Here is a 57,671-nt window from a genome sequence, read left to right as displayed (position 1 = left end):
GTACGAGAAGTCCGCGAACTCGTACTGCAGGAACAGCCTCTTGTTGCTGGTCGCCGCGAACTGCGCCGTGTCTACCAGGCCCGCCATGAACGGCACGACGCCGACCCCGAGGCCGAGGATGACGATGAGCAGCGTCCAGGCCTTGTGCCTGAGGGTCCACCCCAGCATGCCGACGTAGCGCTCCTCCAGCCAGGCCAGGCTCTTCGGCTGCTCCGCCGGCTTGCGCTTGAGCCACTGCGCCGACATCAGGGGGATGAGGGTCAGGGAGGAGAACAGCGAGCAGGCGAGCGAGATCGAGATCGACAGCCCGACCTCCTTCAGCCAGATGGTGAGCTCGGTGCTGGCGCCGACCACCAGCGGCAGGAAGACGATGATCGTCGTGAGGGTCGAGCAGACGACCGCCATGGTCACGTCGCGCGCCCCGACCAGGGCCGCCTCGTGCGGATCGGCGACGGTGCGGCGCTTCCGGTCGATCGCTTCCAGGACGACGATCGCATCGTCCACCAGCATGCCGATCCCGAGCATCAGCCCGCACATCGACAGGACGTTGAGCGTCTTCCCCATGAAGTACATGAGCCCGCAGGCGGCGATCACCGAGAACGGGATCGAGAACGACACGATGAGCGTCGAGTCGAGGCGGCGCAGGAAGTAGTAGAGGACGAGCACGGCGAACAGCGCCCCAAGGAGGCCGGCGTGCTTCAGGGAGTCGATGCCGGTCGTGATCTGCTTCGCCTGGTTGTCCCAGGTGAACACCTTGATGCCGGCCAGGAGCGGATCCTGGCTGATGTCCTCGGTGATCACTTTCATGACCGCGCCCACGACCTCCACCGTATTGGCGGTCGACTCCTTGAACACCTCCAGGGCGACGGCCGGGCCGCCGTCGAGGTGCCGGCCGTAGGCGATCGGCGGCTCCTCGTAGCGGATCTCGGCGATGTCCTTGAGCTTCAGCCCCCGGTCGTTGACCGTCAGGTCCTCGATCGCCTGAAGGGAATCGAACGCTCCCAGGGCCCGCGCGGTGTAGCGCAGGCCGTCGTGGCTGACCTGGCCGAGAACCAGGTTCGCCGAGGCCCCCTGCAGCCGGGTCAGGAGCGTGCCGATGTCGACCGCGTGCTCTTTGATCCGGTCGAGGACCAGGTCGATGAAGATCTCGCGCGGGGCCACTCCGTCGAGCTGGACGCGCGCCACCCCCGGCACGCGCCGGATGCGGTTCGCCACCCGGGTCTCCAGCAGGTCGTAGTTCCTGGACAGGTCGACCCCCTGCGCCGAGATGCGCGCCTGGACGACCGGGATGTCGCTGGTGTTGAACGAGAAGATGAAGACCTGGCCGATCCCCGGCGGCAGGGACGCCTTCACCTGGTCCATCTTTTCGCTCACCTGCATGCGCACGATGTCGAGGTTCTGTCCCCACTTGAACTCGAGCTGGAACTCGGCGCTGTCGGCGGTCGAGGTCGACGCGAGCCGGTTCACGCCGGGAATCGTCGCGAGGACCTCCTCGACCGGCTTGGTGATCTGTTTCTCGATCTGCGTCGGGTTCGAATTGGGGTACGGGATGTTGATGCCGATGAACGGAATGTCCACGTTCGGCAGGAACGCCAGGGGGAGCCGCGCCATGGCGATGCCGCCGACCACCATGATGCTGAGCAGAATCATCAGCGTGGTGACCGGCCTGCGGATCGACAGCGACGGGAGGTTCATAGCTCGGGGCGGGCCGGGATCGCCGGGCCCGTGGCCTCAGGCTCGATCTCGTCCGCGGCGAAGCGGGCCGGACCGGCGCTCCCGAGGGCCGGCTGCGGCAGGAAGCCGGGCCCGAACCGCGACGGCGCCGGCCCTTCCTCCGAGGAGGGCGCGGTGCCGGTGGCGCCGCCCGGCGCCGTGGCGGGCCCGGCCAGGACGACGAACGCCTTGCGGTCGAGGACGGTGTAGACGACCGGGATGACGAACAGGGTCAGGATGGTCGCCACCGTCAGGCCGCCGATGACGGTGACCGCCAGGGGGGCGCGCAGCTCGGCCCCCTCGCCCAGCCCGATCGCCATCGGCAGGAGGCCGAGGATCGTCGTCGCGGTCGTCATCAGGATGGGGCGCATCCGGCGGAGCCCCGCCTCGACGAGCGCGTCTTCGCGAGACATGCCTTCCCCGCGGAGCATGTTGACCGCGTCGATGAGCACGATGGCGTTCTTGACGACGATCCCGGCCAGCATCACCGCACCGATCATGGCCACGACGTTGACCGTGTGCCCGGTCACGACCAGCGCCAGGACGGCGCCGATGATCCCGAGAGGGACGGTGAACATGACGACGAACGGATGGAGGAGCGACTCGAACTCGCAGGCCATGACGAGATAGACCAGGAAGATGGCCAGGGCCAGCGCCAGCTGCAGGGAGCGGAAGGAGCGGCCCATCTCCTCCTCCTGGCCGCTCAGCCCGGCCATGACACCCGCCGGGAAGCTCTGCCGCGCGATGGCGGCGCGCACGTCGGCGGCCACGGCCCCCATGTCGCGCCGGGAGATGTCCCCCGAGATCACCGCCGCGCGCTTCTGGGCGACGCGGCGGATCTCGCTCGGCCCCTCGGTCAGCTTCACGTCGGCGACGCTCTTGAGGAAAATCGGCACGCCGTTGCGCTGCCCGACGATCAGGTCGGAGACGTCCGCGACCGAGGCGGTCCCGACCTCGACCGAGCGGACCAGGATGTTGATCTCGCGGTCCCCCTCCAGGAAGCGGGTCGCCACCTCCCCCTGCACCTTGTTGCGCACCGTGCCGGCCACCTGGAAGAGATCGAGGCCCAGGTGCGACAGCTGCTCGCGGTTGAAGCTCAGCTGGAGCTCGGGATTGCCCGCCTCCATGGACGACTTCACGTCCACCAGCCCCGGGACCTTCTCCAGGTCCTTCTTCAGCGCCGCGGCGGACGTCTGCAGATCGGCCAGGTTGTCGCCGTAGACCTCGACCTCGATGGGGGTCCGGAAGGTGAAGTAGGACGGGCGCTCGAACTTGTAGCGCGCCACCTGCGAGGCTTCGAGCCGGGACCGCAGGGCCGCCGCCACCGACTCCTCCTCCCTGCGCCCCGAGCCCTTCTTCAGGCGGACCTGGATGCGGGCGGCGTTTTCCCCCTCGGAGCCGGTCTGCGTCAGCGACAGGCCGGCCCCGCCGATGATGCTCGAGACCGCGTCGACCCGCGGATCGTCCTTGATCACCGACTGCACCCCCTGCACGAAGCGGTCGGTCGCCTCGAGGGGCGTCCCCTCCGGCAGCTGGATCAGGAAGCTGAACTCCCCCTGCGAGAAGGTGGGGATCAGGTCGACCCCGAGGGTGCGCGCCAGGAACAGCGACGCGACGAACGCCAGGAGCGCCCCCGCCAGCACCGTGCCCGGGACGCGCAGCGCCGCGCGCAGCAGGACCGGGTAGGCCTTCATCCCGGCGTCGAAGGTCCGGTCGAACGCGGCGGTGATCGGCCGCGTCAGGCGGGCGGCCCACGCCCCGGTCCAACGCAGGCCGCCGCGAATCGCCCGCAGGGCGGCAGGCGGCCCGGCGACGAAGGCGGCGTGTGCCAGTCGCCTCGGCCGGCCGCTCCCCGAGGGGAGCGGCGCCGACATGGGCGTGGCCGCCACGGTGCGCGCCAGCCCCATCATCGCCGCGACCATCGGGATGATCGTCAGCGACACGACGAGCGAGGCCAGGAGGGAGAACGACACGGTCAGCGCCTGGTCGCGGAACAGCTGGGCCGCCATCCCCTCGATGAACACCACGGGGACGAAGACCGCGATCGTGGTCAGGGTCGAGGCGACGACCGCCCGGCCGACCTCCGATGCCCCACGCTCCGCCGCCACTTCCCCTGCCTCGCCGCGCTCGCGGCGCTTGAAGATCGCCTCCAGGACCACGATCGAGTCGTCCACCAGCATGCCGACGCCGAGCGCCAGGCCGCCGAGCGACATGACGTTGATGGTCGTCCCGGTCTGGTACATGAGGAAGAAGGTCGCGATGATCGAGATCGGGATCGACACGCTGATGATCAGGGTGCTCCAGATGTCCTTCAGGAACAGCAGGATGATCAGGATCGACAGCGCCCCGCCTTCGAGCGCGTTGACGACCACCTCGTGGATCGAGTCCTGGATGAAGCGCGACTGGTCGACGCCGGTCGTCACCTCGACCCCGGCCGGCAGCTCCTTGCGGGAGCGCTCGAGACGCTTCTGCACGGCGCGCGCCACGCCGACCGTGTTGGCGTCCCCTTCCTTGTAGATCGCCAGCTCGACCGCCTCGGCGCCGGCGAAGCGGGTGATCGCCTCGCGCTGCTTGTGGCCGCGCTCGACCACCGCCACGTCCGACATCAGGACGTTGCGCCCGTCCTTCGTGACCAGGACGGTCTTCATGATGTCGTCCAGGTCCTTGAACTCGTTGCGCGCCCGGACGAGGTAGCGGGCCTCCTGCTCGTAGAGGCTCCCGCCGGCCTGGTTGACGTTCTCGCGCAGGAGCTTCTGGTTGACGTCCTGGATGCTGACGCCCAGGAGCGACAGCTTCCCCTGGTCCACCTTGACCTGGATCTCCTCCTCGTAGCCGCCGTTCACCTTGATGGCGGCGACCCCCTCGGTCGACTCGAGGTCCTTCTTCAGGACCTCGTCGGCGACGTAGCGCAGCTGGTACAGGCTCGTCCCGCCGGTCAGGTAGAGCCGCAGGACCGGGTCGTTGTTCGGATCGAGCCGCAGGACCACCGGCTTCTCCGCCTCGCGCGGCAGCCGGACCAGGTCCAGCTTCTCGCGCACGTCGAGCGCGGCGAAGTCCATGTTGCGTCCCCAGCCGAACTCGAGCGTCACCTGCGACAGCCCCGGGCGCGACGCGGACGTGAGGCGCTGCACGCCGGCCACGACGCCGACCGCCTCCTCCAGCGGGCGGCTGATGAGGGACTCGATCTCGCCGGGCGCGGCCCCGGGGTAGCGGGTCTCGACCGTCAGGCTCGGATACGAGATGTTGGGGAGAAGATTGATCGGCAGCCGGGTGTAGGCGACGATCCCGAAGATCACCAGGGCGACGGCGCACATCGAAACCGTCACCCGCCGCTTGAGGGAAAACCTGATGAGGCTCATCGCCGGCGCCCGCGCCCGGGATCCATGGGGACTAGCCGCGGACCGGACGATCGTCCAGGGTGCCGAGATCGGAGGCTTCGGGGGCGGGAATGACCTTGATCGCCGAGCCCTGCTTCAGGCCCCCCTGGCCCGCCACGATGACCTGCTCGCCCGCCTTCACGCCCGACAGGGCCTCGACCCGGCCCCCCTCTTCGAGGCCGAGCGAAATGGTGCGTTTCTCGGCCACCCCGCCGTTGACGACGAACACGTACGCGTCCTGCAGCTCGCGGACGACCGCTTCCCGCGGCACCAGGATCGCCTGCGGGCGGGTCTCGCGCACGATGTCGATCGTGACGAAGGCCCCCGGCCGCACCTCGTCCGGCGGCGCGGTGGCCTCGATCGTCAGCTTGACCGTGCCGGTCCCCGTGTCGACGACCGGGCTGATCTGGCGGATGCGCCCGTGGAACCGGGTCGTGTCGTTCGCCTTCAGGGTGATGCGCACGTCGCGTCCTTCCTTGAGCCCGAAGACGTCCTTCTCCGGCAGGAAGATCCTGGCGACCAGGGGATCGAAATCCGACACGGTGAACAGCTGCTCCCCCGGGTGGAGGTGCTGGCCGAGCTTCACGAAGCGCTCGGTCACGCGGCCTCCGAACGGCGACCGGATCGTCGTCTTCTCGAGGCGCCACTTCGCCTCGGCCAGCTCCTGCTGGGCGATCTGGTTGTCGAGGGAGTCCTTGTCGTACTGCTCCCGGCTGATCAGGTTGCTGGCCAGCTCCTGCTGCGCCCGCTCGAAATTGATCCGGGCGTTCTCGAGCCGGACCTGGGCCTTCTTGAGGGAGATCTCGGCGTCGTCCTTGACCAGCTGAGCCAGGACCTGGCCCTTCGCCACGCGGTTCCCCTCCTCGACCAGCAGCTGCGCCACCCGGCCATCCGCCTCGGCCAGGACCTTGACCTCGTTCTCGGGCACCAGGTTGGCCGTGGAGGAGATGTACGAGGAGACCGCCCCGGTCGCGATCGGCGCCACGCTGACCGGGATGGGGGCCTTCTCCTTGTCGTCCTCCTTGGTCTTGGTGCTGGCGTGCGCCACGCCGCCGCTTCCCTGGCCCTGCGAGGCGCTCTGGCCGGACGCGCTGTCCTTGGCCCGGGTTTCGGAGCCGTCCGCGGCCCGCGAGCGCTTGAAGAAGATCCCGGTCACCACCAGGGCGCCCACGAGGACGACCAGGATGCCGGAGACGATCAGGAATCGCTTGCGTCGGGATATCGGGGTCATCTGTCTCTCCAAACCTGCCAGGTCAGATACGTCCGGGAGAAGGGAAACTCATGCCGACGAACCGTGTAACGGAAGGGCCCCGCCCCCGGTTCCCTGAAGTTTCGTGATCGAGGAGCCTGTCCGAAAGGAGGCGCCATTCTAACTGATCCAGTGGAGAGATCCTATCCACCCGACGGGGTGTGCTAGGCTCCCGCCGTTCGGGGATCCGGGGGCCCGAAGGGCCCCATCCCGCGGGAGAAAGAGAGGACCCGCTTGGCACACTCGCAGGCGAAAAACCGGCCGCCTCGCGTCCAGACCGGCCTGGAAGTCCTGAAGCAGGCACGGCCCCGCTGGCTGCGCGGTCGGCGTGTCGGCCTCCTCATGCACCCCGCCTCCGTGACCTCCCGGTTCGCCTCGGCGAGAGCGGTGATCCACGACCTGTGCGGCGGCAGTCTGAAGGCGCTGTTCGGCCCCCAGCACGGCATCGCGGGGGAGAAGCAGGACAACATGATCGAGTCCGGCCACGGCCGGGACGCGACGCTCGGCATTCCCCTCCACAGCCTCTATTCCGAGACCCGCGCCCCCACTCCCAAGATGCTGCAGGGGATCGACGTGCTCCTGGTCGACCTGCAGGATGTCGGGACGCGCGTCTACACCTTCGAATGGACCACGGCGCTGGCGCTCGAGGCCTGCGCCAGGGCGGGGCGCGAGGTGGTGATTCTCGACCGCCCCAACCCGATCGGCGGCACCGCGGTCGAGGGGAACCTGATCCGGCCCGGATACACCTCCTTCGTCGGCCTCTATCCGGTGCCTATGCGGCACGCCCTGACCCTGGGGGAGCTCGCCGCCCTGGTCAACGCCCGGATGGCGGACGGCGCCCCCCGCGCCCGCCCGGTGAAGCGCGGCGACGGCGTCGGCTGGCGCTGCCCCGGCCTCTGCGACCTGACCATCGTGCCGATGGCCGGCTGGCGCAGGCGGATGCTCTTCCCGGACACCGGCCTGCCCTGGGTGCTGCCGTCGCCCAACATGCCGACCTTCGACACGGCCGTGGTCTACCCGGGCCAGGTCCTCCTGGAAGGCACGAACCTCTCGGAGGGGCGCGGCACCACCCGGCCGTTCGAGATCTTCGGCGCCCCCTGGCTCGACATCCGGGCCGTGCGGCGGCGGTTCGAGAAGAAGCGGCTCCCCGGATTCGTCCTGCGCGATCATGCGTTCGAGCCGACCTTTCACAAGTGGGCGAAGGAGGTCTGCCAGGGGTTCCAGATCCAGGTGACCGACCCGGCCCTGTACCGGCCCTACTTCACGACGCTCGCCCTGCTCCAGGACATCATCGCCGTGCACCGCGATCGCTTCGAATGGAAGCAGCCCCCCTACGAATACGTCACCGATCGCCTGCCGATCGACGTCCTGACCGGCGATCCCGCGGTGCGCCAGGCGCTCGAGCTGGGGACCGATCTGCGGGTGATCGAGCGGGCCTGGCGGAAGGAGATCGCCGACTTCCAGCGCGAGTCCCGCGCCTTCCATCTCTATGACTGAGGCGATGCGCGCCTGGGGCTCCTCACCGTGGGTGCTGGCGCCCGCCGCCCTCGTCCTCTGGATCGGGGTCTTCCTCATCGTCAAGACGATCGTCCTCGGGGCGATGCGCCGGGTCGCGGCGCGGACCCGCTGGACCTGGGACGACGTCCTCGTCCAGGCCCTCTCGACGCCGCTCCTGATCGCCATCCTGGCGAGCGGCCTCCTGGTCTTCGGCCGGATCCTGCCTCTCGAGCCGGAAGGGGACCGCGCCTTCGACGTCCTGCTCGCCTTCTCCATCGCCCTGGCGCTCGTGCTCTTCGTCGATCGCGCCGCGCGCGGCGCCCTCGACCGGCTGGCGGCCGGATCGCCCGTCCTGCAGGGGGCGCGCGGCCTCATCCAGGCGGGGATTCGCGCCGTCATCGTCGGGATCGGTCTCCTGATCTTCCTGGACAGCATCGGCATCTCGATCACCCCGATCCTGGCTTCGCTCGGCGTCGGCAGCCTGGCGGTGGCGCTGGCCCTTCAGGACACGCTCGCCAACCTGTTCGCCGGCGTCTACATGATCGCCGACAAGCCGATCGAGCCGGGGCACCTGGTGAAGCTGCCGACCGGCGAGGAGGGGTACGTGACGAAGGTGGGATGGCGCAGCACCTGGATCCGGATGCTGAACAACAACATGCTGGTGATCCCGAACTCGAAGCTGGCCGGCGCGGCGATCATCAATTACGACCTCCCGGACCGGGCGATCAACGTGATCATCCAGGCGGGGGTCCACTTCGAGAGCGATCTCGACAAGGTCGAGCGCGTGACGCTGGAGGTCGCCCGGGACGTCCTGCGATCGGTCCCCGGGGGAGTGCCCGGGACGGAGCCGTCCCTGCGGTTCCTGGACGTCGGAGACTGGGCCATCCACCTCCAGGTGACTCTGCGGGCGCAGAACTTCGAGTCCATGCCCCTCGTCCGCCACGAGTTCGTGAAGCGCCTGGTGCCGCGCTACCGCCAGGAGGGGATCGTCGTCCCCTATCCGATCCGCACCCTCGATCCGCCGCCCGGCGGCGCCGAGGGGCTGCGCCGCGTCGCGCGCGACGGCGCCTGAAGTGTGGGGCCCCCGCTGCCCGTGCAAACGCAGGATCCGGGCACTAAATTGCTCCGAAGGGCGGTCTTGAGCCCGGCGGAGGACGAAATGAACATCACGAGGATTGCAGCGGTCGTGAGTCTCGTGGGCATGATTGCCGCCGCGACGGGCCCGCTGGTCGCAGGGGACGCCCAGGAGGACGCGTGCCTGCGGGCGGTGCCGGAGTCGCTGAGCGGGCAGATCTCGAGCATCTTCCCGTCCTACCGGCTGATCCAGGCGGGCGACTACTCGGCCGACGTCGTGAAGGCGGAGAAGAAGAATCACAAGGGGGGCCCGTGCCTGGGGGTCGCCAACGGAAATTTCGACGGAAGGAACGCCAAGGACTTCGCGTTTCTCCTGGTCTCACCGGGAAAGCCGCCTCTCCTCGTGGCGGCGCGCGCGACCGCGGACAAGGGGTGGACGTTCCAGGAGCTGCTGAAACTGGGGCAGGACGCTCCCGGCAGGAACTACGTCGACATCGTCCCGCCGGGAAAGTACCAGGATCGCCTGGCCGATCGTCCGGGGGACTCCAAGGGCTGGACCTCGAATTACGTGAGCGCGTTCCAGGGGGTCGGCGTCGGTCACTTCGGGTCGCCCGGCGTGGCCCTCTTCTTCAACGGGACCGACTGGGTCCGCCTCAGGCTGGGGAATTGACGCGCGGCTGACGCCGCCGCCGACGGCGGCCCCGCCGGGATTCGGGCCCTACTCGCAGCGCAGCGCGACCATCGGATCGACGCGCCCGGCCCGGCGGGCCGGGATGAGGCACGCCGCCAGGGCCACGAGCCCCAGGACCAGCACCGTCACCGTCAGGGTCAGCGGGTCGCGCGCCCCCACGCCGAACAGCATGCTGCTCATCAGCCGGGTCAGCGCCAGGGCGCCGACGACCCCGGCGGCGATGCCGAGGGACGTCAGGACCATGCCGCGCCCGACGACCAGGCCGAAGATGTCGCGCCGGCGGGCGCCGAGCGCCATGCGGATTCCGATGTCGTGGGTCCCCTGCGCCACGAGGAACGCCATCAGGCCGAACAGTCCCACGCCCGCGAGGAGCAGCGCCACCGCCGCGAAGATCGCGAGCAGCGTCATGGTGAACCGGCGGGGGGCGGTCGACTGCCCGATCAGCTCGTCCATCGTGAGGACCTGCGCGACCGGCACCCCGGGGTCGAGCGTTCGCACCTCGCCGCGCAGGACGGCGGCGAACGCCCGCGGATCGCCGGCGGTGCGCACCGCGATCTGCATGGGGTTCCAGGTCCCCGCGTTGAGGTTCAGATACACGGCGGAGTACGGCGTCTCGTCGAGCGCGTAGAGACGGACGTCGTCCGCCACGCCGACGACGGTGACCGGCGGGTTGGACGCGCTCCAGGGACGGAACGGGCGGCCGATCGGATCCTGGTCGGGCCAGCACCGCCGGGCCAGCGTCTCGCTGATCACGGCGCCGCGAAGGGCCCGCGTCTTCGGGTCGAGGTCCTGCTCGTTCAGGTCCCGCCCGCGGCGGATCGCGATCCCCATCGTGCGGAAGTAGCCGGGGGAGACCAGACGCCACTGCGCCGAGGGATGCTGGCCGTCCGCCGGGACCGGCGCGCCGTCCACGTGCACCTCCATCGCCGTCATGTTGCCGTCCATCGGCAGGCCGCTCGTTTCCGACACCGAGACGACCCCCTGCATCCCGCTCAGGCGCTCGCGCAGCCGGTCGTGGAACGCGAGAAACTCCTTCTCCGACGGATACCTGGTGCCGGGGAGGTTGATGCTGGCGGTCAGGAGGTTCTTCGTGTCGAAGCCGGGGGGCGCGTCGAGCAGCGCCGCGAGACTTCGCAGCAGGAGCCCCACGCCGACCAGGAGGACCAGCGAGAGCGCCACCTCGGCGACGACCAGCGCGCTGCGCGCCCGCTGGCGCGTGACCCCTCCGGCCGCCCCCTCTTTCAGCGTGGCGTGGAAGTCGACGCGCGTCGCCTGCAGCGCCGGCGCGAGCCCGAACAGGAGCCCGGTGAGGAGGGACAGGCCGAGCGTGAACAGGAGCACGCGGTGGTCGAGGGAGATCTCGTCGGCCCGCGGCACCGCCATGCCTCCCGCCACGCCCAGGACGTCGATTCCCCACTGCGCCAGAAGCAGCCCGAGCCCGCCACCCAGCGCCCCGAGCAGGAGCGATTCGGCGAGGAGCTGGCGCACCAGGCGCGCGCGGCTGGCGCCGAGCGCCGCGCGGATGGCGATCTCCCGGCGGCGCCCCGCGGCCCGCGCCAGGAGGAGGCTGGCGACGTTGGCGCAGGCGATCAGGAGGACCAGCGCCACCGCGCCCAGAAGCACGTACAGCCCGCGGCGCGACTCTGCCGGAACGATCCAGTCGTAGAAGGAGCTCAGGGTCACGGTCCAGCCGCCGTTCGAAGCGGGGTACTGGCGCGCCAGGCGCTCCGCGACGCCGGCCAGCTCGGCCTGCGCCTGCTGCGGGGCGACACCCGGCTTCAGCCTGCCGTAGACCGACAGCCGGTGATCGCTGCGATCCTCGGCGGGATCGGGCCGCAGCGGCACGAACAGCTCGTAGGGCCGCCAGTAGAACTCCGGCACGATGCCGATCACGGTGTGCGGCGCGTCGTTCAGCAGGATCGTCCGCCCGACGATCCCCGGGTCGCCGCCGAAGCGCCGCTGCCACAGACCGTGGGTCATCAGGACGACGCGCTCCCCGTGGCCCGTCGCGTCCTCCTCCGGCAGGAAGCCGCGCCCCATCTCCGGACGCACCCCGAGCATCGGAAAGAAATCGTGCGTGACCGCCATGCCCGGGATGCGTTCCGCCTCGCCGCCGCCGGTCAGGTTGAGCGGGCGGGTGGTCGAGGCCGCGAGCCGTTCGAACGAGACGCTCTGGGCGCGCCAGTCGAGGAAGTTCGGCTGCGAGCCGGAGAAGGTCGGCCAGCCGCGCTGCGGGTTGCTCTCCCAGATGCGCACCAGCCGCCCCGGCTCGGCGTAGGGCAGCGGCCGCAGCAGCACCGCGTTGAGGATGGTGAACACCGCCGCATTCGCCCCGATCCCGAGCCCCAGCGTGATCAGGACCGCCGCCGTGAAGCCGGGGTTCTTGAACAGCAGGCGGATCGCATGGAGCACGTCGGCCGCGAGCTGCGAGGCGATCAGGCCGGCCGTCGCTCGGGCCCCCTGCCTGGCCGCCACGGAGCCGCCCGCGCCGCGCGAACCCGCGCTCTCCAGTCCGTCCAGGACGCGCTGATCGAGGCCATGGCGGCTGAGGGTGTCCGATCGGGCGATGTCGCGCGCCAGCGCCTGCCAGTCCCGGACCTCGCGCTTCGCCGCGGCCTCCGCCTCCTCCGAGGAGGCGCCGCGCTCCATGGCGCCCCGATGGAGATCTTCCATGTGCTGCGCGACGGCCTCGACGATCTCGGCTTCCCGCTCCGGACGCAGGTCCGGCAGGCGCAGCCGTTCCCGGACGTACGCCTGCCAATCAGGCATGGCCGCGTCCCACCACGCGATTGACCGCCGCCATGAATTCCCTCCAGGTCACCCGCTCCTGCAGGAGGACGCGCCGGCCGTCGGGGGTGAGCCGGTAGAACCGGCGGCGCCGCTCTCCGGGCCGTTCCAGCCAGCGCCCCCGGATGAGACCGCGGCTCTCGAGCCGGCACAACATCGGATAGAGCGAGGCGATCCGCAGCAGGAGCTTCCCGCGCGACCGGCGCTCGATCATCTTGCCGATGTCGTAGCCGTGCCGCGGCCCGGTCTCGAGCAGCGACAGGATCAGCAGCTCCGTGCTCCCCTTCTTCAGCTCGCGACTGAACATCCGCGCCTCCAACTTGGTGACACGATATATCGGTTTGCAGTATATATGGACAAGCGGGCCGGTTGTCAAGGACCGATTGTTCGCTGCGGCCGCCGGTGGCGACGCGGAGCCGGCCCGTCAGCGCTTCAGGGAGGACATGTCGACGACGAAGCGGTACTTCACGTCCCCTTTCTCCAGCCGGTCGTACGCTTCGTTGATCGTCTGCATGGATATCACCTCGACATCGGCCGTGATCCCGTGATCGGCGCAGAAGTCGAGCATCTCCTGGGTCTCCCGGATGCCGCCGATCATCGAGCCCGCGAGCCGGCGCCGGCCGGACAGCAGACTGAACGCACGCACCGGCAGCGGAGTCTCCGGCGCTCCCACCAGGGTCAGGGCGCTCTCCCGCTTCAGGAGCTCGAGATAGGCGCTCACGTCGTGGACGGCCGAAACCGTGTCCAGGATGAAATCGAAGCTGCCGAGATGCTTCTGCATCGCCGCGGCGTTCCCGGAGAGCACCACGTCGTGGGCCCCCAGCCGGACCGCGTCCTCCGCCTTTTTGGGCGAGGAGGTGAACACGACGACCCGGGCGCCGAACGCGCCGGCGAGCTTCACGGCCATGTGCCCCAGCCCGCCGAGGCCCACGACACCGACCTTCTGCCCCTTGCGGACGTTCCATTGCCTCAGGGGCGAGTAGGTGGTGATGCCCGCACACAGGAGGGGCGCCGTCCCGGCCGGGCCCAGCCTGTCCGATACCTGAAGCGCGAAGGCCTCGTCGACGACCAGACTCTCGGAGTAGCCGCCGTAGGTGACGCCCCCGAGGTGCTGGTCCGTGGAGTTGTAGGTGAAGGTCGCCTGGTTTTCGCAGAGCTGCTCCAGCCCTTCCCGGCATGCGGGGCAGGCGCGGCACGAGTCGACCATGCAGCCCACCGCCGCCAGGTCGCCTTCCTTGAACTTCCGGACGGCGCCGCCCGCCTTCGACACCCGACCGACGATCTCGTGGCCCGGGACGCACGGATAGACCGTCGGCATCGTGTTCTGCCACTCGCCCCGCACCTGGTGCAGATCCGAGTGGCAGACCCCGCAAAAGAGCACGTCGATCTGCACGTCCCGCGGCCCCGGGGCGCGGCGCCTTATGGTGGTCGGCGCGAGCCCCGAGCCTGCGCCCGTGGCGGCATAGGCTCTCGCCTCGTACGGCCTGGCCGCCGCTGCGGCACCTTCCCCCCGCGTGGTCTGTCTCGTCTCGCTCATGACGGTCCTCCTTCTCGATGCCATGCAGTCTACCGCGCCGCTGCGATCGGATAGAATCGGGCCGCCATGCCCGACATCCTGTACCTGTCGCGCGGCGACGTCGAGGCGGCGCGCGTGCCGATGAAGGCGATCATCGAGCGCCTCGAGGCCGCCTTCCGCGAGAAGGGGCAGGGGCGTGTCGAGATGCCTCCCAAGCCGGGGATCCACCCCGGCCCTCGCGGGAGCGACAACTTCATCCACGCCATGCCCGCCTCGATCCCGGCCCTGGGGGCCGCCGGCGTGAAGTGGGTCAGCGGCTTCCCCGGGAACCAGAAGCTCGGGCTTCCTTATATATCGGGCCTGCTCATTCTGAACGACCCGGAGACTGGCCTGCCGAAGGCGATGATGGACGCGACCTGGATCACGGCGATGCGCACCGGCGCCGCCACCGCCGTGGCCGCGAAGCACCTGGCGCGCCCCGGCGCCTCGACCTTCGGCATCCTCGGCTGCGGCGTGCAGGCGCGCACCAACCTCGAGGCGGTGGCCGCGGTGCTGCCGTCCCTGCAGGAGGTCCGCGCCTACGACATCCACCCCGACAGGGTCGCGCAGTACTGCGAGGAGATGACGAAGGCGCATCCGACGATCCGCTTCCGGCCCGTCGGCACGCCGCGCGACGCCGTGCGCGACACCGACGTGGTCGTCACCGCCGGCCCGATCCTGACGCGCCCGACCCCGGCCATCGAGCCGGGGTGGCTCTCGGAAGGGGCGCTGGGCGTCCCGCTCGACTACGATTCGTACTGGAAGCCCGAGGCGATGGCCGCCGTCGACCGCTTCTACACCGACGACATCCCCCAGCTTCTTCACACCCGCGAAGGGGGCGTCTACTTCCGCGGCATCCCGGACGTCTACGCCGACCTCGGCGAGGTCGTCGCCGGCCTCAAGGACGCCCGCCGCCAGGACCGCGAGCGCCTGCTGTGCATGAACCTCGGCCTCGCCATCGAGGACATGGCGACCGCGCCTCTCGTGCTCGAGCGGGCCGTGGCGGGGGGGCTGGGGACGCGCCTGCCCCTCTAGAAGCCCCCCCTGGCCCGCGGGTCGCTGGTGTATGATCTCCCTTCCAAACCGCACGAGGAGAACTCATGACCCCATCATCCAAGACCACCACGGCCCAGGGACAGGGCCGCAAGCTCATCGAGCTCGCCGAGACCTGGAGCGCCCACAACTACCATCCGCTGCCTGTCGTCCTGACCCGGGGCGAGGGGGTGTGGGTGTACGACCCGGACGGGAACCGGTACATGGACATGTTGTCGGCGTACTCGGCGCTCAACCACGGGCATCGGCATCCCCGCATCGTGAAGGCGCTGAAGGACCAGGCGGACCGGATCACCCTGACGTCGCGCGCCTTCCACAACGAGCTGATGGGCCCGCTGTGCGAGACGATCTGCCGGCTGGCGGGGCTCGAGATGGCGCTCATGATGAACAGCGGCGCCGAGGCGGTCGAGACGGCGATCAAGACGGCCCGGAAGTGGGGCTACAAGGTCAAGAAGGTCCCGAAGGACCAGGCCGAGATCATCGTCTGCGAGAACAACTTCCACGGCCGCACCACGACGATCGTCGGGTTCTCTTCGGAGGACCAGTACCGGGAGGACTTCGGGCCGTTCACCCCCGGCTTCCGGCTCATCCCGTACGGCGACCTCCAGGCGCTGGAGCGGGCGGTCGGCCCGAACACGATCGGCTTCCTGGTCGAGCCGATCCAGGGGGAGGCCGGGATCCTGATGCCGCCCGAGGGGTACCTGGGGAAGGCGGCGGAGATCTGCCGGAAGAACGACGTCCTCCTGATCGCCGACGAGATCCAGACCGGCTTCGGGCGGACCGGCCGGATGTTCTGCTACGAGCACGACGGCGTGAGCCCGGACCTGGTCATCGTCGGCAAGGCGCTCGGCGGCGGGATGCTGCCGGTCTCGGCGGTCCTGGGGAAGCGCGCCACGCTCGGCCTCTTCCGCCCCGGCGATCACGGCTCGACCTTCGGCGCCAACCCGCTCGCGTGCGCCGTGGCGATGGCCGCCCTCGACGTCCTGGTCGATGAGGGCCTCGTCGAGCGCTCGGCGCAGATGGGGGGCTACTTCATGGAGCGGCTGCGCGCGATCCGCACCGACAAGGTGAAGGAGGTCCGCGGCCGGGGGCTCCTGATCGGCGTCGAGATCAAAGAAGAGCACGGCACGGCGCGCCCCTACTGTGAAAAACTGATGGAGCTGGGCATGCTGGCCAAGGAGACCCACCACCAGGTCATCCGCTTCGCCCCACCCCTCGTGATCACCCGCGAGGAGGTCGACTGGGCGCTGGAGCGGATCGCGAAGGTGCTCGCCTGATCGGGGCGAACCCCCCCGCGCGCCCCCTCCATCACCTGCGCAATCACACGCCCGAGTCCCTCGCCGCCGCGCGGCCGGACCTCGGCCTGAACCCGGGCCTGGCCAACCGGATCGTGACGCGCCTGGTCGCCGAGGACCGCGACGACCTGGACGGCGTACGCGGCCTGTCCAAGCCGGCCAGGGACGCCCTCCTTCAAGGAAGCCGCACCTCGCGGCTCGAGGTCCTCGACCGCCGCCGCAGCGCGGTCGACCCCTTCGTCAAGTACCTGTTCCGGTCCGCCGGCGAGACGTTCGAGGCGGTCCGGATCCCCCTGCTCCAGCCGCGCTGGAGCGTCTGCGTCTCGAGCCAGGCCGGCTGCGCCCTGGCCTGCGCCTTCTGCGAGACCGGGCGGCTCGGCTTCACGCGCGATCTCGAGGCCTGGGAGATCGTCGAGCAGGTGCTGACGGTCAGGCGCGAGGGCCCCGAGCGGCCGGTCACGAGCGTCGTCTTTCAGGGGCAGGGGGAGCCGTTCCAGAACTACGACCAGGTCATCCAGGCGGCGCGGATCCTGCAGCACCCCTGCGGCGGCCGGATCCGGGGAAGGAACATCACCATCTCCACGGTCGGGATCCTGCCGATGATCGAGCGCTACACCGCCGAGGAGCACCCGTTCAGGCTGATCCTGTCGCTGACCTCGGCGTTCGACGACAGGCGGGCGGGGCTCGTCCCCTCGGGCCGGCGGTACGGCGTGGCCGCGCTCGCCGCCGCCATGCGCCGGCACGCCGCGAAGGCGGGGGACCGGGTCAACCTGGCCTGGGTCCTCATGTCGGGCGTCAACACCGGCGAGGACGAGGCGGAGGAGCTGGCGCGCCTGTTCCGGGGCGCCGCCGTGCGGCTGTCGATCATCGACGTGAACGATCCGACCGGGACGTTCCCGAGGGCCGGGGACGCCGAGCGCGGGGCGTTCCTGACCGCCCTCGGCCGGAGGGGGATCGGCTTCGTCAGGCGCTACTCCGGCGGACCGGACATCCACGCCGCCTGTGGCATGCTCGCCTCGAGCGCCCGCGGGGGCCGGGAGGCTTCAGGTGCTGTAGAATGGCCTCTCATCCAGCAGTGAGCCCGGAAAGGGAGGCGGCCATGGCGGTCCGGAAGCTGCGCAACTACGTGAACGGCGAGTGGGTCGAGCCGTCCGGCCCCGACTGGCTCGACGTCGAGAACCCGTCCACCGGCGCCGTCATCGCCCAGGTCCCCCTGTCCCGCGCGGCGGACGCCGACGCCGCCATCGCCGCCGCCCACAAGGCGTTTCCGGCCTGGGCCTCAACACCGGTCGACAAGCGCGTGGCCCCCCTGTTCCGCCTGGCGGCCATGATCCGCGACAACCGGGAGGCGATCGCGCGCCAGATCACCGAGGAGAACGGCAAGTCGCTTCCCGACGCCCGCGCCGAGGTCGACCGCACGCTCGAGAACGTGGAGACCGCCTGCGGCATGCCGGTCATGCAGCAGGGGGACAAGCTGGTCGGCGCCGCGCCGGGCATCGACGGCGAGGTGATCCGCCTGCCGATGGGCGTGTTCGCCATGATCGCGCCGTTCAATTTCCCCGGCATGGTCCCCTTCTGGTTCGTCCCCTACGCGCTGGCGAGCGGAAACACTTACGTGGTCAAGCCCTCGAAGCAGGTCCCCGTCACCATGCAGCTGCTCGCCGGCTACATCGACGCCTGCGGCTTTCCGAAGGGCGTGTTCAACCTGGTGAACGGCGACCGCGTCGTGGCGGAGGCCTTCATGGCCCATCCCGACGTGCGCGGCGTGTCGGTCGTCGGCTCGACCCCCACGGCCCGCATCGTCGCCTCGACCTGCGCCCGGAACAACAAGCGCTTCCAGGCGATGGGGGGCGCCAAGAACCACCTCGTGGTGATGCCCGACGCCAAGATGGACGACGTCATCCGCAACATGGTCACCTCGGGGTACGGCTGCGCCGGGCAGCGCTGCATGGCCTCCTCGGCCATCGTCTGCGTCGGCGACAAGACCTATCGCGACGTCGCCGACCGGTTCGTGCGCGCCTCGCGCGAGGTGATCGTCGCCAACCCGCTCGACCCGAAGGTCGCCGACCAGGCGATGGTGATGGGGCCGGTGATCTCCGCCAAGGCGAAGGATTTCATCCTCAAGATGATCGACGCCGGCGTCCGCGAGGGGGCGGCTCTCGCCCTCGACGGCCGGGGCGTCAAGGTGCCCGGTTGCGAGAAGGGGCACTTCATCGGCACGACGGTGTTCACCGGCGTCAAGCCGGGCATGACAATCCACCGGACCGAGATCTTCGGGCCGGTGCAGGTGATCCTCGCGGCCTCGACCCTCGACGAGGCCATCCGGATCGTCAACGACCACGAGTACGGCAACGGCGCGTCGATCTACACCCAGAACGGCTACTACGCGCGCAAGTTCAAGCTCGAGGCGCAGGTGGGAATGGTCGGCGTCAACGTCGGCATCCCCGCCCCGGTCGCCTACCTGCCGTTCGGCGGCATGAAATCGTCGCAGTTCGCCGACATCAAGGCGCAGGGCAGGGCGGTCGTCCACTTCTTCACGCAGGACAAGATCGTCACCGAGCGCTACTGGCCGGAGGCCTGACCGGCCGTTCATTCATCCCACGGAGGTACGCCGCATGTCGGAAGCGATCAGCCCGCTGAAGCTGGGACAGGTCGTCCCGGAGTTCGAGCTCGAAACCTACGATCCCGCCAAGGATGACTTCGGCAAGGTCCGCCTGCAGGACCAGATCGCCGCGAAGCGATGGACGGTCCTGTTCTTCTACCCCGCCGATTTCACCTTCGTCTGAGCGACCGAATTCGCTGCTCTGGCAGAGCAGCACGAGCGGTTCGTGAAGATGGGGTGCGACATCATCACGGTCAGCGCCGACACCAAGTTCGTCCACCTGGCCTGGAAGAAGAGCGAGAAAGAGCTGGCCGGAGTCCGTTATCCGATGGCCTCCGATCCGACGGGCAGGATCGGCCGGATGTTCGGGGTCTACGACGAGGCGACCGGGCTGAACCTGCGCGGGACCTTCATCATCAATCCCGAGGGGAAGCTCCTGAATGCGGAGGTGAACTTCTACAACCTCGGCCGCAACATCGACGAGCTGATGCGGAAGTTCAAGGCCAACATCTACATGGCCCGCAAGGCCAACGAGGTCTGCCCGTCCAAGTGGAAGGACGACGGGGACAAGACCTTGGTGAACCCCGGCGCCAAGATGGTCGGCAAAGTCCACGAAGCGCTGAATTCCTGATCACCTGGAGCTCCTGCTCGCGTCGCCGCGTCGAGCCCTCGGGGGCGAGGATGCGCTGGATCGTTTCGGCCTGCATGCTCGTGGCGTGCGGCGCCACCGCCGCCCATGCCTCGACGGAGGAGGTGGCCGTCCTGACGACGCCGCAGGGCGAGATCGTCTGGCGGTTCCTCGATGGCGACGCCCCCGGCCACACGGCCTACGTTCGCGATCTGATCCACCGGGGCTTTTACGACGGGACGACGTTCCACAGGGTCATCCCCCATTTCGTCGTCCAGGGAGGGGATCCGAACTCGAAGAACGCCGACCGCTCGGACGACGGCGAGGGGGAGGGGGACCTCAGGCTCAAGGCGGAGTTCAGCACGGCCCTGCACTACCGTCCGGGGACCGTCGGCATGGCGCGGGACGCCGACCCCGACTCCGGGTCCTGCCAGTTCTTCATCGCCCTCGAGGACCTGCCGCGTCTCGATGGCCGTTACACGATCTTCGGCGAGGTCGTCGCCGGCCTCGACGTGGCCCGTCGGATCGCCGATCTGCCGCGCGATCTCAACGACAATCCCCTCGATTCGGTGAGGGTCACGGCCCGCCTGGAGAAACGGAAGGTCCCTGATGGGGTCGTGTCCCGCCGGCCGGGGGGCGCCTCGGGCGAGGTGCTCACCGGTCCCGGCAAGCCGAAGCCTTACGACCCCGGGAACCTCCTGTGGAAGCCGCCGGAGATCGAGCCCGCCGCGCCGCAGGGGGGTCGCGCGTCCGGCGAGACGTCGCGACTTGAGCTGGCGGTGGCGGAGGACGGCGCGGTCCTGGACGTCCGTTTCCCCGAGGTCTTCACGCCAGGGGCCGCGCGCCTGCGAAAGGCGGCGCTCGGCTGGAGATTCCGGCCGGCCACCTACGCGGGGAAGCCGCGCAAGGTCCGCTTCGAAATCGGCAGCGACGGCTCGGGGCTCGCCCGGCCCCCGGGCGGAGGGGCGCCCGTCGAGCTCCAGGACGGGATCGCACCGCCGCGCCCCGCCCCGCGCGTCGTCCTGCCGCCCGGCCGGAAGCCCCCGGCGAAGGGCCCGCGTCTGCGGCTGACCATCGACGAGACGGGCCAGGTCGCCGACGCCGCGCTGCAATCGGGCTGCGGCGAGGCCGATCTGGACGCGGCCGCCGTGGAGGCCGCCCTCGCCCTTTCCTTCAAGCCGGCCGCGCGGCCGGCGCCGGGCGGAGGCGACCCGCGGCCGATCGCGGTCTACCTCGACGTCGAGGCGCGGTTCGTGGAGACTCCTCCCCGCTGAATGCGCGGGAGGATCGTGGGCTTCAGCCCCGCTCGAAGATCTCCTTGGCGATGATCAGGCGCTGGATCTGCGAGGTCCCCTCGTAGATCTGGAAGACCTTCGCGTCGCGCATCAGCTTCTCGACCGGGTACTCGCGCGAGAAGCCGTAGCCGCCGAACACCTGCACGGCGTTCAGGGCGGTCTCCATCGCCGTGTCGGCGGCGAAGGCCTTGGCGAAGGCGGCCTCCTTGGTGTTGCGCTCGCCGCGATCGATCTTCCAGGCCGACTGCCAGACCAGGAGCCGGGCCGCCTCGATCTTCATCGCCATGTCGGCGACCATGAAGGCGACCGACTGGTGCTTGTGGATCGGCACGCCGAAGGCGGAGCGCTCGTTGGCGTAGCGGACGGCGTGCTCCATGGCCGAGCGGGCGAGGCCGACGGCCGCCGCCGACACGACCGGCCTGCTGTGATCGAAGGCCGACATCGCCAGGAAGAACCCCTTTCCCTCCTGGCCCACCAGGTTCGCCTTCGGCACCTTGACGTCGTTGAAGGTGATGGCGCGCGTGTCGGAGGCGCGCTGTCCGAGGTTCTGCTCCTTCTTGCCGACCTCGATCCCCGGCGTGCCGGCCGGCACCAGGAAGGCGCTCATCCCCTTGTAGCGCTGCGAGGGGTCGGTGTAGGCGACGACGAAGTACCAGTCGGCGACGCTGCCATTGGTGATCCACATCTTCGATCCCTTCAGGACGTACTCGTCGCCCATCTTGCGCGCCACCGTCTTGATCCCCTGGACGTCGGAGCCGGCCTGCGGCTCGGTGACGCAGTAGGCGGCGAACTTGAACTCCTTCGTCATGGGAGTCAGGAAGCGCTTCTTCTGCTCGTCCGAGCCGCCGACGATGACCGGCGCCTCGGCCAGGGTATTGGCCTCCATCGCCGTGCCGATGCCGGTGCACCCCGCGGCGACCTCCTCGGCGATGAGGCAGCCGTCCACGACTCCCAGACCGGGCCCGCCGTACTCTTCGGGGATGTGCGTGTTCATGAGGCCCAGGTCCCACGCCTTACTGCAGATCGCGCGCGGGAACTCGCCGGTCTGATCGTGGTGCGCCGCCTGCGGGCGGATCTCCTTCTCGGCGAACTCGCGCGCCAGGTCCCGCAGCTGCTTCTGCTCGTCGGTCAGGGCGAAATCGATCATGAGCCCCTCGTTTCTCGCGTGAAAAAACGCCGCCGGGCGCATCCTCACGCCCGGCGGCGATTATGGTGCCGGCCCACGCGGGGGTCAAGGCGCTGCGTCGATCGGGCCCCCGACCCGGCGCGGCCTACTTCGGCTGCGCCATCTTCTTGATGAACTCGGCGCTGCGCTTTTCCATCTCCTGGGGTGGCACGTCCTCGGTGTGGGTGGCGATGCCCCAATGCTGCCCGAAGGGATCGACGATCTTTCCGAAGCGATCGCCCCAGAACATGTCGGTCACCGGCATGATCACGCTCGCGCCGGCGTCGACGGCCCGCTTGAAGACCGCGTCCACGTCGGGCACGTAGAGGAAGATCGAGCCTGTCACGACGCCGCCCGTGGACGCCGGCGCCTTGACCTTCGGCGCCATCTCGGGATTCTCATCGGTCACGAAGACCATCGAGCTGCCGATCCGGACCTCGGCATGCATGATCCGGCCGTCGGGAGTCGGCATGCTCAACTTGGTCTCGGCGCCGAACGCCTTCCCATAGTACTCGAGGGCGCGCTTCGCGTCCTTCACCACCAGGTACGGAGTGACGGTGTGGTATCCGTCGGGGACCGGCTTGACGGTTTTTGCCATGGAAACCTCCTCCTTCCTGCAGGACCGGGGCAGGGGATGTGATTTGTGGTACGCCGGATCCTACACCCGGCCCGCGCGGAAGGAAACCCTCGAGGCGGCGGCCGCGCCGCCTACTCGTGGCGCAGGGCGGCGAGCGGGTCGACGCGCGCCGCTCGACGGGCCGGCAGGTAGGTCGCGACGAAGCCGGTGAGGGCCAGCACGACCGCCACCGCGGCCAGCGTCGGCGGATCGTGCGCCCCGACGCCGAACAACAAGCCGCCGAGCGCGCCCATGACGGCCAGCGATACCGCCAGTCCGAGGACCATCCCGGGCACCACGATGCGCGCCCCCTCCGCGAGGACGGTGCCCAGGATGTGGCGGCGTTGCGCGCCGATCGCCAGGCGGAGCCCGATCTCCTGGGTGCGCTGCCGGACGCTGTATGACAGAACCCCGTACAGGCCGATGATCGCCAGGAGAAGGGCGGTGAGGGCGAAGGCCAGGACGACGTCCATCGCGAAACGCTCCCGCTTGACCGTCGACCTGACGAGATCCCCGAGCGGCGTGATGCTGTGGGCCGGCTGCAACGGATCGACCTCCCGCAGAGCCTGGCGGACGGCGGGGATCATCGCCTCGGGCTCGCCCGTCGTGCGCACCGCGAAGTTCAGCACCAGGTAGGAGCGCTGCGCGTGCGGCAGGTAGATCTCCGGCCGTGGCTCGCTGCGCAGGCCGCGGAAGCGGACGTCCCCCACGACGCCCACGACCTCGTAAGGATAGGTTCCCGCCGTGCTGTAGTCGACGGACAGGCGGCGCCCCACCGGGTCCTGGCCCGGCCAGACCTGGCGCGCCAGGCTCTCGTTGATCACGAGGACTAAGGGCGAATCGGGCGAGTCCTGCGCCGTGAACCCGCGGCCGCGCAGCACCCGGATGCGCAGCGTGTCGAAGTAGCCCGGTGTGGCTATCCGCACGTCCGCCTGCCGCACGCTCGCCGGATCGCGCGCCAGCGCGGCGTCCCAGACAGGCCGCTCGAAATCGGGCCCGAGCGGGCTCGTCGGGAGCGCCGTCGCGCCGCCCACCGCCTCGACTCCGGGCAGCGCCGCGAGGCGCCGCTCGAGCTCGCCGTAGTAGGAGCGCGTCCTGGCGGCGGAGTTGTACTGGCGAGTGTCGAGGAAAATCGGCATCACCAGGACGCGCCCGGGGTCGAAGCCCGGATCGCGCGCCAGCAGGCGCGTGTAGCTCCGCACCAGGAGCCCCGCGCCGGCGAGGAGGACGAACGCGGCCATCACCTGCGCCGCCGCGAACGCCGAACGCCATTTTCGCGGACCCGGACCGGCGGTGGCGCGGGTCGTCTCGTGCAGCCGGACGGGGAGGGCGGCGCTCACGCCGGCCAGCGCCGGAGCGACGCCCAGCGCCAGCCCCGCCAGCGTGGCGACCAGAAGGGCGAAGGCCAGGACGCGCAGGTCGAGCGCCGCCTCCGACAGCCGCGGGATGCTCTCCGCCCCCCAGTGCCTGGCGGCGCCGAGAGCCACGGCGGCGACCACGAATCCGAGCCCGCTGCCGAGAAACGTCAGGAGCCCGCTCTCCGTCAGGTGCTGGCGCACCAGACGCGCCCGCGAGGCCCCGAGCGCCAGCCGCAGCGACGTCTCGCGCCCCCGCGCGGTGGCGCGCACGAGCTGCAGCCCCGCGAGATTGGCGCAGCCGACCAGGAGCAGCAGCCCCACGCCGGCGAGCAGCACCACGAGGACGCGCCGCGCATCGCCGGCGATCTCTTGGTGCAGAGGGACGAGGACGGGGCGCCAGCCGCGGTTGGTGTCGGGGTACTCGCGCTCGAGCCCGGCCGCCACGGATTCGAGGTCGCTCTGCGCCTCGGCCAGGGTGACCCCGGGCTTCAGGCGCGCCACCGACTGCACGTAGTGCTGGTCGCGCGGCTGATCGTCGGAAAGCCCCCACGGGATCCAGAGGTCGATGCTCTCGGACGGCATGGCGAACGCCGGCCCCATCACTCCGACGACGCGGAATTCCTGCCGCTCGAGCGACAGGCTCCGACCCAGGATGTTCGGGTCGCTCTGGAAGCGGCCGCGCCACAGGCGATCGCTGATGACCACGACCGGGTCGGTGCCCACGGGGGCCGCGGCGCTATTGAACAGGGACCGCTCGGTCTCTTCGGTCGTGAACGTGCGGCCGCGCCCCGCCGGAGCGACGAATACCGGAAAGAAATCGGCGCTCACCATCGCGGTCGGGATCACCACCGCGTCGTTGTCGGCGCGCAGCGTGCGCCCCATCACGTACCAGGCCGCCACGCCCGAAAGGGTGCGGGTCCGGCGGCGCCAGTCCACGACGTTGCCGGTGGTGACGCCGATGCGCGGGATCGAGAGCTCACGGTTGGTGTCCCACACTTGCACCAGCTGCTGCGGATTGTCATAGGGCAGCGGCTTGAGGAGGGCCGCGTCGGTCAGGCTGAAGAGCACGGTGCCGGCCCCGAGGCCGAGGGCGAGCGTCGCCAGCGCCGACACGGTGAACGCGGGGGTCCGCCGCAGCAGGCGCGCCCCGTAGCGCGCGTCCTGCCAGAGTGTCGCCACGAAGGCCCCGCGGCGCTCGTGACGGCAGGCCTCCTTGACCGGCTCGAGGCCGCCCAGATCGATCAGGGCCCGACGGCGCGCTTCGTCCGGACCCAGGCCGGCGCGGCAGTGCGCCTCCAGCTGCTGCTGGACGTGGAATTGCAGTTCGGCGTCGAGGTCGGCGTCCGGCCCGCCGTCCCGCCGGCCCCGGAACATCCGGAGGAGGGCCGCGATCGGTCGCATCTCAGGCGGGCCTCATGACGCGGTTGACGGCCGCGGCCAGCCTCTCCCAGTTCTCCGCCTCGGCGTCCAGCCGCTTCCTCCCCGAGCGCGTCAGGGTGTAGAACCGGGCGCGCCGGTTGTTCTCCGAGTTGCCCCATTCCGCCTGGATCCAGCCGCGCCGCTCGAGACGGTGCAGGGCCGGATACAGCGAGCCCTGGTTGACGCGCATGACGTCGCGCGACACCTGCTGCAGACGCACGGAGACCCCGAAGCCGTGCATCGGCCCGTTCGCGAGCGTCCTGAGAATCAGCATGTCGAGCGTGCCTTGAAGGAGTTCCGTCTTGTGAGCGGGCATCGCGTCTCCGTGCTTCTCCTAGACGTTCGACAGGAGTATACCCGCTTCCTGTCGAATGTCAAGGGGAAAGCCCGGAGCACGTTGACACTTCCCGCCACGACCCGCTAGGCTTCGCGCATGCAGGTCTGCAGGAATTACATCGACGGCGAGTGGGTCGACGCCGCGTCCGGCAAGACGCTCGACGTGATCAACCCGGCCACGCGCGAGGTGATCGCCCGGATCCCCGACTCGGGCCCCGCCGACGTGGACCGCGCGGTGAAGGCGGCGCGGCGCGCCTTCGATCAGGACGGCTGGCCGCAGACCTCGGCCCGCGAACGGGGCCGCATGCTGTTCCGGATCGCCGAGTACATCCGGAACAACGCGGACCGGCTTGCCGAGATCGAGACGACCAACAACGGCAAACCCCTGGCCGAGGCGCAGGGGGACGTGTCGGACGCGCGCAACTGCTTCGAGTACTACGGCGGGGCCGCCACCAAGATCCACGGGGACGTGCTGACCGTCCCCGACAACGCCATGGCGCTGACCCTCAAGGAGCCGGTCGGCGTCGCGGGCCAGATCGTCCCGTGGAACTACCCTCTCATGATGGCGATGCAGAAGGTGGCGCCCGCGCTCGCGGCCGGCTGCGCCTGCGTCCTGAAGCCGGCCAGCCAGACGCCCCTGTCCGTGATGGAGCTCGCGAAGGGGATCGAGGAGTGCGGCGTGCCGCGCGGCGTGTTCAACGTCGTGAACGGCACGGGCGGGAACGTCGGGATGCCGATGGTGACCCACGAGGGCGTGGACAAGATCGCCTTCACCGGCAGCAGCGAGGTGGGCCGCCTGATCATGCGCGAGGCCTCGGCCACCGTGAAGCGCGTCTCCCTGGAGCTCGGCGGCAAGTCCCCCAATATTTTCTTCGCCGACGCCGACTTCGAGCAGGCGATCGAAGGGGCGCTGTTCGGCGTGTTCCTCAACCAGGGGGAGGTCTGCTCCGCCGGCAGCCGCGTCCTGGTGCAGCGGCCGATCTACAGGAAGCTCCTCGACGCCATGGTCGAGAGGGCGAAGAGAATCAAGATCGGCCCCGGCCTCGCCCCCGACACCAAGATGGGGCCCCTGGTGAGCCAGGACCAGTTCGACCGCGTCCTCTCCTACATCGAGATCGGCAAGACGGAGGCGAAGCTGGCGATCGGCGGCGGCCGCGCGAAGGGATTGCCGAAGGAGAACGAGCGGGGCTTCTTCGTCGAGCCGACGATCTTCTACGACGTGGACAACCGGGCGCGCATCGCCCGCGAGGAGATCTTCGGGCCGGTCATGTCGGTCATCCCCTTCGACCAGGAGGAGGACGCCTGGCGGATCGCCAACGACACCCCGTTCGGCCTGGCCGCCGCCGTCTGGACGCGCGACATCTTCAAGGCGATGCGCACCGTCAAGAGGCTGCGCGCCGGCATCGTCTGGGTCAACCACATGCAGCCGGCCCCCGTCGAGGCCCCCTGGGGCGGCTACAAGCAGTCCGGCTTCGGCCGCGAGCTGGGACCCCACGGCCTCGACGAGTACCTCGAGGTCAAGCACGTCTACATCAACCTCGACGACCGGCCGATCGGCTGGTACAAGTAGCCGGCTTGGCATCGCGCCGCCACGCCCCTCTCCCTCCGCGTGCCCATTTTCTGCGCCGCTTCGCGCACAGCGCCGCCGCGGCCGGCGGCCTGGTGGCGGGGTCCCTCGCGCTGGGCGTGCTCGGATACCACGCCCTCGCGGGCCTGTCGTGGCTCGACGCTCTCGTCAACGCCTCGATGATCCTGACCGGGATGGGGCCGGTGAACGAGATGACGACCGTCGGGGCGAAGCTGTTCGCGTCGTTCTACGCCCTGTTCTCGGGCGTGGCGTTCCTCACCATCGTCGCGGTCCTGCTGGCTCCGGCCGTGCACCGCTTCCTGCACCGATTCCATCTCGACCTGGCCGGAGAGCCGGAAGACGGGGAACGGCCCTGATTCTCCGGAAGCGCTGAATCCCGGACGCGGGCGATCTCATGGACTCCAGGCTGCTCGACATGCGGGACTGCCAGGGGGGCGCCTTCACGGCGATCCACCGCGACATGCTGGTGCTCGACCTGTCGCAGCAGCCGCGCTGGTTCCGCCCCCTGCTTCGCCGCAGCGGCATCCTCAAGCGCTGGACCGGCTTCGACCACTGGTCGCGGGCCTGGGAATATCCCTGGGCCGTCCTGGCGGCCGATCCCGGCACGCGGCCGCTGCGGACCCTCGATGTCGGCGGCGGCGGCAGCCCGTTCGCGCTCTACCTCGCCACGCAGGGGCACGACAGCCACGTCGCCGACCCGTCGCTCGATCGCGGCGTGAGCTTCGTCTACGACCGGGAGAAGAGCCTGGTCCGGAACGCCCGGTCGATCCTGAAGCGGTTGATCTTCCGGGCCGCGGGAATCCACGCCCTCTGGGGCCTGCCGGAAGGGCGCGGCCGCGGGTCCGTGCGCTACCACCCGCATCCTGCCGATCGCCTCGCCTTCCCGGATCGGCACTTCGACCGGGTGTTCTGCCTGAGCGTGATGGAGCACATCCCCCGCGGGATCTGGAGCGCCTGCATGCGGGAGTTCGAGCGCGTCCTGGCGCCGGGCGGCCGACTGGTGATCACGCTCGACATGACGCCCGAAGAGGCGGACGAGCGCGTCTACCTGGAGCTGGTGCGGGGCACGGCCCTTCCGCTTCTCGGCGACCCGCGCTACGAGGTCCCGATCCCGGCGGCCGACAAACAGGCGCGCCACCCCGGACACGGCTACGAGACGATCGGCCTCGTCTGGGAGAAGCGCGGTCGGTGACCATGGAGGCCCCTCCGAAAGCCCCCTTGACCTCACGGGAGCAGCCGGGCCCTGTCCGTGGTAGAGTTCCGGCGGTTTTCCGGTACGATTCCAACACTATCGCTGGAGGAGCAGATGCCCGCAAAGAAAGGTCGGAAACCGAGCGCCGCCTTCATGAAGCCTTTGAGCCCCAGTGCGACGCTTGCCGAGGTGGTCGGATCGAAGGCGCTGCCGCGCACCCAGGTCACCAAGAAGCTCTGGGAATACATCAAGAAGCACAAGCTGCAGGACGCCAAGAATCGCAGGATGATCAACGCGGACGAGTCGCTCAAGAAGGTGTTCGGCGGCAAGAAGCAAGTCAACATGTTCGAGATGACCAAGCTCGTCGCCAAGCACCTCAAGTAAGACCCGCCCGCCTCACGCCTGCCTGCGCGGCACGGGCCCATGGCCTGTCGACCGCGCACGATCGCGAGTGTTGGAGTCCGCTCCTCCGCCCGTGGACCGGCCGGACCGGTTGATCACGGGCCGTTTCGCCGCGCGGGCGGAGGGGCTGCCGGCCGGGAGAGTGTGATGAGCGAGAGCCCGTCCCTGGAGTCCCCTGGCGGGCAGGGCGTGCTGCCCCCGCCCGTCGTCACGCCCCCTCCCGTTTCTTACTCTCCCGCGGCATCCAGCGCGGGCGAGCCCTCCTCCCCATGGCTGTCGATCTGGACGCGGCCGCGCCAGACGCTTCGCCTGATCCTCGCCACCGATCCACGGCGAGGCGTCTTTCGCCTGGCCGCTCTCGGAGGCATCGCCGAGTTTCTCACGCTGTGCACCCGCGAGGGGATGGGGGACACCTACTCCATCCCGGTGCTCCTGGCACTGTCCCTGGGCGCGGGGAGCGTCCTGGGTATTCTCGGGGTCCTCGTTTTCACCGCGGTGATCGCGCCGATCGGGCGCTGGCTGGGGGGACGCGGCCGGAGCGTCGAGGTGATGGCCGCCCTCGCCTGGGCGAACGTGCCCGGCATCTGGAGCCTCCTGCTCTGGCTCCCGCGTGCGGCGCTCCTGGGGGGCGAGACCTTCCATCCGCTCCCGGCGGGGATCCAGGGGAATCCCGAGGCGCTCCTGTTCTACGGCCTCTTGCAGGTGTTGCAGCTCGTCATCGGCCTGTGGGGCTTCGCGATCACCTTGAAGTGCATCGGAGAGGCGCACGGCTTCTCGGCCTGGCGGGCGTTCGGGGCCCTGATCGTGGCCGGCTTCATCGTCATCCTGCCGATTGTCGTGATCGTCCTGGCCGGGCAGGCGCTGAGCTCGTAGCAGGAGACCGTTCGAGCCCTAGGCCTGATCGACGGTCTCGAGGATTCCCGCCAGGAGGCCCGCCCGCGGCGCGATGCGATCCAGGCGCACGCGTTCATCCAGGGCGTGCGCCCCATCCCCTTCGACCCCCAGCCCGTCGAGGACGGGGACACCGAGCGCCGCGCAGTACGACCCGTCACTCCCGCCGCCCGTCGACCCCTCTTTCAGATCGAACCCGATCTGCAGCGCGATCGCCCGAGCCCGGTCGTAGAGCGATGCGACGCTCGCGGTCCGCTCCATCGGCGGGTGCGTCAGCACCGCCTCGACGCGCAGGCGGGCCCGGGCATCCCGCGCCCTCAGGTTCATGACCGCCGTCTCGACGCGGCGCCACGCGCCGGACGACGGCACGCGCACGTCGAATTCGGCCCGCGCCTGCGGGGCGACGACGTTCTTGGCGACCCCGCCGCTGACCAGCCCGGCGTGCACCGTCGTTCCGGCCCCCCGGTCCTCGAGAAGCTTGACCGCCAGGATCTGGGCCGCCAGCTCCTCGATGGCGTTGACCCCCTTCTCGGGGTCGATGCCTGCGTGCGCCGGCCGGCCGGCCACCTCGAGGACAATCCTCCCGACACCCTTGCGCGCCGTCTTCGCCCCGCCGTCCGGATTCGAAGGCTCGAGGCCCAGGACGTAGCGCGCGCCGCGCGCCTCCGCCTCGAGGTGCGGCCGCGACCAGGGGCTGCCGGTCTCCTCGTCGCTGCTGAAGAAGCACGCGACCGGCAGGCGGGGGCGGAAGATCCCCTTCTTCCGGGCGCGCGCCAGGAGGATGCACAGGACGATCCCCGCCTTCATGTCGAAGACGCCGGGGCCACGGGCGTCGGCTCCCTCCACCCGGAAGGGCCGGCGCGCCGCCTCGCCGGAAGGCCAGACCGTGTCGAGATGGCCGAGCAAAAGGGCGGGGCGCGGGTCCGGTGAAGCGGGGCCCTCGGCCGGGGCGATCTCGGCCCGCAGCGGATTCCCGGACGAAGGGCTCTCGATCGAGGTCACCCGGGCGCCTGCCGCCCGGAGCTCGCCGGCGACGAGCGCGCCGACGCGGTCGACGCCCGCCTTGTCGGCCGTGGGGGAGTCGATCTCGACCAGCCGCCTCAGGAGCTCGGTCGCCTCGTCGCGCTGCGCTTCGAAATAGGCCAGCGCGGCGGACGGCCCGGAGGGTTCGATCACGTCCCGGGAGATCTAGAGCGCCTTGAGGAGCGGCGCCACCTTGGCGAACGCCTTCAGGTGCGCGTCGATGTCTGCCTCGGTGTGCTGCACCGAGATCGTCCACTGCTCGTCGGGGCCCGGCGGCTGGGGAATGACGCCCTCGTTCAGCATGGCGAGGTACCACGCCTGCGAAGCCATCCGGTCGAGGACGTACCAGTCGCGGTAGTTCCGCATGACGTCCTTCTTGAAGTTGATCGTCCCCATCGAGCCGACGAAGTTGGAGTAGGCCGGCAGGTTGTGCTCGCGGATGATCTGGCCGTAGCCGTCCACCAGCCGCTTGTTCAGGGCGAAGACCTTGCGGTAGGCCTCGTCCGTGAGGATCTCCTTGAGCGTCACCTCGGCGGCCGCCAGGGTGATCGGGTTGCTGGCGTAGGTGCCCACGTGGATGACCCGGAGCGAGTTCAGCTCCTCCATGATCTCCGCCGAGGCGCCGAAGGCGGCCAGAGGCATCCCCCCGCCGATGGCCTTGGCCAGGACCGTGATGTCCGGCTGGACCTTGTAGTGCTCGGTCGCCCCCCCGCGGGCGATCTTCACGCCGGTCTTCACCTCGTCGAAAATCAGGAGGGCCTCGAACTCGCTGCACAGAGCGCGCAGGCCGGGCAGGAAATCCGGCAGCGGCTCGGTCACCCCCATGTTCAGCATGATCGGCTCGACGATGAGGCACGCCACCTCGTTCAGGTGCTGCTCGAACAGGGCGCGGACGCCCTTCAGATCATTGAAGGACGCGATGAGCGTGTGGGCGTACGACTCGGCCGGGATCCCCTCGCTCGCGGGGATCGGTCGCGGCCGGCTCTTGTGTCCCACCAGGCGGAGCGGAGGCTTGCCGGACACCAGCACCGTGTCGTGCGCGCCGTGGTACGCCCCCTCGAACTTGATCACCTTGGAGCGTCCCGTGTAGCCGCGCGCCAGGCGGATGGCGTGCAGGGTGGCCTCGGTGCCCGAGTTGCAATAGCGCCACTGGTCCTGCCGGAAGCGGTCCTTCAGCTCCTTCGCGACGGACATTTCCAGCCGGTGCGGCATGGCGTGCAGGGTCCCGCGCTTCGCCTGGGCCTCGATCGCCTGCACCACCTTGGGGTGCGCGTGGCCCACCAGCATGGCGCCGAAGGCGTTCGCGAAATCGACGTAGCGGTTGCCGTCGGCGTCGGTGATGATCGTGCCGACCGCCGACTCGATGAAGATCGGGTTGGGGTCGACCACCCGGAAGTTGGAGGAGACCCCGCGCGGCAGGAGGCGCTTCGCCTCGTCGTGCAGTGCGCGGGACTTCTTCGTCCGCTCGATATAGCGGCTGACGATGGTTTCGTAGGTGCTGGACATTACTCCTGCCTCCCTGCCGCCCGTTCCGGGACGTGCCGTAGACTGAAACACCGATGATCAGGACGAGAGGTGAAGTCTATCAGAGCAAAGAAAAACCCGGAAGCGTCTGCGGCGCAGCGCGCCGCCCCGGCTGGACCATTGCCGGGGCTTCCGGGTTCGGTGGCCGGCCGGTATTCCTCAGGCGGAGATACCGAGCGGCCCGATGACCGTGGGTCCGCCTAAGTTGCCACCACCTCACGGGTCCGGTAATTCACCTCGCTCGTACTGTGATAACTCATCTTCTGGACCACCTCCTTTCTCGTGTACCGGCAACATACTCCTCCCCGGTGGCGGCGACAAGACCGATCCCCATGCACAGGTGGCGGGGGGCAGCGCGGCGCGGCGATTTCGAGACGCGGGCATCCTGATCAGCAGGGCAGCCAGGGAGCCCGCGGCGAGCCATGAGCCGCGACGCGCTGCCCCCCGCCACCTGCGGCCAGGCAGACCTCTTTCTGCGACTCCGCCGGTGGACTGTCCTGTTGCCCAAACAAATTCGCGATCTCCACCGGCGAGAACGTAGACGCGGCGGGGCGACGCGATGAGCCTCCGGGCACCGAGCGCCGAGAAATTCCCGGCGGTGCGTCGCGGGCCAGGGCGGGCTGCGGGGGCGTGGCGATTTCGAGCCGCGCCACGCGTTGTGGATGGGCTCAGAACGTCCTTCGCGAGCGAGCATGAGCCACGCCCCCGCAGCCCGCCCTGGCCCGCAACTCGATGTCGAGGATGTCTCAGCGCTCGGGCGGAGGAGGCGCCTCGAGTCGCCCCGCCGCCGTGGGCAGCACCGCCTCCGGGGTCGGCGAGGCCTCGGGCATGTCGCTCCAGATCTCATCGCCGAACGGGGCGTCGAAGCGCACATCCGAGTACTCGACCACCGCCTCGATCGGCCCGAGTTCCCCGGACACGTCGGAGAGGTGCGTCTCGCGGCGCGTGGCCACCCGCACGCCGCCGGCCGTGCGATGGTCCGACCACAGCACGACCCGGTAGGACTTGTCCTCGGCGCGGTAGGAGTGGACGCGATCGATCAAGTGGTTCACGCGGCTGATGTAGAAGTCGTTCCAGTCGTTCCGGCGCACGGCGTCCTTCGGATCGAAGGTCTGGCGCACGACGTCGCAGGCGTCGGACGGCACGCGGCTGGCGGTCGGCGGGGTGCGCTCGCCCCGGTACTCCAGGCTCGATGCCTGGTCGAGCAGGCTCCAGGGGAGCAGGAACGACCAGCGGGCGATCCGGATGAAGGCCCGCGGAAACTCCAGCTGGGCCGGGTCGGTCACGGGGACCCCGGCGCGCGAGACATCCAGCCGGTCGCCAGCGACCCGCACAATCTGCGGCGCCTCTCCATGGAGATCCTGCGCGAACGAGCGGGCCCCGGGGCCCAGATCGAGCCGGTGCATCTGGAGCGACTCGATCTGAGCGTCCTCCCCGCCGCCACGCAACCGCAGGCGGTAGGTGTACTCGACGTTGTGGTGCCCCCTCCACGTCCCGTAGGGGCCGTACGCCTCGAGCATCGCGGCGACGACCGCGCCCCCCTCCGGATCGGCGATCGCCTGCAGGCGCGACCTCACGGGATCCGGCTCCCTCTCTCCGCACCCCGAGAGCATCGACGCGCCGAGAATGCCCAGGAGCGGGACGAGGGCGGATGCGGCCCGGCTCCCTCCGCCGCCCGGCCGCCCGCCAGCCCCACCGGCGCGGCCGCCGACGCCTTGTCCCCCCGGACGCCGGCAGGCGGCGCCTGTGCAGGACAGGCGATAGCGCCGCGCGGCGATGAAGCGGTAGGCTCGGTCCATCACGAACGGCACGCCGGGGATCCGGTACAGGGCCGCCACCCACGAAAGGCCGTCCAGGACGCGGAAGAGCTCCCGCCAGCCCTCCGCCCCCTTGTGCAGCGATCCGTCCGGCGCCACGACGTACATCTGCCTGAGGGCGTCCTCGCGATCGAGCCCGGGAAAGCGGGCGGCGACCGCGGGCTCGTGCACCGACAGCCACTCGATGATGCCTCCGGAATCCCGGGCGACCATCCGATCGCGCCAGCGGGTGCAGAACCCGCAGTCGCCGTCGTACAGGGCGACGTAGCGCCCCGCCGGGGCCGGGCTCACGACGCTCCCCCTGCGGGCGCTCCGCTCACGGCGACCCTCCCCCGGCCGCCCCGGGCTTCGGCGCCGCAGGGACCGGGTTGGCGCCGAGCCAGGTCACCCCCCCTTCCGCGTCGATGCGGAACATCGAGCGGGGGGTCAGTACGAGGTGGGGAGCCAGCGCCGGGTTGCGCAGGATCTGCGCCACGTCGGTCGGGGTCGGAAGATCCCCCTTCTCGTGCGTGTGCAGTGTCGGCTGTCCGGCCGCGCGCGGCGCGAGCGACACGTTGGCGGCCTCCGAGTGCAGGGGCTCGATCGAAACCACCTGGCGGCCGCTCGCGGCCACCCGCACGAGGAAGTCGCGCCCGAAGCGCACGCTCTTCGGAGCCCCCTCCCCGGTCGCCGGCTCGTCCTTGTCCCTGGCGTGCGAGGTGAGATAGATGGTGAACGTGCCGTCCTTCTCCCTCACGACCGCTTCCTCCAGGGGGAGTCCCGCGTCCGGACGCGCCGCGGCGGCGGTTTCGGCCTCCCCCAGGGCGCGCGCATACGACTGCACGCTCGCCAGGGCGGCGTGAGGAGGCAGCATCACCCGCAAATCGCCCACATCGCGCGCATCCGGGCTGAAGGAGGTCTCCGCCATGAGCAGGAATCCTTTCTTCGGCCCGGTCGGAGCCGCGTCGAGGGCTAGGTCCCTCAGGAAGAGCACGCGCCACCCGTCCCGATCGACGATCGCGAGGGTCCGATCGGGTGGCTTCGACTGCCCGCTCTGCCGCCGGAAGCGCTCGGCCCCCCGTTCGACGGCATCGAGGTACAGGGCGATCGTCCGGCCCCGTTCCTGCAGGAAGCGCAGGCTCTCGTCCGACGGCTGATCGTCCTGCGGCCGTCCCGGAACGGCCGCCGCGATCAGGCAGCAGGCCGCCGTGACGAACCCTCGCGCCAATCTCCCGTTCATCGCGCCGATCTCTCCGTTGAGGCGTTCCAGTTTACACCAGGGCTCCGTCCCGGAAAGTCGCGTGAGGAGCATAGTTGAAGGACCACCGCCGATCCCGTATCATGGCCGGCCTTGACCGCCTCACCGTGGACGGCATGATGGCAGGCAACCTGGCGCGCGACCTCAGGGGGATCGTGTCCGGGCAGGTCCTGGACGACCAGGGCTCGCGCGCCGATCGCAGCGGCGATTTCGGCAGGATGGTCACGCGCCTGCCCGGCGTCGTGGTGCGTCCGGCCTCGACCGCCGACGTGGCGGCGGTCATCGGGTACGCCCGCAGGAACTCCGTTCCGGTCGCGACGCGCGCCGAGGCGCACACTCAGAGCGGCCAGGCGCTGACGGACGGGGGCATCCTCCTCGACGTCACCTCCCTCGATCGCATCCTGGTGATCGACCCTCAGGGACCATGGGCCGACTGCCAGGCCGGCGTGAAGTGGGACACCCTGGTGCGGCAGACGATCCCGCAGGGGCTCGTGCCGCCCGTCCTCACGAACAATCTTGGCGTCACGCTCGGCGGGACGATCTCCGTGGCCGGGCTGGGCGTCGCCTCGTTCCGGCACGGCGCGCAGGGGGACCAGGCCCTCGAGCTGGAGGTCGTGACCGGCGCGGGAGACGTCGTCACCTGCTCCGAGAGCCAGAACCGCGAGGTGTTCGACGCCGTGCGCTCGACTCTCGGCCAGTTCGGCGTGATCACCCGGGCGCGCGTCACGCTGCGCCGCTGCCGGCCGCGGACCCGCACGTATTTCCTGCTGTACGACGACCTGGGCGCCGTCATGCGGGACGCGCAGCTGGCCATCGAGCAGGACCGGTTCGACTACATCGAATCGACCTGCGTTCCCTGCCCGCAGGGGTTTCGCATGGGCGCCATGGGGAAGGAGGCGTTCGCCGCCTGGTTCTATCCCCTGCACCTGACGATCGAGCTCGACCCGGGCGGCCCGCCCGACGACGCCCGCGTCCTGCAGGGCCTCGCCCCCTACAGGCGGACGCATGTCGAGGACCAGGACACGCTCCTCTTCGCCGCCCGCATGGAGCCCCTCTTCGCCATCTGGAAACGGATCGGCAACTGGGCCCTGGCGCACCCCTGGACGGAGACGATCCTGCCATGGGGGGCCGCCCAGCCGTTCATCTCCCAGGTGCTCGCGAACCTGCCGCCGACCGCCCTCGGAGGGGGGCACGTCCTGCTCTGGCCGTGCCGGGGGACGTCGTCGCGCGTGCCGCTGTTCATGCACCCGCAGACCCCGCTGGTCATGGGCTTCGGCATCCTCCCGGGCGTCCCTCCCGATCTGTTGCCGCAGGCGCGGCAGCGGCTCAATATGATGTCGGACTTGAGCATGGCGGTCGGCGCCAGCCGATACCTCTCCGGCTTCATCGAGTTCGACCGCGCCCGCTGGAAGCAGCACTTCGGCGCGCGCTGGGATGAGGTCTGCCGCCTGAAGAAGACCTACGATCCCGCGGGCATCCTGAACCCGGGGTTCATCGACTACGGCCCTTAGGGGGGGTCCGGGAGCCGCATGACCAAGACACTTCTAGTCGGCTTTGGGGGCTTCCTTGGGTCGATCGCCAGGTACCTGGCCGGCGGGGCCGTGCACCGGCTGGCGGCAGGCTCGGTCCTTCCCTACGGCACCCTGTTCGTGAACGTCACCGGCTGCCTGGCGATCGGGATCCTGTCGGCCCTTTCCGAGGCTCGCGGCGTCCTGTCGCCCGAGGCGCGTGTCTTTCTGTTGATCGGCGTCCTGGGCGGCTATACCACTTTTTCGTCCTTCGGCTACGAGACGTTCCAGCTGCTGCGGGGAGGGGAGATGCTCGCGGCCATGGCCAACGTCCTGATCCAGGTGGTCGTCGGCCTGGGGACCGTCTGGGCGGGCAGCGCCGCGGTGCGGCTGATCTGGGGGTAGACGATGATGCTTCCCGAGGAAGGGCATCTTCTGAGGATTTTCGTGGGTGAGAGCGACCGGCACGGCGGCGTGCCGCTCTATGAGTGGATCGTCCGCCAGGCGCGCGAGCGCGGCCTGGCCGGGGCCACGGTTCTGCGGGGGGTGGAGGGCTTCGGCGCCCACAGCCGCCTGCACACGGCCAAGATCCTTCGGCTCTCCGAGGACTTGCCGATCGTCATCGAGATCGTCGACTCGAAGGAGAAGATCGAGGCGTTCCTGCCGGTGATCGACGCATCCATTCCGGAAGGCCTGGCGACGCTGGAAAAAGTGCAGATCCGGCTGTACCGTAGCGGGGAGCCCCACAAAGTCTGAGAGGCGCCCCGAGGGAACGTGATGGCAGAAGCGACCCAGGCCCCGGCCACGGCGAACGGAGCCCGCATCCCACCCTGGCGCCGGGCCGCAGGCCACGTCGGGCGCGTGACGCTCGGTCTCATTTTCCTCGTCGCGGGGACGCTGAAGGCCCTGGATCCGGCCGAGTTCGCCCACCAGATCCAGGGCTACGGGATTCTCGGGGCGCGCCTGTCGGCGCAGGCGGCGCCGATCCTGATCGTCCTTGAAATCGTCCTCGGCGTCGCGCTCATTGCAGGCGTGCGGCCGCGCCTCGCCGGCCTGGGCGCGATGGCGCTCCTCGCCGTCTTCATCGCCATCGAGACGTATGGCCTTTCGATCGGCAGGACGGAGTCGTGCGGCTGTTTCGGGGCCTACGTGCAGCGCACCCCGGGGCAGGTGATCGCCGAGGACCTGCTGTTCGCCGGGATGGCGGTCCTGGCCCTCTGGGGGCTTGCGGGTTGGCGCGGGATGCCGGTGCGGCGGGGAGGGGCGGTCCTTCTCGGGAGCCTCGCCCTGGCGGCCGCCTTCGTCCTGGCGTCCCCCTCCCTGCCGATCGACCCGTACGTCACCCGTCTGGCGGTCGGCCGGAGCGTGAGCGACCTGTCCCTCCTCGAGAAGGCGCCCCAGCTGTCGGAGGGGCGCCACCTCGTCGCCCTCATCGACGTCACCGACCCGGGGGCCGTCGAGACCGCCACCGTCCTGAACCAGATCGTCTCCCGGCCGGGCGCCCCCCCCGTCCTGGCTCTCACACCCGGCACCGAGGAGGAGAAGGCCGCCTTCCTCTGGTCGGCCGCACCGGCCTTCGATACGAAAAACGTGGACCGGGCGGTCCTGAAGCCCCTGTACCGCCGTCTGCCCCGTTTCTTCCTGCTCGAGGAGGGCCGGGTGGCGGCCATTTTCGACGGCGCTCCCCCGGCGGCCGAAGACCTGCTATCATCAGAGGCCTCATGACTCCGAAACCCGCTACCCCGCAGCGAAGCACCCTTTTCCCGGCTGCCCTGGCGGTCCTGGCCCTTCTCCCGGCCTCGCCGTCCGTGGCCCAGTCGATCACCTGCCGGCCGAACTACGACTTCGCGGTCGAGGTGGAGGGGAGCTATCCGAAAGAGGCCACGTTCTACCAGTCGGACGCGCGCGGAAAGTTCTTCATCGACGTCCCGGCCTGCAAGGCGGGCCTGCTCATGGACCTCACCGCCAAGAAGGTCCAGGCGGTCCCGCGGGACCGGGTGAAGCCCACGAACGGCGGCGTGGAAGTCCCGGATGGCGCCCCGGACGGCGCCCCGGCCTATGCCTTCTCGATCGACGGCCCGATCATCCAGTTCGAGGCCGAAGACAAGAAGGTCCGCATCCTTCCTTGCCTGATGCGCCCGCCGATCGTCGGTCCCGTCGAGATGGAGGCGCTGGTCTCCGATCGGCCCGAATACCGGGAGGGAATGAAGCTCTATTCGCCCAACGCCGCTGCCATCACGCGGATCAACAAGTACGGCAAGAAGGTGCAGATCGACGCCTTCTTCGCCACCTGGTGCTCGCACTGCAAGGAGCACATGCCGAAGTTCCTGCGCGTCATGTCGGAGGTGAAGAACCCCAACCTCAAGCTGAACCTCTATGGCGTGCCGAAGGGATTCTCCACGGCGGCCGGGCCGTGGCAGGGGCGAAACATCAACAGCATCCCGACCATCATCGTCAAGATCGACGGACGGGAGATCACCCGGATGGGAGCGCAGCCGGGCGCGACCCCCGAGCTGGAGCTGGCCGACATCTTCGAGGCGGTCAAGTAGCCCGCCTTCGCCCGGTACGCGCCTTGTCGATCTGCCGGTCCCGTTCCTCTTCAATCCTGCGCCTGTCCGTGGCGTACTCCGCTTCGATTTGTTCCAGCTTGGCGGCCCCTTCCGGATCGGCCTGGACCTTCAGACGCTCGGAGCGATACAGGATTTCGCGCTCGGCCAGCCTGGCCTGAGCGACGTTTCGGATGGCGGCGATCGATTTCTTCTGCGCCTCCGAGAGGGCGGCGGGGGCGGCCTCGCCGCGCTCGCGATCCTGCCGTTTCAGCTTCTCGAGGGTGAGCTCGTACGCGCTCTTCGGCTTGTCGTGACTCATGAGGCCCCCTTCACGCTATAATCCCCCCATCATTCGAAGGTGCGCCGCACCATGCCCACGTCCCTCAAGGTCGTCTGTCCCTGCTGCGACACCCTCCTGACCATCGATCCGGGCACCGGCGCGATCCTGCTGGAGGAGCGCCGCCAGAAGCGCGTGCACCAGTCGCTCGACGAGGCCATGGGCCACGTCAAGGCGCAGCGCGAGGAGGCGGAGAACAAGCTCGCCCGCGCCATGGAAGAGTCGCGCAACCGCGAGGAGATCCTGGAGAAGAAATTCCAGGAGGCCCGCAAGAAGGCGGCCGAGTCGAAGGACCCTCCTCCTCGTCCCTTCGACGCCGACTGACGGCGCCCGCCCGGATTCCTACGCCCCGACGGGATGCGAGGTCCTCCTGAACCGTCTCAGGACCAGGCGTCCCGTCAGAAGGACGGCCGCCAGGATCACCACTCCCAGGAGCGCCACCATCCAGACTCGCGACAGGAGATCGGCGACTGTCTGCTTCAACGGCAGCCAGCGGCTCAGACCGAAGGCCGGATCGGTCGGCTTCGGGTTGGACTTCGCCTTGACCAGGGCCAGGGCGTAGGACTGCGCGCTCTGCTTCGGTGACCGTAGGAGCTCCCGGTCGGCGACCCGTTCGAGGGCCGTCGCCGCCACCGGCGATCCAGGGTTCAGGGTCACGTACTTCGAAAAATAGTCGGCCGCCTCGGACTTCCGGCCCAGCTCGGAGAGGACCAGGCCCATCTCGAAGTGCGCCTCGTTCGCCGCCGGCCTGCCGGGGAAGCGCTCGATCAGCCTGCCGTAGATCGCCGCCGATTCCCGGAGCAGCGCGGCATCCCCGTCCCCCGTCCCCTTGTCATGGGTGGCGATGGCAAGGGTGTACAGGACGTTCGGCAGCAGATTGCTCTCCGGATAGTCCTTCTCGAAGGTCTTCAGGACCTCGATCGCGTCTCCCGGACGGGCCCGCATGCGCATCGCCTGCGCCAGCTGGAACTTCAGGGGCGGCAGGATGTCCGGTGTCGGGTTCTTCTCGAGGGCCTTGCGGTACAGGTCGATGGACCGATCGATCTCGCCGGCGCGCTGCGCGGCGAACCCCGCCTGGTACAGCAGGTTCGAGGTGCGCGGGTCCTCGGGGAAACGGGTCGCCGCCTCCTCGAGCAGCCCCACCGCCGGCAGCCATTCGTTCTGGAGGAGCCTCCCCCGCGCCTCGCCCTGCAGCGCCGCGACGATCTCCGGATCCGTCGGACAGAGCGTGCGCGCCTCCTGGAACTGGGCGATCGCCTCGCTCCCCCTTCCCTGCGCCAGCAGGCTGTCGCCCCGCACCAGATGGTCCAGCACCGTGCCGCCGAACCCCTGCGCCCGGGCCAGCGAGACGTACAGAAGGGCTGCCGGGAGAGTGACCGCGACTTTCGGGTTGCGGAGGCGAACGCGCATCATGGCCGGCTATTGTAGGGCATTTTCAATTTGGACGAGAATGAGCTCCCGAGGAGCCTGTCCGGGTCTTCGGGCGAGGAGGGGGGTCCGATCGGCATCGCCAGCCGGCATTGGGATGAGCCCCTGGGCAGGAGAGGCGCCCTGTCGGCCCGCCTCGTCCGCCGGACCACATCGCGTCTTCGGCGGGTGAGCCGGGCCCTGCTGGCGCGGCCGCGCGCGAGGCCCCACCCACGCGCTGCGCCGCTGCTCGACGCCCTCTTCTCGACACTGGTCGCGCTCCCCCCGGCGGCCCGGCTGCCTGTCCTGCTCGGTCCGGACGTCCGTGGATTCCTGGCCGAGGCGGAGATCTGGCTGGAGGTCGGCCGCCTGGCCGCGACGATCCCGGGAACCGGGCGGCGCGGTCCTCGCGAGCGGCGCCTGGCGCGCCTGTTCGATCAAATCGCACGCACCGAACACCTCACGACCCTCGTGCCGGACGGCCGCCTCGATGCGGGGTTTCCCGGCCGTTCGCTCGCCTTCGCGCGGCGGCGCCTCGAGACGGCGCTCGACGATCTGTCGGCCTTCGTCCTGGGCCTGCGCATGGCGTACCCGTCTCCCCGGGTCCTCGAGGTGTCGCTTCGATTCCGCGAGGACGCCGAGCAGGGGCGTCCGGCGCACCGGATCGACCTCGGATCGCTGTCGGCCCCCGCCGGCCCGCTCGGCATCGCCTCCATCGCGGCGGGTGGCTCAGGAGAGGGGCCGCACGTGGCGGCGGCGCTTCGCAGGGGGGCCCTGGCGGTGCGGACCGCGGGAGGTACCGTCGCGGTGTTCCCGGCGGCCGGCTCCAGGCTCACGGTACCCGACCTCGCCACGGAAGGGAGCGGGCGCGCAGGAGCGCCCCGCCACGGCCCGCGCGCTCCCGGAGCGCGCCTGATCCGCCGCGAGACGATTCCGGGCACGTCCATCCTTCTCGCCCCCCTGGTCGAGTCCCGGCCGCGGCGCCTCCGGGTGAGGCGGCAGGTGCCGGGCCTCGCCCGCCGCCTGGCGCGCGCCCTCCGCATCATCCAGATCGCCTGGCCGGAGGCGCACCGCGAGATCATCCTGCGCACCCGGATGGTCGTGCCGATCCACGAGCCGGGCACGGTGAGCTGGTCGCTCGCCGCCCGGCCCGGGGTATCGTTCATCCACGTGGCCGGCAAGTCGCTCGTCGATCTGGCCGACGATCTGCTGCACGAGAACAGCCACCACCGGCTGCACGACATGGAGGAGGCCTCCCGCCTCCTGCGGCCGGGGGCGGACACCCGGGAGGTGCAGGCGTTCGATTCCCCCTGGCGCGGCACGCGCCGTCCCCTGCGCGGGATCCTGCACGGCGCCTACACGTTTCTGTTCCGAGCCGGCCTGTTCCGCCGTATCCTGCGCGCCTCCCGCGACCATCCCCGCCTCCTGGCGGCCGATCTGGGCCGCTCCGGCCCCCGCCTCGCTCGCCGCGAGCTGCGCCGTGAAATCGGCATGGTCGGCCGGGCTCTCTGCGATCTGCGGCGCTCCTCCGCGGAGGGGCTCCTGACGCCGGCGGGGGTGCGCCTGGTCCGGCAGATGACTCGGGTGTATCGGAACGTGCGGCGCGAGTCGAGGTGAAGCCCGGGCTGCCTGGAAGTGTGTCCGAGCTAGCGGCCGGGAGGGGGGGCTCTTCGATGACGTGCAGGCGGCCAGCCGCGAGCCCGGTGACGGACTGCACCGCGCCGTCCGGCCACGTCACCTGCAGGTCGGCGGCGAGGGGGTCACCTCCCCGGACGGAGCCGAGCCCGAAGGTCAGGGGCAGCTCGCTCTGCGACGCGTACGACGCCGCCGAGCGCACCGTGCGCTGGCCGCCGATCCCGCCGGCGCGCAGGCGCACGACGGCGCCGATGCCGTCGCGATTCGATTTCTTGCCGACGAGGCGGAGCCGCAGCCAGGGGCCGGCGTTGCCGCCGTCGTTGCGCAGAAGGAGGGCCGGGCCGTTGTTGGTCGAGACCGCGATGTCCAGGTCGCCGTCGCCGTCGTAGTCGGCGTAGGCGGCGCCGCGCCCCACGATCGGGCGCTTGAAGTCGGGCCCCGCCCGCGCGTCGGCCTGCTCGAATCGTCCGCCTCCGACTCCGCGGAACAGGTGCGGCGGCTCGGCGTAGGTGACCGACGGCTGCACCCGGTTGATGTCGTTTTCGACGTGTCCGTTGGCCACGAAGAGGTCGAGGAGGCCGTCGAGGTCGAAGTCGAAGAAGAAGCAGCCGAAGGCGAGCGTCAGGAGGCTCGGCTGGCCGATCCCCGCCATCGCCGCGTCGTCGATGAACAGGCCCCTCCCCTCGTTGTGGTACAGGGCCAGCATCTCGTTGGAGAAATTCCCGATCACCAGGCTTTCACGTCCCGAGCCGTCGTAATCGGCGGCGTCGATTCCCATGGCGCCGCGCGCCTTCCCCTCCTCGCTGAAGGCGATCCCGGCGGTGCGGCCGGTCTCGGCGAACGTGCCGTCCCCGCGGTTGCGATACAGGAAGTTGGGCTGCGTGTCGTTGGCGACCGCCAGGTCCGGGAGGCCGTCGCCGTCGTAGTCGAAGGCGACCACTCCGAGCGATTTCCCCGTCGGATCGAACACGCCGGTCCGCCGCGTCACGTCTTCGAACGTGCCGTCCCCGCGGTTGCGGAACAGGCGGTTGGTCGCCCCCCGGTACGATTCGGGAGTGCAGTACGACTTGCCGACGCCGTCGAGGGTGCAGAAGATGTCCTCCTTCGGCGACCACTGCACGTAATTGCAGACGAACAGGTCCAGCCGGCCGTCGCGGTCGTAGTCGAGCCAGGCGGCGCTCGATCCGAACGCCGGGTCGGACACGCCCGCCCTCTGGGTCACGTCCTCGAACGTCCCGTCCCCCCGGTTGCGGAACAGGCGGTCGGGGCCGAGCGCATTGATGAACAGATCGACGTCGCCGTCGTTGTCGAAATCGGCCGCCGCCACCCCGATTCCGTACATCTCGACCGCGAGACCGGCCTTGCGTGTCACCTCCTCGAACGTGCCGTCGCCGCGATTCCGATACAGGGCCTGCGTGGTCGTCCGGCGCCGTTTCTCCGGCCAGTCGGCGCCGTTCACGAAGAACAGGTCCTGGCGGCCGTCGCCGTCGTAGTCGAGGAAGGCCAGGCCCGATCCCATGGTCTCGGGCAGGTATTTCCTGCCGAACGCGCCGCTGTTGTGGACGAATCCGATTCCGGCCGCCTGCGTCACGTCGGTGAACACAACCTCCCTCCCGGCCGGCGCGGGGGTCGTGGCCGGCGCGGACACGCGCGGCCCGTCCTGGTGCCCGCAGCCGGTGCCGGTGGCGAGCCCGCCGACGAGCAGGACGACGAGGGGGATGGCGGCGCGCTGCGGGAAAGAGGGCCTAGGAGCCGGTCCGAGTATTCGGCCGGGCCGCGCGCATGGGGCTTGCGGATCGCAGACAAGGAGCGAGGAGGAGAGCGATGCGGATCCATCGCCGACGACGAGCGACGCGGTCTGCGGCCGCAATCCCCGTGCGCCCTCCGGGTTCCGGCGGCGTGGGGCCGTCTGCTTCGTTGCCGCGCCTCCTCGATGCTCCGGCATCGGACGTCGTCGCGGCGCCTCGCATCCGGCCCCACGGCGTCCGGAACGCGACCCGGCCCAATACTCGGACAGGCTCCTGGAGGATTCTCGGATCATCGAGCCCCCGTCCTGCCGGTCCCGGCCGGACCGGAGCCCGCGGCACGATCGGCGCGCGGCAGCTTCGCCGGAGTGTAGCGGTTCGCGTGCTCGTGGATCGGCTGTCGCTCCAGGTTCTGCTCCGCGTTCAGCCGGCGGTACGCGCCGGTGATCGCCTGCGCCGACTCGTCCGCCTTGAAGCGCGTGTAGAGGACCTCCTCGCGCCTCTCCTCTTCGACCCGGCCCAGGGCCCGGTAGCACAGCATCAGATTGTAATGGGCCGTCAGGTCCTCCGGATCGACGCGCAGCGCGCTCTCGAACTCGGCGATCGCCTCCTCGTGGCGCCGCTGCAGGAAGAGGATGCGGCCGATCTGATTGCGCACCACCCGATCGCGCGGGAAGCGGGCGGCGGCGGCGCGCAGGTGACCGAGAGCCTCATCGTACCGGCCGCGGGCCTTGAGCGCCAGGGCGAGGAAATAATGCGCGCTGGCGAGATCGGGCTTCCCGGCCAGCGCCTTCTCCAGGAGCGGCACCGCCGCTTCGTGGTCCCCCTCCTGCACCAGCACGCGCCCCGCGTTGACGAACCCGTCGGCATACTGCGGATCGATCGCCATCACACGCTCGAACGCCCGCTTCGCCCCCTTGAGATCTCCCTGCAGGAGCATGCCGATCCCGTAGTCGTTCCAGCGCTCGCGATCGACGGGCAGGGGGGCCGGGACCCCGGCCGGCCTTTTGCCCGGCTCCGGCCCGGTGTCCGTGAGGAGGGGCAGGACGACCTTGTCCTCGGCCACCACCACGATCGGCAGGTCCGGCACCGCCTTGATCCGCCCCGAGACCCGCGACGTGTCGCCGGTGAACGAGACCGCGCGATCGTCGAAGTCGGGGGACAGGGCGCCCGGCGCCGCCCCCGTGTCGCTCGCTCCGGCGAACGAGAAATGGGTGTTGTACCAGTGAAACTTCCTGTAGTTCATGCGCGCCGTGAAGGTGACCGCGCCCCGCGCCCCGCGCGGGATGGCGACCCGGAAGCGCCCGACGTCGGCGGAGCCCGGGGGGATCAGGCGCGCATAGACCAGGGCGCGGGTGGCCCAGGCGTTGCGCTTGTTGATCTCGTTCCCGTGGGCGTCGATCTGCAGCGACCGGTAGCGGTGGGCCCCGGCCTCGACCGGGCCCGTGCCGCCGTCCTCGACGAAGCCGCTCCAGTAGATGACGCGGCCGTCCGCGTCCTCGGCCTTCAGCTCGAGCCAGACGTCGAACGCGTCCACCGTCCCGCCCGGGAAGAAATGCCCGATGTTGCGGGTGCGCGCCACCACGTCCACCCGGTACGTCCGCCCGGCCCGCAGGAAGGGGTCGGCGCGATCCAGGGGGGCGACCAGCGGCGGCTCGGCGGCTTCGCCCCGCGACGGGCGGCCGCGGGCCGGGGCGGCCCGCGACGATCCGTCCCCGGAGTCCGGCAGATCGGGGAACATCGTCAGGGCCGTGGGCTGGGCCTCCTCACCGGAGGGGGCGGCGCCTCCCATCGGCGCCTCCGGTCGGCCCGAGGCCCCATGGTCTCCCGCGGGGCCGCGCGCGGCCGGCGCCGCCTCGCTCGCGGCGAAGACGTCGACGGTCAGGATTCCGGCGGTCAGGAAATCGCGCGTCGTCTTGAGCTGGACCTCGTCGCGGTTGGCGAACGGCACGGCGGTGTTCGCCCCGGGGAAGCGGTGCGAGTGCACGAACCCGCCGCGGTTCCCCTGATCGGCGGACCGGACGAGCGGCATGTGGCAGTCGCCGCAGTCCTTGGCCTTCTCCGGGTAGTAGAAGGCGCGCGCCCCCTGGTGCGACACGCCGCTCCCCTGCCAGGCGTCGTATTCGTTGAACCCGCGGAACCAGCGGTAGTGGTTCACCGGGACGTCCAGGTGCACCTTGTGGCAGGAGGAGCAGAACTCGGCGCGGCTCTCGCGGTGGAACGGCTTCAGCATCGTCGCCTTGTGCGGGCCGGGGTCGAGGCGCGTCATGTAGTCGTGCAGCCGGTGCATGAGAGGATTCCCGCTCGCCACCAGCCGGTGCATCTCGGGATACTCCAGGACGTAGCCCCCCTGGCCCATGGTGTCCTTCACCGCGACGATCGAGTGGCAGACCAGGCAGCCGATTCCCGCCTGCGCCTGCGGCGTGTCGATCTGCTCCACGATCGGCCGATCCATCCGCCCGGTCAAAAGCACCGCCTGGTCATGGCAGCCGCCGCACCACTTGGAGGGCCCAGTCCCCACGACTTCCTGCATGTATTCAATCGATTTGCGGTACCACTGGTTGTTGAAGGACGAGAAATGGTGCATCGAGGACTCCCACTGCGCGGTGATGTCCGGATGGCACCCCGTGTTGCCGCAGGATTTCGACTCCAGGAAGAAATCGTGCGGGATCAGGCGGTTCCCGACCGTGGTCACCGAGGAGGGGAAGAACGGTCCGTTCCGGCCTCCCCCCTCCTCGAACGGCGTCAAAGGCGGCGTAGTGGGGTTGACGATGGTCGCGGCGGACTGCGGGAAGAGCCGGCGCGAGCCCCGCGTGCCGGCCGGCAGCGCCAGGGCGAGCAGGAGGACCAGCGCCACGCGCCGCGCTCCCCGCGCATTGCCGCGCGCCGCCTGCCAGGCGATCCCCGCCACGAAGGCCAGGAGCGCCGCGACCACGTGGCCCGCCAGGATCGGCCGGTAAGGCGTCGCGGTCCCCGTGACCGCCAGGACCAGGCTCGTGGCGATGGCCACGACGGACGAGACGGCGACCGCCACGAACGCCGCCCGGCTCCAGGTGTTCTCGGATCGTGCCCAGCTGCGCCGCACGGCGGCCGGGCCGCGCCCGATGAGCGTCAGGACGAGGAGGAGACCGAACGCGACGTGCGCCACGACCTGCACGTGATACAGGATGGTCGCCGAGTCGAAGGCGGCCAGGTACGCGGCGTTGGCCAGCAGGAACACCAGGAGCGCGCGCATGAGCGTCGTGCTGCCGCGCGGCTTCGCGCCCCCTTCGCGTCGCGTCCCGTCGAGCGTCAGCATCCCCGAGGCCCCTACCCCTCCGTCGCGTCGGGGTCGATTCCGTGCTTGCGCAGGTAGTACGCCAGGTTGCGCTGATCGATGCCGAGCAGGCGCGCCGCTTCTTTGCGCACTCCCCGGGCGCGCCGCAGGGCCTCGACGATGGAGTCCCTTTCATGCCGGGCCACCACGGCGCGGATGTTCAGGTCGTCGCCCCCCGCCGGCGCGTCCGCGTCGGACGGCCGGCCCGCGAAGGCGGACGAGGCGAGCCCCCCGACCGGCGGCAGGTCGAGCGACACGAGATCGGGCCCCGGGTTCAGAATCAGCGCCCTCTCGATCACATTGCGCAGCTCGCGCACGTTTCCCGGCCAGGTGTAGGCCAGGAGGTCGGCATGGACCTCCGGGGCGATCCGTGGGGGTGGCTGGCCCAGCCGGGCGGAGATCGCGCGCGCGAAGAGCTCGGCGAGCAGGGGGATGTCCTCTCCCCGGTCACGCAGGGGTGGCAGGGCGATGCGCACCACGTTGAGCCGGTAGAAGAGGTCCTGCCGGAAGCGCCGATCGGCCACGGCCGCGTCGATGTCGCTGTTGGTGGCGGCGATGACCCGGACGTCGACGCGCGTCGGGCGCTCGTCGCCGACCCGGTCGAACTCCCCGTCCTGGAGAACACGCAGGATCTTCGCCTGCGCCTGGAGCGGCATGTCGCCGATCTCGTCCATGAACAGCGTCCCCCGGTGCGCCAGGAGGAAGCGCCCCTCGCGGTCGGCGGTGGCGCCGGTGAACGAGCCCCTGCGGTGCCCGAAGAACTCGCTCTCCCACATCTCCATCGGGATGGCGGCGCAGTTGACGCGCACGTACGGCCCCTTCGCCCTGCGGCTCAGGCGGTGGATCAGGCGCGCGACCAGCTCCTTGCCGGTGCCCGACTCGCCGAGCAGGAACACCGTGGCATCGCTGGCCGCCACCGTGCGCGCCGTCTCCATCACCTGGTTCCAGGCCCTGGACCGGCCGACCGGCGGCTCCTCGCCCGGAAGATCGAAGCGGCGCAGGTAGTCCACCTCGCGCTGCAGCGCCCGTGTCGCGAGGGCCCGGTCCAGGGCGACCTCCAGGGCGTCCGGATCCGCCGGCTTGAGGATGTAGTCGGCCGCCCCGGCCCTGACGCACTCGATCGCCGAGGCGATCGTCCCCTGTCCGGTGAGCACGACCACCGGGACCAGGGGATAGGCGTTCTGCATGCGCTTCACGAGGTCGAGCCCGTCCGCCCCGGGCATCTTGAGATCCGTGAGGACGACGTCCACGGGGGTCCGGCCCAGGGAGGCGAGGGCGTCGGCGACGCTCGCCGCCAGGTCGACGTCGTAGCCGCGCTCGCCGAGGACCTCGCCGATCGAAGTCCGCACGTACGCCTCGTCCTCCACGACGAGCACCCGGCCGCGGGCCGGCTTTCGCTCAGGCATGGCTGGAGCCGCTCCGGGAGGAAAGCCCGCCACCCGCCAGGCCCGTCCGGGCCAGGGGGATTCGCATCCGGAAGACCGCCCCGCCGCCGGGACGATTGGATACGGCGAGGTCGCCGCCGTGCTGCGTGACGATCGAGTAGCAGATCGCGAGCCCGAGACCCGTCGACTCCTTGGTCGAGTAGAACGGCTCGAAAATGCGCGCGCTGTGCTCCGCCGGCACGCCGGGACCGCGATCGGCGATCTCGGCGACCACCCGTTCGGCTTCCCGACCGGTCACGACGCGCACCTCGCCGCCGCGCGGCTGGGCCTCGCAGGCGTTCAGGAGCAGATTCAGGAAGACCTGTCCGAGGAGCGCCGGGCTGGCCTGGACGCCGAGCGGCGAGGGGGACAATTCCTCCTCGAAACGGATGGCGGCGAACTCGGGTCGCGAGCGCACGAACTCGACGGCCTGGCGCAGGACCGCGTTCACATCGATGACGGTGCGGGGGGCGCTCGCCGGATCGGCGTGCTGCAACACCTGCCGCACGATGTCACCGGCGCGCCTCAGCCCCTCCTGCGCCCCGTCCAGGCGGCGCAGCGCCGAGGCCGCGTCGCCTCGCGCCAGGTCTCCCCGGGCCAGGCTCAGGTAGTTGGACATGCCCTCCAGCGGATTGTTGATTTCGTGGGCCATGCCCGCGGCCAGCCTCCCGACGGTCCCCAGCCTCTCGGTGTGGAACAGCTGCCGCTCCAGGTCGCGCACGCGCGCCTCTTCGCGCGCCCGGGCTTCGAGTGCCTGCTGGCGGCGCGCCTGCTTGATGGCGAAGGCCCCGAGCAGGAGCGCCAGGCTCATCACCGCCAGGTTCAGGATCAGCGTCAGCCGGTAACGCGCCGCGAGAGGCAGCATCAGGGCCACCGCCGGGCCCCGGAGCTGCGAGCAGGCGAGGCGCCACGGAGCCGGAGAGGACCAGTCTTCCGTCCTCACATCCGCGCCGGCGTGCATCCCGCGTCCATCGACGCCGGCAGCCGCCAGCTCCGGGGCCGCCCCCCCGGGATCCGCTCCCAGCAGGGCCCCGTCCCGATCCAGGAGGATGCAGGCCCGTGATCCATCGTCCACGGCCCGGTTGAGCGCCAGGAGATGGCCTGCGTCGAGCGTCGCCTCCAGACTCACCGCCCCGGACACCTTCCTGACCCCTGTCTTGAACTCGAACCGGCCGACGATCGAGCGCCCTGGCGCTCCGGCCGGTTCGGCAGCAGCATCCGCGGACCGCCCCGCCGGCTCGACCCCCGGCAGGTCACCCGGTTTCCAGAGGACCGGGATCCCTCCGCGCCGGCCGGCGGCGACCAGGACGACCCCGTCCGCGGATCGGGCGGCCAGGTGGGACGCCTCCGGATGCCCCCGCAGGAACAGAAGCAGCGCCCCCTCGGCCTCCAGACGCCGCCAGCGCGCCTCCCGCGGGTCGCGCGACAGGAGAGCGGACTCCAGGCCGAAGAAGACCGGCGATCCGGTCAGAAACGCCAGATCGGCGCGCATCGACGCGAGGGTGCCTTCCAGCACTCCGGCCCGGGCCTCCGTCTCCAGGCGCAGCAGCCGCTGCGCCTCGTCGGCAACGCCCCTCTGGGCCACGGCGATTGCCCCCAGCCCCGCGACATTGATCGCCAGCGCGGCGGCCAGGGTCACCGCGGTCAGCCATCCCACCCCCGGGCTCCATTTCGGGCCCGGGACCGGGGCGTCGGTTCGTCCGCCGCTTCCCCCCGTATCCACGCGCCAACTATAGCGCACGCCCCTGTCGCCTGCCCGCACCGGCCAGGCCCCCGCGGCGACCCCGGTCGATGCATCGCCGCAGGCTGAGAAAACGCGTTCTGGTTTTCTTCGCAAGATCCGATCCAGGACGGGAGAGCCGCTCCATCGCGGAGATAAAGATCAGCCAGGACACTGGTTTTGCGGCGTTCCCGCGACTTGCATAGGGGTCGCAGCCTCGGGCGGATGAACGGCGAGCATCATACGAATTATGCGACCTGGCGAACCCGCGCCATAAAAGAAAGGGTCATCACGTCCGCGAATCGTGATTTGGGCCTGATTTCAGATGGCCTGGAGCCTTCAGGTGAGGATTTCGGTGACGCCGATCGTTCAGTCGCTCAACCTTCTGACTTCGACGATGCGCCGCTCGCCCCGCCAGGCGCAAAAGGCGGCCAGCCGTCGGTCTCGGGTCATGTCGAAGTCGTAGAGATCTTCGAAGTCCAGAACGCGCCGAAGGCGCTGGCCATCGAACGAGAAGAGCGGGTTGTCGCCGACCTCGGAGGGCGCCTGGGCCCTCACCTGGAAATAGACCAGGTCCGAGCTCGTGTGCTTGACCTCAATCTGCATGTGCCTTGCCTTGCCGGGAATCGTGACCAGCTCCGCTGCCCCGCCGTCCTTGAGCAGCATCAGGGTGGTTCCTGACTTGCGGGAGACGAGGAACACGCTGGACGATCCGATGGAGACCCCGCCCCCGAGGGCGTCAGGGTCCTCGCTTCCCAGGCCGACCAGCCTGGTCATGGACGGGCCGAGGCAGTCGAGAAGCCAGATGTCGTTGTCGTGGCCGGCGTAGTTCTTTTGGAGGATCACGCGCCGGTTCCCCACGAGGACGGCGTGCTGCGCGAGGGCGGATTCGAGCACTTCCCGCGGGAGCGTGGGCAGCGCCCGGGCGCAGTCGGGGATGATCTCCGCGAACGCCCGGTCGAGGGGCGCCGGGGTGTCGTCGTCCTCGTACCGGGTGTCGACGAGGCGGCCCGAGGCGACGTCGTAGGTGAGATAGGCTGCGCCGACGTCGCCATCGGCCACAGCGGCGCGGACGTGGGTGGCATCCGTCCAGTCGAGGTCGAAGACGTATGCCTTGTAGGTCGCATACCGGACCGCTCCCTGGCGGTCGAGCAGGGTCGTCACGGCCCCGGTCGCGAGGTCCAGGAATGCCAGCTCCGTCGTCTCCATCCCGTCTTCGACTTCCGACTTGGCGAAGGCGAGCCGATCACCCGCGGGCGAGAAGCGTGGGTGGACGATGTCCCAGGATTCGAGCCTGGCCAGGGCCCGTCCCCCGAGCCGGATCGGCGACGGGGGCGCGGCGCGCCGGCCGGCGGGCGCGTCCTCGTGGAACCCCTGACGGCTGCCTGGGCTGCTGCACGAACAGAGCAGGAACACGACAGCCGCCAGCCCGACTCTTGCCTTGTCCCTCATGGTCCCTGCCGTGTCCGAATGGGTGGAAATGACGGGTCCGATCGGTTATTCGATTCCCCGCCCGCGCCCCCGGGAGCCTGTCCGAATGCTCGAACGGCCTCCTAAAGAAAAGAAGGCCGCGTCGCCGCGGCCCTCCGGGGCATCTTCTTCATGGATTTGGCGTGAGACGATCAGCCCTGCTTCACGACCTCGATCGACGCCACCTTGATCGTGCCGGTCCCCTCGTCGAGCGTGCCCTTCACCCTCACGGGCACGCCGATGTGGCCGTCGGCCACTTTGGACTGGTCGAGCGTGTACAGCTTCTCATTGGCGTACAGCTGGACCTTGGCCCCTTTCTTGACGCACTCCAGGGCGCAGGACTTGCCCTGGGCATTGGCGTTCGCCGCGCCACAGTAGGAGTCGGTCAGATAGCCGGTGAGAGCCACTTCCCGGGTGGGGCCGGACTGGTCCGACCCGGCGGCCTGGGCATTGACGTTCTTGTCCTTGTCGCAGGCGAAGGCGGCCGGGAGGGCGACGAGAGCCAGCACGGCCAGGACCGATGCGAATGTCTTCATGAGGACACCTCCCGACGGGTTGATTGAGCGTGCGCCAGAATCCTAGAGGGAGGCCGGTGAGAAGTCAAACGCGACGTCCCCATCCTTTCGCGAGGATCAGGCCTCGGACACGCTCGGAGATTTCGTCTCGTATCCGCCGGACCGCCGGGAGGGACTGTCCCCGTGGATCCTCGAGGAACCAATCCTCATGATCCGCGCCAGGCGCCACCGGGCACGCCTCGCCGCAACCCATCGTCACGAGGAGGCCTGCCGACGAAACCAGGTCGGGCGCAAGAGCTCGCGGCCGGGATGAGCTGAGATCGATCCCGGCCTCACGCATCACCTCGATCACTACAGGATGGACTGTGTCGCCGGGCTGCGTACCGGCCGAGATCGCATGAGCCAGTGCGGGGTCCGCGAGCCGATTGAACAACGCAGCCGCCATCTGGGAGCGGCCGGCGTTCTCGACACAGGCGAACAGCACCGTGATCATGGCCGGCCCGGTCCTGCGGCGCGCACGGTTTCGGTCGGTTGGGCGTCCTCGGCGATCTCCTGTTGGTTTCGATCCAGCCAGGAAAATGCGCTCGTCGCGGCCGCGGCGCCGAGAAGCTGAGCCATGATGAAACCCGGCACGTCCCGAGGGCGTATCCCTGCGAACGTGTCGGTCGCGCAACGGGCGAGCGTCACGGCGGGATTGGCAAATGCCGTCGAAGCGGTGAACCAGTAAGCCGCCGTGATGTAGCCTCCGACGGCCATGGCCGTCACCTCGGGACGGCGGCGCGCGGTGCCCCGAAGGACCGTGAAGAGCCCGAAGGTCGCCACGAATTCGCTCAGGAGCTGCGCGGCACCGTTTCGGGCGTGGTGCGACGCTTCGAAGGCCTGCTCTCCGAACATCAGGTGCGCGACGACGACACCCACGAAGCCGCCCAGAATCTGTCCTGCCATGTAAGGAGCCAGATCGCCCGGAGGGGCGCGACGACGGAACACTTCGAGGAGAGTGACTGCGGGATTCAGGTGGGCGCCTGAGAGCGGAGCGAGGACCACGACGAGCACGGACAACACGAGTCCCGTCGCCAGGCTGTTGACGAGAAGCGTCATCGCCGCGTCCCCGTCCGAGAGGCGGCTCCCCATGATCCCGGATCCCACGATGGTCGACAGCAGGAGGGCGGTCCCCAGGCCCTCCGAGACGGTCCGGCGCAACACGTGACTGCCGACCGGTCCCATCAGCGCGGGCAGCAGCCGGCAGCCGCCGAACGGACCGGCTTCTCCACATCCTGGAGGACCGTATAGATTTCCCAGCGATTGCCGTCGGGGTCCGCGAGCCAGAACTTCTCCTGCACCGCGTAGCAGCACTCGCCGCGCTCTTCGTCTTCGACCGGGATCCCCCGCGCCAGCAGCTCGCTCTTCCAGCGACGCACTTCGTCGGTCGATCCGACTCGGATGCCGAGATGGGAGAGGGCCGTGGACCGGTGGGCCTCCTCGAGCCCGGGCCCGAGGGCGAGATGGATTTCCGGTTCAGCCGCGATGAACTTGGCATAGCCTGGCTTGAGTTTCGCGGGCTCTCCGAAGAAGCGCCGGTAGAAGTCGACCGAGCGGTCGAGGTCGCGAACGCGGAGCGAGATGTGCACGGACGGTGTCATGAGCCCTCCAGTTCGACACATCCAGAAGTGTCGATATGTTTGAACAATTTTTTTTACACGGCCTTCCGGATCGACCCCGCCAGCCGTGCCAGCGCCGCTTCGTTCCTCCCGTAGAACATCCAGCGGCCACGCTTTTCGGCCTCCACGAGCCCGGCGCGGATGAGGACCGCCATGTGATGCGACACCGCCGCCTGAGACAGGCCGATGGCCCGCTCGACGTCGCAGGCGCAGAGTCCGCGCTCATCGCGCGAGATCAGGCCACAGCATGACCGTCCGGCGGATCGCAGGAGATCCAGGATTCTCAGGCGGGTCGGGTCACCCAGCGCCTTGAACGCCCTCACCAGGTCCGGGTCGGATTTCATACATCGATAAGTATAGATGTATCCGCGTGCGCCGTCAACCCGGCTCGAGGAGCCTGTCCGAGTCTTCGGCCGGCACCTAACCCGGGCCGCTCGCGGACATCGCGGCCGGCTGCGACTCCTCGCCCAGGGCCTGACGGACGACGCGCGCGAGCGCGTCGATGTCGTACGGCTTCTGGACGTACGCGAGCGCCCCTTCGCTCAGCATCTCGCTGGCGGTGCTTTCGGCCGAGAAGCCGCTGCTGACCAGCACCCGCACCCGCGGGTCGATCTCCTTCATGTGCTTGAAGCACTCCCGTCCGCCCATGACCGGCATCGTCAGGTCGAGCAGGACCAGGTCGATGGCCGCCGCCTGATCCCGGAAGACGCGCAGGGCCTCCTCGCCGTTGCGGGCCGTCAGGACCCGGTAGCCGTGCATCTCCAGGATGTCGCGCACCAGGGCCAGGACGGTCGACTCGTCGTCGACCGCCAGGACGGTGCGCGCCGGGGCCCGTCCCCCGCCCGCCCCGGAGGATCGTGCCGCGCCTTGGAGGCGCGCTGCGGCCGGAGGGTGCCGCGCGATTCCGGCGAGGCGCTCCAGAAGGACGGCCGGCGACTCGACCGCGGCTCGATCGGAGGCCGCCGCCTCGTCGTAGATCGGAAAGTGGACCGAGAAGCACGCCCCGCGCCCCGGCTCGCTGTCGATCTCGACCCAGCCGTCGTGTCCCTTGACCGCGCCGTGCACCATCGCCAGTCCCATGCCCGCGCCCCTGCCGAGCTCCTTGGTCGTGAAGAAGGGCTCGAAGATGCGCGACCTGACGGAGGGCTGGATGCCCCGCCCGGTGTCCTGAACGGACAGCGTCACGAAACGGCCCGGCCTGGCCTCCAGGTTCCCCTGCGCGTCGGCCGCGGAGAGCGTCCTGTTGGCCGTCCTGATCTCGAGGCGGCCCCCCTCCGGCATCGCCTCCCTGGCGTTGGCGCAGAGATGCAGGAGGACCTGCTCCACCTGCGCCGTGTCCACGGCGGCGGTCCAGAGATCGGGCGCGCCCTCGAAGACCAGCTCGATGACCGGCGGCAGCTTCGGGCGCAGATCCTCGATGAATGTCGCGACGGTCTCGTTCAGGTTTGCGGGCGAAGGGCGGGTGGCCGCGCGCCGGCTGAACGTCAGGAGCTGCGCCGTCAGCTCGGCGGCGCGCAGCGCCGACTTCTCGATCAGGTCCAGTTTGCGGCGATTCGTGTCTTCCTCGGGCAGCCGGACCTTGACGAGCCGCGCGTAGCCGAGGATGCCGGTCAGGAGGTTGTTGAAGTCGTGCGCGATGCCGCCGGCGAGCGTGCCGACGCTCTCCATCTTCTGCGCCTGGCGGAGCTGGTCCTCCAGGTTCTTCCTGTCGGTCGTGTCGCGTAGGATCCACTCCGTCACGGTGCGGTTGTCGAGGGAAACCGGGCCGCCGCGCACGTCGACGTGGAAGCGCTCGCCGTTCCGGCGGACGCACGGAATGCCGTGGAAGCCGTCGTGGCCGCCGGGCGAGGCCGCCTGATACGCCTGCATGAGGCGCTCGCTCTCCTCCGGCGGGTGCAGGTCGCGCAGGCTGAGGGCGATTGCATCCTCCGTGGAATAGCCGAACAGCCTGCAGAACATGGCATTGACCTCGAGGATGCGGCCGGTCTCCGGGTCCGCCGTGAGGATGGCGTCGTAGGCGCCTTCCAGGAGCAGGCGATGGCGCTCCGTCGAGGCGGCCAGGGCGGCCTGCTTCGCGTCGAGATCCCTCGCCATCGACGCCACGTCCTCGGTGAGCTGCGCCACCTCGAGCGTGCCGGCGGATGGAGGCGGCGGCCCGCTCGCCCCCTTCGCGAAGGCCCGCACGAAGGTTGCGACCCGCAGGATCGGCTGCGCCAGGATCGCGCGGACCCACACCAGGAGGACCAGGCTTCCCAGCAGGATGCCAAGCGCCGTCACCACGCCGCGCTCCATGATCTCCTCGTACATGTTCGCCAGCTGCCTCTCCTGGTTGACCTTCAGGCAGAGCAGGCCGCCGAGGTTGGAAAGGTTCGGATTGACGCCTTCCAGGAGCAGCGGCGAGACCAGGATGAGGCGCCTGCCGTCCTCCACGAGGCGGTGCTGCGGCCGCGCCGTGCTGCGTGCGAGCACGGCGATGTCCGCGAAATCGGGATCCGGGATGATCGACGCATCGTGGCCGATCCAGTCGCGCCGGCTGGCGGCGATCACCCGGCCGTCCTTGCCGATGAGTGCGATGTAGACCACCGACCGCTTGCTGCCGGTCTCCTCGATCACCTCCTGCACCGAAGATCGCGACCCGAGCCGCATGAAGCGCTGCGACGCGGACAGGAGCTGATCGGCGAGCATGTCCCCGTAGCGCACCCCCTCGTCCGCCAGGAACTGCCGCGCCTCCATGGAGTGGTAGTAGAGCAGGCCTCCGGCGATGAGCATCCCGGGGATGATGAAGGCGAGGCCCATCAGGGTCGAGGTGGGAAACCGGGAGAGGACGCGCCGCACGGTGTCCGCCTACAGGGACTCGATGAGTTCGGGGCGGATCAGATCCGTCCCGGAGACGGATCGCCGGGTCAGGCCATGGCGCACCAGGAACTTCGCCATGCGGGCCGCCGTCTCGTGCAGCCTCCCCGGTGCGCTCGAGCTCCCCAAAAGCTCACGATTCTCGGACAG

At 69.9% G+C, this 57,671-nt stretch carries 48 protein-coding genes and 1 pseudogene (2 of these 49 running past the window's edge); 21 read left to right on the top strand and 28 right to left on the bottom strand.

Translation table 11 applies throughout. The annotated features are described in order from the left end of the window. The 3 genes in view from VGV60_03775 to VGV60_03765 are tightly spaced (at most 31 nt apart) and all read right to left on the bottom strand, a layout consistent with a single transcriptional unit that may run on beyond the window. Window positions 1-1,695 carry the 5' portion of an efflux RND transporter permease subunit gene (locus tag VGV60_03775; GenBank protein ID HEV8700374.1) on the bottom strand. It extends 1,413 nt beyond the left edge of the window, so only the first 1,695 of its 3,108 coding nucleotides appear in the window; its start codon is at window positions 1,693-1,695; its stop codon lies off the left edge, out of view. Then, complete coding sequence (locus VGV60_03770) at window positions 1,692-5,072, bottom strand: efflux RND transporter permease subunit (GenBank protein ID HEV8700373.1); 3,381 nt, start codon at window positions 5,070-5,072, stop codon at window positions 1,692-1,694. Before VGV60_03770 ends, VGV60_03775 begins: the two co-directional genes overlap by 4 nt. Window positions 5,073-5,103: 31 nt before the next feature. Further along, window positions 5,104-6,321 (bottom strand): efflux RND transporter periplasmic adaptor subunit, encoded by a 1,218-nt coding sequence (locus VGV60_03765; protein ID HEV8700372.1) that lies wholly within the window; start codon window positions 6,319-6,321, stop codon window positions 5,104-5,106. Window positions 6,322-6,573: 252 nt separating this feature from the next. Here VGV60_03765 and VGV60_03760 point away from each other — a divergent pair, with 252 nt between their 5' ends. From VGV60_03760 to VGV60_03750, 3 genes are all read left to right on the top strand, one after another. Beyond that, window positions 6,574-7,836: a DUF1343 domain-containing protein gene (locus VGV60_03760; GenBank protein HEV8700371.1), complete on the top strand. Its 1,263-nt coding sequence runs from the start codon at window positions 6,574-6,576 to the stop codon at window positions 7,834-7,836. A gap of 4 nt (window positions 7,837-7,840) precedes the next feature. Next, window positions 7,841-8,908 carry a mechanosensitive ion channel family protein gene (locus tag VGV60_03755; protein HEV8700370.1) on the top strand — a complete coding sequence of 356 codons (1,068 nt, stop codon included), beginning with the start codon at window positions 7,841-7,843 and terminating at the stop codon, window positions 8,906-8,908. 87 nt (window positions 8,909-8,995) lie between these two features. Beyond that, on the top strand, window positions 8,996-9,580 hold the full coding sequence (locus VGV60_03750) for a hypothetical protein (GenBank protein ID HEV8700369.1): 585 nt from the start codon (window positions 8,996-8,998) through the stop codon (window positions 9,578-9,580). Window positions 9,581-9,628: 48 nt separating this feature from the next. On the opposite strand, the gene VGV60_03745 is transcribed toward VGV60_03750, so the two are convergent. The 3 genes from VGV60_03745 to VGV60_03735 form a co-directional block, all read right to left on the bottom strand. Continuing rightward, window positions 9,629-12,370: an ABC transporter permease gene (locus VGV60_03745; protein HEV8700368.1), complete on the bottom strand. Its 2,742-nt coding sequence runs from the start codon at window positions 12,368-12,370 to the stop codon at window positions 9,629-9,631. Next, window positions 12,363-12,695, bottom strand: a complete 333-nt coding sequence (locus tag VGV60_03740; GenBank protein ID HEV8700367.1) for a PadR family transcriptional regulator — start codon at window positions 12,693-12,695, stop codon at window positions 12,363-12,365. The genes VGV60_03745 and VGV60_03740 overlap by 8 nt, the downstream gene beginning before the upstream one ends. 117 nt (window positions 12,696-12,812) lie before the next feature. Next, window positions 12,813-13,925, bottom strand: coding sequence for an NAD(P)-dependent alcohol dehydrogenase (locus VGV60_03735; GenBank protein HEV8700366.1), 1,113 nt, complete (start codon window positions 13,923-13,925; stop codon window positions 12,813-12,815). A 66-nt stretch (window positions 13,926-13,991) separates the two neighbouring features. On the opposite strand from VGV60_03735, the gene VGV60_03730 reads away from it, so the two are divergent. The 6 genes from VGV60_03730 (at window position 13,992) to VGV60_03705 (ending at window position 20,795) form a co-directional block, all read left to right on the top strand. Next, complete coding sequence (locus tag VGV60_03730; GenBank protein HEV8700365.1) at window positions 13,992-14,978, top strand: ornithine cyclodeaminase family protein; 987 nt, start codon at window positions 13,992-13,994, stop codon at window positions 14,976-14,978. Between the two features lie 65 nt (window positions 14,979-15,043). After that, window positions 15,044-16,273: an ornithine--oxo-acid transaminase gene (gene rocD, locus VGV60_03725; GenBank protein HEV8700364.1), complete on the top strand. Its 1,230-nt coding sequence runs from the start codon at window positions 15,044-15,046 to the stop codon at window positions 16,271-16,273. A 113-nt stretch (window positions 16,274-16,386) separates the two neighbouring features. Beyond that, entirely contained in the window at window positions 16,387-17,370 is a 984-nt protein-coding gene (locus VGV60_03720; protein HEV8700363.1) for a radical SAM protein, read from the top strand. A gap of 20 nt (window positions 17,371-17,390) precedes the next feature. Beyond that, the gene (mmsA, locus tag VGV60_03715) at window positions 17,391-18,872 is read left to right on the top strand and encodes a CoA-acylating methylmalonate-semialdehyde dehydrogenase (GenBank protein ID HEV8700362.1); all 1,482 of its coding nucleotides are present in this window, start codon (window positions 17,391-17,393) and stop codon (window positions 18,870-18,872) included. Window positions 18,873-18,906: 34 nt separating this feature from the next. Next, a complete protein-coding gene (locus tag VGV60_03710) occupies window positions 18,907-19,524 on the top strand; it encodes a peroxiredoxin (GenBank protein ID HEV8700361.1) in 618 nt (205 codons plus the stop codon). Between the two features lie 50 nt (window positions 19,525-19,574). Next, complete coding sequence (locus VGV60_03705; GenBank protein HEV8700360.1) at window positions 19,575-20,795, top strand: TonB family protein; 1,221 nt, start codon at window positions 19,575-19,577, stop codon at window positions 20,793-20,795. A 22-nt stretch (window positions 20,796-20,817) separates the two neighbouring features. Here VGV60_03705 and VGV60_03700 read toward each other — a convergent pair whose 3' ends face one another. From VGV60_03700 to VGV60_03685, 4 genes are all read right to left on the bottom strand, one after another. After that, window positions 20,818-21,960 carry an acyl-CoA dehydrogenase family protein gene (locus VGV60_03700; GenBank protein ID HEV8700359.1) on the bottom strand — a complete coding sequence of 381 codons (1,143 nt, stop codon included), beginning with the start codon at window positions 21,958-21,960 and terminating at the stop codon, window positions 20,818-20,820. Between the two features lie 127 nt (window positions 21,961-22,087). Next, window positions 22,088-22,579 (bottom strand): VOC family protein, encoded by a 492-nt coding sequence (locus tag VGV60_03695; protein ID HEV8700358.1) that lies wholly within the window; start codon window positions 22,577-22,579, stop codon window positions 22,088-22,090. Between the two features lie 110 nt (window positions 22,580-22,689). Next, window positions 22,690-25,356 (bottom strand): ABC transporter permease, encoded by a 2,667-nt coding sequence (locus VGV60_03690; GenBank protein ID HEV8700357.1) that lies wholly within the window; start codon window positions 25,354-25,356, stop codon window positions 22,690-22,692. Between the two features lies 1 nt (window position 25,357). Further along, entirely contained in the window at window positions 25,358-25,690 is a 333-nt protein-coding gene (locus tag VGV60_03685; GenBank protein HEV8700356.1) for a PadR family transcriptional regulator, read from the bottom strand. Window positions 25,691-25,807: 117 nt separating this feature from the next. Between VGV60_03685 and VGV60_03680 the strand changes: the two genes are divergently transcribed. The 5 genes from VGV60_03680 to VGV60_03660 all read left to right on the top strand — a co-directional run bounded on the left by VGV60_03680 (window position 25,808) and on the right by VGV60_03660 (window position 29,765). Continuing rightward, window positions 25,808-27,280, top strand: coding sequence for an aldehyde dehydrogenase family protein (locus VGV60_03680; protein HEV8700355.1), 1,473 nt, complete (start codon window positions 25,808-25,810; stop codon window positions 27,278-27,280). A gap of 5 nt (window positions 27,281-27,285) precedes the next feature. Then, on the top strand, window positions 27,286-27,654 hold the full coding sequence (locus VGV60_03675; protein HEV8700354.1) for a hypothetical protein: 369 nt from the start codon (window positions 27,286-27,288) through the stop codon (window positions 27,652-27,654). A gap of 38 nt (window positions 27,655-27,692) precedes the next feature. Next, on the top strand, window positions 27,693-28,490 hold the full coding sequence (locus VGV60_03670; protein ID HEV8700353.1) for a class I SAM-dependent methyltransferase: 798 nt from the start codon (window positions 27,693-27,695) through the stop codon (window positions 28,488-28,490). 114 nt (window positions 28,491-28,604) lie between these two features. Then, window positions 28,605-28,874 (top strand): SWIB/MDM2 domain-containing protein, encoded by a 270-nt coding sequence (locus tag VGV60_03665; GenBank protein HEV8700352.1) that lies wholly within the window; start codon window positions 28,605-28,607, stop codon window positions 28,872-28,874. Window positions 28,875-29,039: 165 nt separating this feature from the next. Then, the gene (locus tag VGV60_03660) at window positions 29,040-29,765 is read left to right on the top strand and encodes a Yip1 family protein (GenBank protein HEV8700351.1); all 726 of its coding nucleotides are present in this window, start codon (window positions 29,040-29,042) and stop codon (window positions 29,763-29,765) included. 18 nt (window positions 29,766-29,783) lie between these two features. On the opposite strand, the gene VGV60_03655 is transcribed toward VGV60_03660, so the two are convergent. The 4 genes from VGV60_03655 to VGV60_03640 form a co-directional block, all read right to left on the bottom strand. Beyond that, a complete protein-coding gene (locus VGV60_03655; GenBank protein HEV8700350.1) occupies window positions 29,784-30,959 on the bottom strand; it encodes a M20 family metallopeptidase in 1,176 nt (391 codons plus the stop codon). A gap of 12 nt (window positions 30,960-30,971) precedes the next feature. Continuing rightward, window positions 30,972-32,312, bottom strand: a complete 1,341-nt coding sequence (locus VGV60_03650; GenBank protein HEV8700349.1) for an aspartate aminotransferase family protein — start codon at window positions 32,310-32,312, stop codon at window positions 30,972-30,974. Window positions 32,313-33,076: 764 nt separating this feature from the next. Continuing rightward, window positions 33,077-34,438 (bottom strand): DUF393 domain-containing protein, encoded by a 1,362-nt coding sequence (locus VGV60_03645; protein ID HEV8700348.1) that lies wholly within the window; start codon window positions 34,436-34,438, stop codon window positions 33,077-33,079. Between the two features lie 25 nt (window positions 34,439-34,463). Further along, complete coding sequence (locus tag VGV60_03640) at window positions 34,464-35,366, bottom strand: hypothetical protein (GenBank protein HEV8700347.1); 903 nt, start codon at window positions 35,364-35,366, stop codon at window positions 34,464-34,466. A 101-nt stretch (window positions 35,367-35,467) separates the two neighbouring features. Between VGV60_03640 and VGV60_03635 the strand changes: the two genes are divergently transcribed. Genes VGV60_03635 through VGV60_03615 form a run of 5 tightly spaced genes read left to right on the top strand, consistent with a single transcriptional unit; the run spans window position 35,468 to window position 39,441 of the window. Continuing rightward, the gene (locus VGV60_03635) at window positions 35,468-36,895 is read left to right on the top strand and encodes an FAD-binding protein (GenBank protein HEV8700346.1); all 1,428 of its coding nucleotides are present in this window, start codon (window positions 35,468-35,470) and stop codon (window positions 36,893-36,895) included. An 18-nt stretch (window positions 36,896-36,913) separates the two neighbouring features. Next, window positions 36,914-37,297 carry a fluoride efflux transporter CrcB gene (gene crcB, locus VGV60_03630; GenBank protein HEV8700345.1) on the top strand — a complete coding sequence of 128 codons (384 nt, stop codon included), beginning with the start codon at window positions 36,914-36,916 and terminating at the stop codon, window positions 37,295-37,297. 3 nt (window positions 37,298-37,300) lie between these two features. After that, complete coding sequence (locus VGV60_03625; protein HEV8700344.1) at window positions 37,301-37,648, top strand: DUF190 domain-containing protein; 348 nt, start codon at window positions 37,301-37,303, stop codon at window positions 37,646-37,648. 21 nt (window positions 37,649-37,669) lie between these two features. Then, window positions 37,670-38,617 (top strand): DoxX family protein, encoded by a 948-nt coding sequence (locus VGV60_03620; GenBank protein HEV8700343.1) that lies wholly within the window; start codon window positions 37,670-37,672, stop codon window positions 38,615-38,617. Then, entirely contained in the window at window positions 38,614-39,441 is an 828-nt protein-coding gene (locus tag VGV60_03615; protein HEV8700342.1) for a thioredoxin family protein, read from the top strand. The genes VGV60_03620 and VGV60_03615 overlap by 4 nt, the downstream gene beginning before the upstream one ends. Here the strand turns inward: VGV60_03615 and VGV60_03610 are convergent. Beyond that, the gene (locus VGV60_03610) at window positions 39,434-39,760 is read right to left on the bottom strand and encodes a hypothetical protein (protein HEV8700341.1); all 327 of its coding nucleotides are present in this window, start codon (window positions 39,758-39,760) and stop codon (window positions 39,434-39,436) included. The two genes, VGV60_03615 and VGV60_03610, sit on opposite strands and share 8 nt — an antisense overlap. A gap of 51 nt (window positions 39,761-39,811) precedes the next feature. Between VGV60_03610 and VGV60_03605 the strand changes: the two genes are divergently transcribed. Further along, a complete protein-coding gene (locus VGV60_03605) occupies window positions 39,812-40,102 on the top strand; it encodes a hypothetical protein (GenBank protein HEV8700340.1) in 291 nt (96 codons plus the stop codon). Between the two features lie 18 nt (window positions 40,103-40,120). On the opposite strand, the gene VGV60_03600 is transcribed toward VGV60_03605, so the two are convergent. Then, window positions 40,121-41,191 carry a tetratricopeptide repeat protein gene (locus VGV60_03600; GenBank protein HEV8700339.1) on the bottom strand — a complete coding sequence of 357 codons (1,071 nt, stop codon included), beginning with the start codon at window positions 41,189-41,191 and terminating at the stop codon, window positions 40,121-40,123. Window positions 41,192-41,218: 27 nt separating this feature from the next. On the opposite strand from VGV60_03600, the gene VGV60_03595 reads away from it, so the two are divergent. Beyond that, a complete protein-coding gene (locus VGV60_03595; protein ID HEV8700338.1) occupies window positions 41,219-42,802 on the top strand; it encodes an HEXXH motif-containing putative peptide modification protein in 1,584 nt (527 codons plus the stop codon). 76 nt (window positions 42,803-42,878) lie between these two features. On the opposite strand, the pseudogene VGV60_03590 reads toward VGV60_03595, so the two are convergent. The 12 genes and pseudogenes from VGV60_03590 to VGV60_03535 form a co-directional block, all read right to left on the bottom strand. After that, a pseudogene (locus tag VGV60_03590) lies at window positions 42,879-44,339 on the bottom strand (CRTAC1 family protein). Between the two features lie 518 nt (window positions 44,340-44,857). Further along, window positions 44,858-47,863 (bottom strand): tetratricopeptide repeat protein, encoded by a 3,006-nt coding sequence (locus VGV60_03585; GenBank protein ID HEV8700337.1) that lies wholly within the window; start codon window positions 47,861-47,863, stop codon window positions 44,858-44,860. A gap of 11 nt (window positions 47,864-47,874) precedes the next feature. Next, complete coding sequence (locus tag VGV60_03580) at window positions 47,875-49,287, bottom strand: sigma-54 dependent transcriptional regulator (GenBank protein HEV8700336.1); 1,413 nt, start codon at window positions 49,285-49,287, stop codon at window positions 47,875-47,877. After that, window positions 49,280-50,962: an ATP-binding protein gene (locus VGV60_03575; protein ID HEV8700335.1), complete on the bottom strand. Its 1,683-nt coding sequence runs from the start codon at window positions 50,960-50,962 to the stop codon at window positions 49,280-49,282. The genes VGV60_03580 and VGV60_03575 overlap by 8 nt, the downstream gene beginning before the upstream one ends. A gap of 432 nt (window positions 50,963-51,394) precedes the next feature. After that, window positions 51,395-52,477 (bottom strand): hypothetical protein, encoded by a 1,083-nt coding sequence (locus VGV60_03570; GenBank protein HEV8700334.1) that lies wholly within the window; start codon window positions 52,475-52,477, stop codon window positions 51,395-51,397. 170 nt (window positions 52,478-52,647) lie between these two features. Then, window positions 52,648-53,031: a hypothetical protein gene (locus VGV60_03565; protein HEV8700333.1), complete on the bottom strand. Its 384-nt coding sequence runs from the start codon at window positions 53,029-53,031 to the stop codon at window positions 52,648-52,650. 64 nt (window positions 53,032-53,095) lie between these two features. After that, window positions 53,096-53,503, bottom strand: a complete 408-nt coding sequence (locus VGV60_03560) for an arsenate reductase ArsC (protein HEV8700332.1) — start codon at window positions 53,501-53,503, stop codon at window positions 53,096-53,098. Then, window positions 53,500-54,213 carry an MIP/aquaporin family protein gene (locus VGV60_03555; protein ID HEV8700331.1) on the bottom strand — a complete coding sequence of 238 codons (714 nt, stop codon included), beginning with the start codon at window positions 54,211-54,213 and terminating at the stop codon, window positions 53,500-53,502. The genes VGV60_03560 and VGV60_03555 overlap by 4 nt, the downstream gene beginning before the upstream one ends. 20 nt (window positions 54,214-54,233) lie before the next feature. Beyond that, the gene (locus VGV60_03550) at window positions 54,234-54,650 is read right to left on the bottom strand and encodes an ArsI/CadI family heavy metal resistance metalloenzyme (protein ID HEV8700330.1); all 417 of its coding nucleotides are present in this window, start codon (window positions 54,648-54,650) and stop codon (window positions 54,234-54,236) included. A 53-nt stretch (window positions 54,651-54,703) separates the two neighbouring features. Then, a complete protein-coding gene (locus tag VGV60_03545) occupies window positions 54,704-55,012 on the bottom strand; it encodes a metalloregulator ArsR/SmtB family transcription factor (GenBank protein ID HEV8700329.1) in 309 nt (102 codons plus the stop codon). 76 nt (window positions 55,013-55,088) lie between these two features. Beyond that, entirely contained in the window at window positions 55,089-57,503 is a 2,415-nt protein-coding gene (locus VGV60_03540) for a response regulator (protein ID HEV8700328.1), read from the bottom strand. A 9-nt stretch (window positions 57,504-57,512) separates the two neighbouring features. After that, window positions 57,513-57,671, bottom strand: the 3' end of a protein-coding gene (locus VGV60_03535) for an ABC transporter substrate-binding protein (GenBank protein ID HEV8700327.1). It continues 849 nt past the right edge of the window; 159 of the gene's 1,008 nt are visible here — the last part of the coding sequence; its start codon lies beyond the right edge, outside the window; its stop codon occupies window positions 57,513-57,515.

This window comes from Candidatus Polarisedimenticolia bacterium, assembly GCA_036001465.1.
In the GTDB taxonomy this organism is placed as follows: Bacteria; Acidobacteriota; Polarisedimenticolia; order Gp22-AA2; family Gp22-AA2; genus Gp22-AA3.
Note: the sequence above shows the minus strand (reverse complement) of the source record. Positions and strands in the feature narration are given on the sequence as shown.

Coding starts and splice junctions, on each gene's coding strand:
- VGV60_03770 (HEV8700373.1), bottom strand. CDS start 5,072: ATGAGCCTCATCAGGTTTTCCCTCAAGCGGCGGGTGACGGTTTCGATG.
- VGV60_03765 (HEV8700372.1), bottom strand. CDS start 6,321: ATGACCCCGATATCCCGACGCAAGCGATTCCTGATCGTCTCCGGCATC.
- VGV60_03755 (HEV8700370.1), top strand. CDS start 7,841: ATGCGCGCCTGGGGCTCCTCACCGTGGGTGCTGGCGCCCGCCGCCCTC.
- VGV60_03750 (HEV8700369.1), top strand. CDS start 8,996: ATGAACATCACGAGGATTGCAGCGGTCGTGAGTCTCGTGGGCATGATT.
- VGV60_03745 (HEV8700368.1), bottom strand. CDS start 12,370: ATGCCTGATTGGCAGGCGTACGTCCGGGAACGGCTGCGCCTGCCGGAC.
- VGV60_03740 (HEV8700367.1), bottom strand. CDS start 12,695: ATGTTCAGTCGCGAGCTGAAGAAGGGGAGCACGGAGCTGCTGATCCTG.
- VGV60_03735 (HEV8700366.1), bottom strand. CDS start 13,925: ATGAGCGAGACGAGACAGACCACGCGGGGGGAAGGTGCCGCAGCGGCG.
- VGV60_03730 (HEV8700365.1), top strand. CDS start 13,992: ATGCCCGACATCCTGTACCTGTCGCGCGGCGACGTCGAGGCGGCGCGC.
- rocD (HEV8700364.1), top strand. CDS start 15,044: ATGACCCCATCATCCAAGACCACCACGGCCCAGGGACAGGGCCGCAAG.
- mmsA (HEV8700362.1), top strand. CDS start 17,391: ATGGCGGTCCGGAAGCTGCGCAACTACGTGAACGGCGAGTGGGTCGAG.
- VGV60_03705 (HEV8700360.1), top strand. CDS start 19,575: ATGCGCTGGATCGTTTCGGCCTGCATGCTCGTGGCGTGCGGCGCCACC.
- VGV60_03695 (HEV8700358.1), bottom strand. CDS start 22,579: ATGGCAAAAACCGTCAAGCCGGTCCCCGACGGATACCACACCGTCACT.
- VGV60_03690 (HEV8700357.1), bottom strand. CDS start 25,356: ATGCGACCGATCGCGGCCCTCCTCCGGATGTTCCGGGGCCGGCGGGAC.
- VGV60_03685 (HEV8700356.1), bottom strand. CDS start 25,690: ATGCCCGCTCACAAGACGGAACTCCTTCAAGGCACGCTCGACATGCTG.
- VGV60_03680 (HEV8700355.1), top strand. CDS start 25,808: ATGCAGGTCTGCAGGAATTACATCGACGGCGAGTGGGTCGACGCCGCG.
- VGV60_03670 (HEV8700353.1), top strand. CDS start 27,693: ATGGACTCCAGGCTGCTCGACATGCGGGACTGCCAGGGGGGCGCCTTC.
- VGV60_03665 (HEV8700352.1), top strand. CDS start 28,605: ATGCCCGCAAAGAAAGGTCGGAAACCGAGCGCCGCCTTCATGAAGCCT.
- VGV60_03660 (HEV8700351.1), top strand. CDS start 29,040: ATGAGCGAGAGCCCGTCCCTGGAGTCCCCTGGCGGGCAGGGCGTGCTG.
- VGV60_03650 (HEV8700349.1), bottom strand. CDS start 32,312: ATGTCCAGCACCTACGAAACCATCGTCAGCCGCTATATCGAGCGGACG.
- VGV60_03640 (HEV8700347.1), bottom strand. CDS start 35,366: ATGAACGGGAGATTGGCGCGAGGGTTCGTCACGGCGGCCTGCTGCCTG.
- VGV60_03635 (HEV8700346.1), top strand. CDS start 35,468: ATGGCCGGCCTTGACCGCCTCACCGTGGACGGCATGATGGCAGGCAAC.
- crcB (HEV8700345.1), top strand. CDS start 36,914: ATGACCAAGACACTTCTAGTCGGCTTTGGGGGCTTCCTTGGGTCGATC.
- VGV60_03625 (HEV8700344.1), top strand. CDS start 37,301: ATGATGCTTCCCGAGGAAGGGCATCTTCTGAGGATTTTCGTGGGTGAG.
- VGV60_03620 (HEV8700343.1), top strand. CDS start 37,670: ATGGCAGAAGCGACCCAGGCCCCGGCCACGGCGAACGGAGCCCGCATC.
- VGV60_03615 (HEV8700342.1), top strand. CDS start 38,614: ATGACTCCGAAACCCGCTACCCCGCAGCGAAGCACCCTTTTCCCGGCT.
- VGV60_03610 (HEV8700341.1), bottom strand. CDS start 39,760: ATGAGTCACGACAAGCCGAAGAGCGCGTACGAGCTCACCCTCGAGAAG.
- VGV60_03605 (HEV8700340.1), top strand. CDS start 39,812: ATGCCCACGTCCCTCAAGGTCGTCTGTCCCTGCTGCGACACCCTCCTG.
- VGV60_03600 (HEV8700339.1), bottom strand. CDS start 41,191: ATGATGCGCGTTCGCCTCCGCAACCCGAAAGTCGCGGTCACTCTCCCG.
- VGV60_03585 (HEV8700337.1), bottom strand. CDS start 47,863: ATGCTGACGCTCGACGGGACGCGACGCGAAGGGGGCGCGAAGCCGCGC.
- VGV60_03580 (HEV8700336.1), bottom strand. CDS start 49,287: ATGCCTGAGCGAAAGCCGGCCCGCGGCCGGGTGCTCGTCGTGGAGGAC.
- VGV60_03570 (HEV8700334.1), bottom strand. CDS start 52,477: ATGAGGGACAAGGCAAGAGTCGGGCTGGCGGCTGTCGTGTTCCTGCTC.
- VGV60_03565 (HEV8700333.1), bottom strand. CDS start 53,031: ATGAAGACATTCGCATCGGTCCTGGCCGTGCTGGCTCTCGTCGCCCTC.
- VGV60_03560 (HEV8700332.1), bottom strand. CDS start 53,503: ATGATCACGGTGCTGTTCGCCTGTGTCGAGAACGCCGGCCGCTCCCAG.
- VGV60_03550 (HEV8700330.1), bottom strand. CDS start 54,650: ATGACACCGTCCGTGCACATCTCGCTCCGCGTTCGCGACCTCGACCGC.
- VGV60_03545 (HEV8700329.1), bottom strand. CDS start 55,012: ATGAAATCCGACCCGGACCTGGTGAGGGCGTTCAAGGCGCTGGGTGAC.